At 71.9% G+C, this 57,671-nt stretch carries 28 protein-coding genes and 2 pseudogenes (1 of these 30 cut by a window edge); 17 read left to right on the top strand and 13 right to left on the bottom strand.

The window, feature by feature from the left end:
* The 10 genes and pseudogenes from ACZ49B_RS06305 to ACZ49B_RS06260 all read left to right on the top strand — a co-directional run.
* On the top strand, window positions 1-11,432 hold the 3' portion of the coding sequence (locus tag ACZ49B_RS06305) for an SDR family NAD(P)-dependent oxidoreductase (protein WP_468300956.1). Its footprint begins 7,168 nt before the window's first position; 11,432 of the gene's 18,600 nt are visible here — the last part of the coding sequence; its start codon lies beyond the left edge, outside the window; it ends in the stop codon at window positions 11,430-11,432.
* Between the two features lie 38 nt (window positions 11,433-11,470).
* A pseudogene (locus ACZ49B_RS06300) lies at window positions 11,471-22,882 on the top strand (SDR family NAD(P)-dependent oxidoreductase); the annotation flags it as partial.
* 545 nt (window positions 22,883-23,427) lie between these two features.
* Entirely contained in the window at window positions 23,428-25,005 is a 1,578-nt protein-coding gene (locus ACZ49B_RS06295) for an MFS transporter (RefSeq protein ID WP_468300954.1), read from the top strand.
* Window positions 25,006-25,062: 57 nt separating this feature from the next.
* Window positions 25,063-27,135, top strand: coding sequence for a HelD family protein (locus ACZ49B_RS06290; protein WP_468301553.1), 2,073 nt, complete (start codon window positions 25,063-25,065; stop codon window positions 27,133-27,135).
* Between the two features lie 470 nt (window positions 27,136-27,605).
* Window positions 27,606-28,241, top strand: coding sequence for a helix-turn-helix transcriptional regulator (locus ACZ49B_RS06285; RefSeq protein ID WP_468300952.1), 636 nt, complete (start codon window positions 27,606-27,608; stop codon window positions 28,239-28,241).
* 688 nt (window positions 28,242-28,929) lie between these two features.
* Window positions 28,930-31,001 (top strand): annotated as a pseudogene (locus ACZ49B_RS06280) (thioredoxin domain-containing protein).
* Between the two features lie 237 nt (window positions 31,002-31,238).
* The gene (locus tag ACZ49B_RS06275; protein ID WP_468300950.1) at window positions 31,239-32,564 is read left to right on the top strand and encodes a glycosyltransferase; all 1,326 of its coding nucleotides are present in this window, start codon (window positions 31,239-31,241) and stop codon (window positions 32,562-32,564) included.
* Window positions 32,561-34,273, top strand: coding sequence for an ArnT family glycosyltransferase (locus tag ACZ49B_RS06270; RefSeq protein WP_468300948.1), 1,713 nt, complete (start codon window positions 32,561-32,563; stop codon window positions 34,271-34,273). Before ACZ49B_RS06275 ends, ACZ49B_RS06270 begins: the two co-directional genes overlap by 4 nt.
* A 6-nt stretch (window positions 34,274-34,279) precedes the next feature.
* Complete coding sequence (locus ACZ49B_RS06265) at window positions 34,280-35,512, top strand: glycosyltransferase (protein ID WP_468300947.1); 1,233 nt, start codon at window positions 34,280-34,282, stop codon at window positions 35,510-35,512.
* Between the two features lie 38 nt (window positions 35,513-35,550).
* Window positions 35,551-37,974 carry a galactose oxidase-like domain-containing protein gene (locus tag ACZ49B_RS06260; RefSeq protein WP_468300945.1) on the top strand — a complete coding sequence of 808 codons (2,424 nt, stop codon included), beginning with the start codon at window positions 35,551-35,553 and terminating at the stop codon, window positions 37,972-37,974.
* 71 nt (window positions 37,975-38,045) lie between these two features.
* On the opposite strand, the gene trhA is transcribed toward ACZ49B_RS06260, so the two are convergent.
* Complete coding sequence (gene trhA, locus ACZ49B_RS06255) at window positions 38,046-38,747, bottom strand: PAQR family membrane homeostasis protein TrhA (RefSeq protein ID WP_468300944.1); 702 nt, start codon at window positions 38,745-38,747, stop codon at window positions 38,046-38,048.
* A 220-nt stretch (window positions 38,748-38,967) separates the two neighbouring features.
* Between trhA and ACZ49B_RS06250 the strand changes: the two genes are divergently transcribed.
* Window positions 38,968-40,794, top strand: coding sequence for a phosphoenolpyruvate carboxykinase (GTP) (locus tag ACZ49B_RS06250; protein WP_468300942.1), 1,827 nt, complete (start codon window positions 38,968-38,970; stop codon window positions 40,792-40,794).
* A 122-nt stretch (window positions 40,795-40,916) separates the two neighbouring features.
* Here the strand turns inward: ACZ49B_RS06250 and ACZ49B_RS06245 are convergent, their stop codons facing one another.
* Genes ACZ49B_RS06245 through ACZ49B_RS06230 form a run of 4 tightly spaced genes read right to left on the bottom strand, consistent with a single transcriptional unit; the run spans window position 40,917 to window position 45,444 of the window.
* Window positions 40,917-41,558 (bottom strand): hypothetical protein, encoded by a 642-nt coding sequence (locus ACZ49B_RS06245; RefSeq protein WP_468300940.1) that lies wholly within the window; start codon window positions 41,556-41,558, stop codon window positions 40,917-40,919.
* Window positions 41,545-43,170, bottom strand: a complete 1,626-nt coding sequence (locus tag ACZ49B_RS06240; RefSeq protein ID WP_468300938.1) for a substrate-binding and vWA domain-containing protein — start codon at window positions 43,168-43,170, stop codon at window positions 41,545-41,547. The genes ACZ49B_RS06245 and ACZ49B_RS06240 overlap by 14 nt, the downstream gene beginning before the upstream one ends.
* Complete coding sequence (locus ACZ49B_RS06235; protein ID WP_468300936.1) at window positions 43,167-44,354, bottom strand: toxic anion resistance protein; 1,188 nt, start codon at window positions 44,352-44,354, stop codon at window positions 43,167-43,169. The genes ACZ49B_RS06240 and ACZ49B_RS06235 overlap by 4 nt, the downstream gene beginning before the upstream one ends.
* A gap of 13 nt (window positions 44,355-44,367) precedes the next feature.
* The gene (locus tag ACZ49B_RS06230) at window positions 44,368-45,444 is read right to left on the bottom strand and encodes a hypothetical protein (protein ID WP_468300934.1); all 1,077 of its coding nucleotides are present in this window, start codon (window positions 45,442-45,444) and stop codon (window positions 44,368-44,370) included.
* Between the two features lie 143 nt (window positions 45,445-45,587).
* Here ACZ49B_RS06230 and ACZ49B_RS06225 point away from each other — a divergent pair, with 143 nt between their 5' ends.
* Window positions 45,588-46,019, top strand: a complete 432-nt coding sequence (locus ACZ49B_RS06225) for a hypothetical protein (RefSeq protein ID WP_468300933.1) — start codon at window positions 45,588-45,590, stop codon at window positions 46,017-46,019.
* A gap of 169 nt (window positions 46,020-46,188) precedes the next feature.
* Here ACZ49B_RS06225 and ACZ49B_RS06220 read toward each other — a convergent pair whose 3' ends face one another.
* Complete coding sequence (locus ACZ49B_RS06220; RefSeq protein WP_468300931.1) at window positions 46,189-46,602, bottom strand: SCO4983 family protein; 414 nt, start codon at window positions 46,600-46,602, stop codon at window positions 46,189-46,191.
* Between the two features lie 89 nt (window positions 46,603-46,691).
* Entirely contained in the window at window positions 46,692-47,903 is a 1,212-nt protein-coding gene (locus ACZ49B_RS06215; RefSeq protein WP_053786279.1) for a pyridoxal phosphate-dependent aminotransferase, read from the bottom strand.
* Between the two features lie 314 nt (window positions 47,904-48,217).
* Between ACZ49B_RS06215 and ACZ49B_RS06210 the strand changes: the two genes are divergently transcribed.
* Entirely contained in the window at window positions 48,218-48,694 is a 477-nt protein-coding gene (locus ACZ49B_RS06210; RefSeq protein WP_468300929.1) for a macro domain-containing protein, read from the top strand.
* Window positions 48,695-48,799: 105 nt separating this feature from the next.
* On the opposite strand, the gene ACZ49B_RS06205 is transcribed toward ACZ49B_RS06210, so the two are convergent.
* On the bottom strand, window positions 48,800-49,276 hold the full coding sequence (locus ACZ49B_RS06205; protein ID WP_468300927.1) for a nitroreductase family deazaflavin-dependent oxidoreductase: 477 nt from the start codon (window positions 49,274-49,276) through the stop codon (window positions 48,800-48,802).
* 116 nt (window positions 49,277-49,392) lie between these two features.
* On the opposite strand from ACZ49B_RS06205, the gene ACZ49B_RS06200 reads away from it, so the two are divergent.
* Window positions 49,393-49,962 carry a hypothetical protein gene (locus ACZ49B_RS06200; protein ID WP_468300925.1) on the top strand — a complete coding sequence of 190 codons (570 nt, stop codon included), beginning with the start codon at window positions 49,393-49,395 and terminating at the stop codon, window positions 49,960-49,962.
* An 82-nt stretch (window positions 49,963-50,044) separates the two neighbouring features.
* Here ACZ49B_RS06200 and ACZ49B_RS06195 read toward each other — a convergent pair whose 3' ends face one another.
* The 4 genes from ACZ49B_RS06195 to ACZ49B_RS06180 form a co-directional block, all read right to left on the bottom strand.
* Window positions 50,045-50,230: a hypothetical protein gene (locus ACZ49B_RS06195; RefSeq protein ID WP_030290913.1), complete on the bottom strand. Its 186-nt coding sequence runs from the start codon at window positions 50,228-50,230 to the stop codon at window positions 50,045-50,047.
* An 87-nt stretch (window positions 50,231-50,317) separates the two neighbouring features.
* Window positions 50,318-51,328: a YdcF family protein gene (locus tag ACZ49B_RS06190; RefSeq protein ID WP_468300923.1), complete on the bottom strand. Its 1,011-nt coding sequence runs from the start codon at window positions 51,326-51,328 to the stop codon at window positions 50,318-50,320.
* A gap of 104 nt (window positions 51,329-51,432) precedes the next feature.
* Window positions 51,433-53,004 (bottom strand): N-acyl-D-amino-acid deacylase family protein, encoded by a 1,572-nt coding sequence (locus tag ACZ49B_RS06185; protein WP_468300921.1) that lies wholly within the window; start codon window positions 53,002-53,004, stop codon window positions 51,433-51,435.
* Between the two features lie 8 nt (window positions 53,005-53,012).
* Complete coding sequence (locus ACZ49B_RS06180) at window positions 53,013-54,293, bottom strand: amino acid deaminase (RefSeq protein WP_468300919.1); 1,281 nt, start codon at window positions 54,291-54,293, stop codon at window positions 53,013-53,015.
* Between the two features lie 134 nt (window positions 54,294-54,427).
* Here ACZ49B_RS06180 and ACZ49B_RS06175 point away from each other — a divergent pair, with 134 nt between their 5' ends.
* Window positions 54,428-55,192: an IclR family transcriptional regulator gene (locus ACZ49B_RS06175; protein ID WP_468300917.1), complete on the top strand. Its 765-nt coding sequence runs from the start codon at window positions 54,428-54,430 to the stop codon at window positions 55,190-55,192.
* Window positions 55,189-55,599, top strand: a complete 411-nt coding sequence (locus ACZ49B_RS06170; protein WP_468300915.1) for a RidA family protein — start codon at window positions 55,189-55,191, stop codon at window positions 55,597-55,599. Before ACZ49B_RS06175 ends, ACZ49B_RS06170 begins: the two co-directional genes overlap by 4 nt.
* Before the next feature lie 9 nt (window positions 55,600-55,608).
* Here ACZ49B_RS06170 and ACZ49B_RS06165 read toward each other — a convergent pair whose 3' ends face one another.
* Window positions 55,609-55,785 carry a hypothetical protein gene (locus ACZ49B_RS06165; RefSeq protein WP_468300914.1) on the bottom strand — a complete coding sequence of 59 codons (177 nt, stop codon included), beginning with the start codon at window positions 55,783-55,785 and terminating at the stop codon, window positions 55,609-55,611.
* Window positions 55,786-55,956: 171 nt separating this feature from the next.
* Here ACZ49B_RS06165 and ACZ49B_RS06160 point away from each other — a divergent pair, with 171 nt between their 5' ends.
* Window positions 55,957-57,585: a tetratricopeptide repeat protein gene (locus ACZ49B_RS06160; RefSeq protein WP_468300912.1), complete on the top strand. Its 1,629-nt coding sequence runs from the start codon at window positions 55,957-55,959 to the stop codon at window positions 57,583-57,585.
* Window positions 57,586-57,671 lie beyond the last annotated feature (86 nt).

Genomic DNA, 57,671 nt, shown 5'->3' with positions numbered 1-57,671 from the left:
GGGTCGCGGCGTGTGACGTGTCGGATGCCGACGCGCTCGCGGGTCTGTTGGACGAGGTCGCGGTAGAGCGTCCGCTGACTGCCGTGGTGCACACGGCGGGCGTCTTGGAGGATGCGACGGTCGCGTCGCTGTCGGCCGGTCAGCTGGAGCGGGTGATGCGTCCGAAGGTGGACGCGGCCTGGAACCTCCACCACCTCACCGAATCCCTCGGCCTCTCCTCGTTCGTCATGTTCTCGTCCATCGCGGGTCTCATGGGCAACGCCGGCCAGGCCAACTACGCGGCCGCGAACACCTTCCTCGACGCCCTCGCGCACCACCGCCGCGCCCAGAACCTGCCCGCCACCTCCCTCGCGTGGAGCCTGTGGGACAGCGCCGACGGCATGGCGGGAACCCTCGCCGACGCCGACGTCGCGCGGTGGAAGCGGAGCGGAATCGTCCCGCTGACCCCGGAACTGGGTCTCGACCTGTTCGACGCGGCGCTCGCCTCGGCCGAGCCGCTGCTGGTCCCCGCCGAACTCGACCTGGGCGCCCTGCGCGCCCGGGCCCAGGAGAACGCGCTCCCCGAGCTGTTCACCGGCCTGGTCCGCGTCCGCCGCCGGCAGGCGGCCGGCGCCGCCCGCGGCGCCGACTCGTCATGGGTCCAGCGGCTGATCACGCTGGCCGCGCAGGAGCGGGCGCAGGCCGTGCTCCAGACCGTACGGGAGAACGTGGGGCTGGTTCTCGGGCACGGTGCCGACGCCGACATCGACCCGGCCAAGGCCTTCAAGGACGCCGGCTTCGACTCCCTCGCGGGTGTCGAACTGCGCAACCGGCTCAACCTGGTGACCGGTCTGCGACTGCCCACCACCCTCGTGTTCGACCACCCGTCGCCCCAGGCGGTCGCGGACTTCCTGCTGGACCGGCTCGACGCGACCGGAACGGCCGTCGTCCCGTCGGTGGTCGCCCACGCCCCGGGACTGGACGAGCCGATCGCCGTGGTCGGCATGGGTTGCCGCTACCCGGGCGGGGTCTCCTCGCCGGAGGACCTGTGGCGGCTCGTGGCGGAGGGCCGGGACGCGATCGACGCGTTCCCGTCCGACCGCGGCTGGGACGTGGAAGGCCTCTTCGACCCGGACCCCGAGAAGATCGGCAAGTCGTACACGCGCAACGGCGGATTCCTCTACGAGGCCGCGGAGTTCGACGCCGAGTTCTTCGGTCTGAGTCCGCGTGAGGCGGTTGCGACCGACCCGCAGCAGCGTGTGCTGCTGGAGGTCGCGTGGGAGGCGCTGGAGCGTGCGGGAATCGACCCCGCCTCGCTGCGCGGATCCTCGACCGGTGTCTACGCGGGCGTGATGTACAACGACTACGGATCGCGGCTGGGGAGTGCTCCGGAGGGCTTCGAGGGGCATTTGCTGACGGGCACGATCGGGAGCGTCCTGTCGGGTCGGGTGGCTTACACGTTCGGTCTCGAGGGGCCGGCGGTGACGCTGGACACGGCGTGTTCCTCGTCGCTGGTCGCGGTGCACCTGGCCGCTCAGGCGCTGCGCCAGGGCGAGTGCTCGATGGCACTCGCCGGCGGTGTCACCGTGATGTCCACGCCGACGACCTTCGTCGAGTTCTCGCGTCAGCGCGGTCTGTCGCCGGACGGGACCTGCAAGTCGTTCGCGGCTTCGGCGGACGGTACGGGCTGGGCCGAGGGCGCGGGCATGCTGGTGCTGGAGCGTCTGTCGGACGCTCAGCGGCTCGGGCACGACATCCTTGGTGTGATCCGTGGTTCCGCGGTCAACCAGGACGGTGCGAGCAACGGCCTCACCGCCCCCAACGGGCCCTCGCAGGAACGCGTCATCCGCCAGGCACTCGCCAACGCCCGCCTCGCTCCGCACGAGGTGGACGCGGTCGAGGCGCACGGCACCGGTACCCGGCTCGGTGACCCGATCGAGGCCAACGCGCTGCTGGCCACCTACGGCCAGGACCGCGAAGAGCCGCTGCGTCTGGGATCGATCAAGTCGAACATCGGGCACACGCAGGCTGCCGCGGGTGTCGCGGGCATCATCAAGATGCTGATGGCGATGCGTAACGGGGAGCTTCCGGCGACGCTGCACGTGGACGAGCCGACGCCGCACGTCGACTGGTCGACGGGTGCGGTGGAGCTGGTCACCGAGCGTCGGGCGTGGCCGGAGGTGGCGCGTCCGCGTCGCGCGGCCGTGTCCTCGTTCGGTATCAGTGGCACGAACGCGCACGTGGTCCTGGAGCAGGGCCCGGAGCCGGTCGCGGCCGGTGAGCCGGTGGTGGCGGGGCTTCCGCTGGTGGTCTCGGCGAAGAGCGAGGCGGCCCTGGCGGCGCGTGCCGGCCAGGTGCGCGAACTGCTGGCCTCGGAGGTCGTCGATCCGGCGCGGGTGGCTTCGGCCCTCGCGACCCGGGTCCCGCACCTCCCCTTCCGGGCGACGGTCTCGGGCGCCGGCCGGGACGAGCTGCTGGCGGGCCTTGACGCGCTGGCCTCGGGTGGGTCCGCGTCGAACCTGGTGCAGGGTGCGGTCACGGGCTCGGGCAAGACCGTGTTCGTGTTCCCGGGTCAGGGTTCGCAGTGGCAGGGCATGGCGCTGGAACTCTTCGACTCCTCCCCGGTGTTCGCCGCCCGGCTGGTGGAGTGCGAGCGGGCGCTGGAGCCGTTCACGGACTGGTCGCTGCTGGACGTCCTGCGCGGTGTGGAGGGTGCACCCGCTTTCGACCGGGTGGACGTGGTGCAGCCGGCGCTGTGGGCGGTGATGGTGTCCCTGGCCGCGTTGTGGCGTTCGGTGGGTATCGAGCCGGACGCGGTGATCGGTCACTCGCAGGGTGAGATCGCGGCGGCCGCCGTGTCGGAGGCGCTGTCGCTGGACGACGCGGCGAAGGTCGTGGCGCTGCGCAGCCGGGCGATCGTGAAGCTGGCGGGTACGGGCGGGATGGTCTCGGTGGCCCTGCCGGCCGACGAGGTCCGCGAGCTCATCACCCGTTGGGACGGCGCCATCGACATCGCCGCACACAACGGCCCGCGTTCCGTGGTGGTCGCCGGCGAGGTGACCGCTCTCGAGGAGATGGTCGCCTACTGCAAGGACAACAAGATGCGCGCCAAGCGCATCCCGGTCGACTACGCCTCCCACTCCGCGCACGTCGAGAGCCTGCGGGACGAGCTTCTCGACGCCCTGTCCTCGCTCAGCCCGCGCGCCGTCAAGGTGCCCTTCCTGTCCACCGTCACCGGGCAGCCGCTGGACGGCACGGAGCTCGACGGCCCGTACTGGTTCCGCAACCTGCGCCGGACCGTCCAGCTGGAGGAGGCCACCCGGACCCTGCTCGACCAGGGCCACCGCGTCTTCATCGAGGCCAGCGCCCACCCGGTGCTGACCATCGCGCTCCAGGAGACGATCGACGACACGTCGTACGACGGCGCCGTCACCGTGCCCTCGCTCCACCGCGACGAGGGTGGACTCGACGACTTCCTCGCCTCCGCGGCGAAGGCCCACGTCTCGGGTGCCCCGCTCGACTGGGCTGCCGTGGTCGGCGGACCCGGTGCGGTCGTCGACCTGCCGACCTACCCCTTCCAGCGCCGGCGCCACTGGCTGGAGGGCCCGGCGCCGGCCGGGGACGCGGGCGGGCTCGGCATGGCCGCCGAGCGGCACCCCCTCATCGGCGCCGCGCTCTGGATGGCCGACGAGGACAAGCTGGTCCTGAGCAGCAGGATCGCCCTGAACACGCAGCCCTGGCTGGCGGACCACGCCGTGGCCGGCACCGTGCTGCTCCCCGGTACCGCCTTCGTGGACCTCGCCGTCCGGGCGGGTGACCACACGGGCCTCGAGCAGCTCGACGAGCTGACCCTCCAGGCACCGCTGGTGCTGGCCGACCGCGGCGGAGTACAGCTCCAGGTCGTGGTCGACGCTCCGGACGAGGAGGGCCGGCGCGCGCTGGCGGTCCACTCCCGCCCGGAGCCCGAGTCCGACGACGCCGCGATCCACCCGTGGACCCTGCACGCCACCGGCGTACTGGGCCACGCCGAAGGACGTGCGGGCGTACCGGCCGACTCCGCATGGCCCCCGGCCGGCGCCGAGCCGGTCGACCTGACGGCGGCGTACGACACGCTCGCCGAGCGGGGCTTCCAGTACGGACCCGCCTTCCAGGGCCTGCGGGCGCTGTGGCGCGCCGGCCAGGAGATGTTCGCCGAGGTCGCGCTCCCGAAGGACGTCCCCCCGGGCGAGTTCGGGATCCACCCGGCCCTCCTCGACGCAGCCCTGCACCCGCTGGCGCTCGCGCAGGACGGACGCCTGGTGCTGCCGTTCGCCTGGACCGGCGTTCGGCTGCACGCGGTGAACGCCGACGTGCTGCGCGTACGGATCACCCCGGAAGGCTCGGGTGCCGCCCTGTCCCTCGCCGACGCGAGCGGTGCGCCGATCGCGTCGGTGAAGGCCCTCAGCCTGCGGGCCGTGGACCCCGCGCAGCTGGCCGGCTCCGGCGCCCCCCGCCAGCCGCTGCTCCAGGTGGAGTGGACGACCGCCCCGGAGGCGGCCCCGGCCGCCGGATGGGCCGTCCTCGACGAGTCCGGCCGCGGCCTGCCCGCCCCTCTGGGCACCTTCTCGGACCTCGCCGGCATGGCCGGGACCCCGCCGCTCGTCGTGGTCCCCTTCCCCGGCGAGGACGGCCCCGGCGCCGTGGCACACCGCGCCCTGCGGCTGGCCCAGGAGTGGCTCGCCGAGGAGCGGTTCGCCGACTCGCGCCTGGTCTTCGTGACCTGTGACGCGACCACCGCCCGCACGGAGGCCGGACTCGGCTCGGCTCCCGTCTGGGGGCTGGTGCGCACCGCCATGGCCGAGAACCCCGACCGGTTCGGCCTGCTGGACCTGACGGACTGGGACCTCTCCGAGGCCGAGCTCGGCCGTGCGCTGGCCGTACCGGACGCGCAGGTGAGCCTGCGGGACGGGGCACTGCTCGTACCGCGGCTGGTCAAGTCGCCGACGACGGACGCCACCGTGCCCGCCCTGAACCCCGAGGGCACCGTGCTCATCACGGGCGCCGGCGGCACCCTGGGCCGGCTGTTCGCCCGCCACCTCGTCGCCGAACACGGCGTACGGCACCTGCTGCTGGCCAGCCGCCGCGGCCGGGGAGCGGCGGGCATGCCGGAGCTGGAGGCCGAACTCACGGCCCACGGAGCCGACGTGTCCGTGGTCGCCTGTGACACGGCCGAGCGCATCGCGGTCGCCGCGATGCTGGACGCGATCCCCTCGGAGCACCCGCTCACCGCGGTCCTGCACACGGCCGGCGTCCTCGACGACGGCACGCTGCACGCCCTCACGGCCGAGCAGCTCGACACCGTACTGCGCCCCAAGGTCGATGCCGCCCGGCACCTGCACGAGCTGACGGCCGGCCTGGAACTGGACGCGTTCGTCCTGTTCTCCTCGCTGGCCGGCACGCTCGGCACCGCGGGACAGGCCAACTACGCCGCGGCCAACACCTATCTGGACGCCCTCGCGCACCACCGCCAGGCCCTGGGCCTGCCCGGTACGTCGCTGGCCTGGGGCCTGTGGGCCGAGGGCAGCGGGATGACCGGTCACCTCACCGACGCCGACCTCGCCCGCATGTCCCGGGGCGGCATCGCCCCCATCGGCAGCGAGCAGGGGCTGGCGCTGTTCGACGCGGCCCTCGCGACCCGTCGGCCGGTGCTCGTTCCGGCGCTGCTGGACCACACCGGACTGCGGGCGCAGAGCGAGGACGGCACGCTGCCCGCGCTCTTCCACGGCCTGGTGCGCCCGGCGCGGCGCGCCGCCGTCGGCGAGGGGGCGGGCGGGAACTCCCTCCAGGAACGCCTGGCGCCGCTGGCCCTCCAGGACCAGGAGCGCGCGCTGCTGGAACTGGTCCGCGGCGTGGTGGCCTCCGTACTGGGCCACACCGACGCCGACCAGGTCGCGCCCGACCGGTCCTTCAACGACCTGGGCTTCGACTCGCTCAAGTCAGTGGAACTGCGCAACCGGCTGAACGCGGCCGCAGGCCTGAAGCTGCCCGCGACGCTGGTGTTCGACCACCCGAGCACGGTCGAGCTGGCCGGCTTCCTGCGGACCGAACTGCTCGGCTCGGCCGCCGCGGCGGCCGTGGCCGAACCGCTCGTCGGCGCCTCCGACGAGCCGATCGCGATCGTCGCGATGGCCTGCCGCTACCCGGGCGAGGTCAGCTCCCCGGAGGAGCTGTGGGCACTGCTGTCCGACGAGCGGGACGCCATCGGCCCGTTCCCGGACGACCGCGGCTGGGACCTGGACGGCCTGTACGACACGGACCCCGACCACGTGGGCACCTCGTACACCCGGCACGGCGGATTCCTCTACGAGGCGCCGCAGTTCGACCCCGAGCTCTTCGGGGTGAGCGCCCGGGAGGCCACCGCCATCGACCCGCAGCAGCGCCTGCTGCTGGAAATCTGCTGGGAGGCCTTCGAGCGCGCGGGCATCGACCCGACCTCTCTCAAGGGCAGCCAGACCGGTGTGTTCGCCGGTGTCATGGCCAACGACTACGCGGCACGCCTGAAGGACGCCCCCGATGCCCTGGAGGGCTACCTGTCGGTCGGCAGCACGGTCAGTGTCGCCTCCGGCCGCGTCGCCTACACCTTCGGCCTGCAGGGACCGGCGATCACCGTCGACACCGCCTGCTCCTCCTCGCTCGTCTCGGTCCACCTCGCCGCGCAGGCGCTGCGGAACGGCGAATGCGGGCTGGCCCTGGCCGGCGGTGTGACCGTGATGGCCGCGCCCACCCTGTTCGTCGAGTTCAGCCGGCAGCGCGGCCTGGCACCGGACGGCCGGTGCAAGTCCTTCTCCGCGCAGGCGGACGGGGCGGCCTGGGCCGAAGGCGCCGGAATCCTCCTGCTGGAGCGGCTCTCCGACGCCCGGCGCAACGGCCGCCGGATCCTCGGCGTGCTCCGCGGAACCGCCGTGAACCAGGACGGTGCGAGCAACGGCCTCACCGCCCCCAACGGCCCCTCCCAGGAGCGGGTGATCCGCCAAGCCCTGACCAGCGCGGGCCTGACCACCGCGGACGTCGACGCCTTGGAGGCCCACGGCACCGGCACCACCCTGGGCGACCCGATCGAGGCCCAGGCCGTACTCGCCACGTACGGGCAGGAGCGTCCGTCGCCCCTCCTGATGGGCTCCCTGAAGTCCAACATCGGACACTCCCAGGCCGCCGCCGGTGTGGCCGGCGTCATCAAGATGGTCATGGCGATGCAGCACGGGGTGCTTCCCAAGAGCCTCCACATCGACGAGCCCAGCCCGCACGTGGACTGGTCCGCCGGCGAGGTGGAACTGCTCACCGAGGCGGTGCCGTGGCCCGAGGCCGGGCGGCCGCGCCGGGCAGGCGTGTCCTCCTTCGGCATCAGCGGTACCAATGCCCACGTCATCGTGGAGCAGCCGCCGACCGAGGGGACGGTCCCGCCGGCCGAGCCGATGCCGGTCGTGCCGCTGCTGCTGTCCGCGCACAACGACGCGGCCCTGCTGGCGCAGGCCGACCAGCTGGGCGCGGCCCTCGCCGACACCGGGCGGCAGGACCTGGCGCAGAGGGGCCGGACCCTGGCCGTCGGACGGGCCGGACTGCCGCACCGCGCCGTGGTGGTGGCCTCCACCGCCACCGAAGCGGTCGACGGATGCGCGGCACTGACCGTGCGGGGTACACCCGTGGACGGCCGTACGGCCTTCCTCTTCACCGGTCAGGGCAGCCAGCGACTCGGCATGGGCCGGGAGCTGTACACCGCCTACCCCGCCTACGCCGAGGCCCTGGACGCCGTATGCGAAGAGCTCGACCCATGGCTGGAAACGCCGCTGCTCGACGTCCTCTTCGGTGAGGACCCGGCGCCGCTGGACCAGACCGGCTTCACGCAGGCCGCCCTGTTCGCAACCGAGGTCGCGCTCTTCCGGCTCCTCGAAGGCTGGGGCGTACGGCCGGACTTCCTCGCGGGCCACTCCATCGGTGAGCTGGCCGCCGCACACGTCGCCGGTGTCCTCTCGCTGGCGGACGCGGCGCAGCTCGTCGCGGCCCGCGGCCGGCTGATGCAGGCACTGCCCGGCGGCGGCGCGATGCTCGCCGTGCAGGCCGAGGAGCAGGAGGTGCTGCCGCTGCTCGCCGGACGCGAGCACCTGCTGGACATCGCCGCCGTCAACGGCCCCACCTCCGTGGTGCTCTCGGGCGACGCGGAAGCCGTCGAGGCCATCGGAGCCGAACTCGCCGCCCGGGGACGCAAGACCAAGCGGCTGCGCGTCAGCCACGCCTTCCACTCCCCGCACATGGACGCGATGCTGGACGCATTCCGAACGGTCGCGAAGGGGCTCACGTTCGCCGCGCCCACCATCCCGATCGTCTCCACCCTGACCGGGCAGCCGGTCGGCGCCGAGGAACTGACCACGCCCGAGTACTGGGTCCGGCACGTCCGCCGGCCCGTGCGCTTCCTGGACGCGGCACGCGCCCTGGAGGCCGAAGGCGTACGGACCTTCCTGGAGCTCGGCCCGGACGGCGTGCTCAGCGCGATGGGGCAGGACTTCCTCGACGCGGGATCGCTCCTGGTCCCGGTGCTGCGCGGCGGGCGCCCCGAGCCGCACACCGCCGTCACCGCCCTGGCCCACGCCCACGTACGGGGCGTGCCGGTGGACTGGCGCGCACTGTTCGGCGAGAACGCCGGACCGGCCGCGCACCTGCCGACCTACCCCTTCCAGCGCCGGCGCTACTGGCTCACGGAGGGGCCCGGCGGCGGCGACGTCACCTCGGCCGGACTCGACTCCGCACGGCACCCGCTGCTCGGGGCCGCGGTTGCGCTCGCCGACTCCGACGGTGTCCTGTTCACCGGCCGGATCTCGGCCCGCAGCCACCCCTGGTTCGCCGACCATGCCGTCGCCGGCACCCTGCTGGTGCCGGGCACGGCCCTGGTGGAGCTCGCGCTCCACGCGGGCGCCGCACTCGGCTGCGAGCGGCTGGAGGAACTCGCCCTCCAGGCACCCCTGGTCCTTCCCGACGAGGGTGCGCTCCAGCTCCAGATCACCGTCGGCGACCCCGACGCAGACGGTCGCAGGCCCGTCGCCGTCCACTCGCGCGGGGACCAGGAAGGCGACGTCTGGAACCGGCACGCCACCGGAACCGTGGTGGCCGCCGTTCCCGGGGGCCCTGAACCCGACCTCGCGTCCTGGCCCCCGGCCGGCGCCGAACCCCGGCCGGTCGAGGACCTGTACGACCGCCTCGCCGACCAGGGCTACGGCTACGGCCCCGCCTTCCAGGGCCTCCAGGCGGCATGGCGCTCGGGCGAGGACCTCTACGCCGAGGTACGGCTGTCCGTCGACCCTGAGGGATTCGCCCTGCACCCGGCACTGTTCGACGCCGCGCTGCACGCACTGCTCCTGGAGGAGTCGGCCGAACTGCGGCTGCCCTTCTCCTTCGGCGGCGTCCAGCTGACCGGGTCCCGGGCCGACACCCTGCGGGTCAAGCTGTCGGCCGGCCCGGACGGAACCGTCGCGGTCGCCGTCGCCGACGAGACGGGCGCGCCGGTCGCCACCGTCGCATCGCTCGCCCTGCGGGCCCTGCCGGCGGGGACCGCGCTGACCCGCCCCTCCGACCAGCACGTGTACGCGGTGGAGCGGGCCGGTGTGGAACTCCCCGCCGGTGGCGACCCGACCGTCGTGGTCCTCGGCGAGGCCGACCTCGGCTGGGCCGACCTCGGCTGGGCCGCCGAGCACCACGCCGACCTCGCCGACCTGGCCGCCCGGGCGGCGGACGGCACGGCCGCACCCGACGTGGTCGTCCTTCCGGTACGCCCGGCCACTCCTCAGGAGACCGGCCGGGTCACGGAGGAGGTGCTGGCGGTACTGCGGCAGTGGCTCGCCACCGCCACGCCGGCCGGAGCGCGGCTCGCCGTGGTCAGCACCGGGGAACTGGCGCACAGCGCACTCTCCGGGCTGATGCGGACCGCCGAGTCGGAACACCCGGGACGTTTCCAGCACGTGATCACGGACGGCCTGCCGGCCGGCCGCGAGCTGCTGGCCGCGGCCCTGGCCGACCCCCGACCGCAGCTCGAACTGCACGGGGGACAGGCCTACGTGACCCGGCTCGCCAAGGTCCCGTACCCGGTCCGGACCCCGGAGGTCGACGACGCGTTCGACCCGGAGCGTACGGTGCTGATCACCGGTGGCACGGGCGCACTCGGAGCCCAGGTCGCCCGGCACCTGGTGACCGGCCGCGGCGCCCGTCGCCTGCTGCTCACCAGCCGGCGGGGCGGGGCGCAGGACCTGGTCGCCGAACTGACGGCGCTCGGCGCGGACGTACGGGTTGCGGCATGCGACGCGGCCGACCGCGACGCGCTGGCCGGGCTGCTCGCCTCGATCCCGGACGAGCACCCGCTCACCGCGGTCGTGCACGCGGCCGGGGTCGTCGAGGACGCCACGCTGGAGGCCACGAGCCCGGAGAGCCTCTCCCGGGTCCTGCGGCCGAAGGTGGAAGCCGCCTGGAACCTGCACGAGCTGACCGCCGGACTGGAGCTGACGGACTTCGTCCTCTTCTCTTCCGTCGCCGGCCTCGTGGGCAACGCCGGACAGGCCGGCTACGCCGCCGGCAACACCTTCCTGGACGCGCTCGCCGAACACCGGCGCGCCGAGGGCCTGCCCGCCGTGTCCCTCGCCTGGGGCATGTGGCAGGACGGCATGGCGAGCGACCTCGACCGTGCCGACCGGGCCAGGCTCGCACGCAACGGGATCCTGCCGATGCCGACCGGCCGGGCACTCGCGGCCCTCGACACGGCCCTGGCCGGGGCCAAGGCGCCACAGGCCGACGGCGGGGCCGGGACCCGACCGGTGCTCGCACCGGTGGCACTCGACCTCGCGGTACTGCGGAGCCTCGGGGAGGCATTGCCCGAGCTGTACCGGGGGTTGGTGCGCACCGAGCGCCGAGCCGGCCGGCGCACCTCCGCTCCGGCGGAGATCCCGCTGGCGCAGCGGCTCACCGGCCTGAGCGAGGCGCAGCAGCAGCAGCTGCTGCTCGACTTCGTCAGGGAACAGGTCGGCATCGTCCTGGCCCACCCGGCCCCGCGGACGATCGACGTCCAGCGCGGACTGCAGGACCTGGGCTTCGACTCGCTCACCGCGGTCGAATTCCGCAACAGGTTGAACAGCGCCAGCGGGCTGCGGTTGCGCAGCACGCTCATCTTCGACCACCCGACCACGCAAGCCGTCGCCGAACACCTGCGGGGCGAGCTGGTCGGCGAAGTGGCAGACCCGGTCCAGACGGCCCTGGACGCACTCGAGACCGCCCTCTGGGCCTCCGGCGCGTCGGACAGCGACGGACCCGCAGGAAGGTACACCGCGCGGCTGCGCGGCCTGCTCCGGGCGATGGACGGCGGCCCCGACGGCGCCGACCTCGACCTGGTGACCGACGACGAACTCTTCGCAGCACTTGACAACGAACTCGGCAGGTAGACATGAACAACGAGCAGAAACTTCGCGACTACCTCAAGCGGGCAACGGTCGACCTGCGGGAGAGCCGTCAGCGTGTGCAGGATCTGGAGGAGCGCGCGCACGAGCCGATCGCGATCGTGGGCATGGCGTGCCGGCTCCCGGGCGGTATCGCCTCCCCGGACGACCTGTGGGAGCTGCTGAGCGCCGAACGTGACGCGGTCGGTCCCTTCCCGGAGGGCCGCGGCTGGGACCTGGAGAACCTGTACCACCCGGACCCCGACCACCTCGGGACCTCGTACGCCCGCGAAGGCGGCTTCCTGTACGAGGCGGACCGGTTCGACGCCGAGTTCTTCGGCATCAGTCCCCGCGAGGCGGCGGCCATGGATCCCCAGCAGCGGTTGCTGCTGGAGACGGGCTGGGAGGCCTTCGAACACGCGGGCATCGCCCCGACCGCGCTGAGGGGCACCCGTACCGGGGTGTACATGGGCGTCATGTACGACGACTACGGCTCCCGGATCCCCCAGGCGCCCGAGGACTTCGAGGGCTACCTGCTGACCGGAAGCGCGGGCAGCGTCGCGTCGGGTCGTCTGTCCTACACCTTCGGCTTGGAGGGGCCGGCGGTGACGGTCGACACCGCGTGTTCCTCCTCGCTCGTCGCGCTCCACCTCGCCGCGCAGTCGCTGCGCCAGGGTGAGTGCTCGATGGCGCTTGCCGGCGGTGTGACGGTGATGGCGACGCCGGGCACGTACGTGGAGTTCTCCCGGCAGCGCGGTCTGTCGCCGGACGGGCGGTGCAAGGCGTTCTCGTCGTCGGCGGACGGCACGGGCTGGGCCGAGGGCGTGGGCGTGCTGGTGCTGGAGCGGCTGTCGGACGCCGAGCGCAACGGGCACCGGGTGCTGGCGGTGATCCGCGGTTCCGCGGTGAACCAGGACGGTGCGAGCAGCCAGCTGACCGCGCCGAACGGGCCCTCGCAGGAGCGGGTCATCCGGGCCGCGCTGGCCAACGCGCGGCTGTCGGCGTCCGAGGTGGACGCCGTGGAGGCGCACGGTACGGGTACGCGGCTGGGTGACCCGATCGAGGCGCAGGCGTTGCTGTCCGCTTACGGCCGGGCCCGCGGGGACGACAACCCGTTGTGGCTGGGTTCCCTCAAGTCGAACATCGGTCACACGCAGGCCGCGGCGGGTGTCGCGGGCGTCATCAAGATGGTCATGGCGATGCGCGAGGGGGTCATGCCCTCGACCCTGCACGTGGACGAGCCGACCCCCGAGGTCGACTGGTCGGCGGGCACGGTGAAGCTGCTGACGCAGGCTCAGCAGTGGCCGGAGCGCGATCGTCCGCGCCGTACGGGGGTGTCCTCCTTCGGGATCAGCGGGACCAACGCCCACGTGATCCTCGAAGAGGCGCCACGCGAGCCTGCTGCCGATCCGGTGACGGGACCGGATGCCGTCGTACGACGGTCCGAGTCGGGCCGACCGGCGCTTGCGGCGCCGTGGCTGCTCTCGGCCAAGTCGGAGACAGCGCTGCAGGCACAGGCGAGCCGGCTGCTGACCTGGATCGCCGGCCACCCCGAGGCGGATGACGCCGACGTCGCTGCCGTCCTGACCGCTGGGCGCGCCCAGCTGGGTCGGCGCGGCGCGGTGCTCGGATCCGACCGGGCCGGACTGCTCGCCGGCCTCACGGCCCTGGCCGCGGGTTCGGCGTCCCCGCACGTCGTGTCGGGTGTCGCCACCACCGGCGAGACGGCCTTCCTGTTCACCGGTCAGGGCGCGCAGCGCCTCGGCATGGGCGCAGGGCTGGCCGCCGCGTTCCCCGTGTTCGCCGCTGCCCTCGACGAGGTGTGCGCGCAATTCGACGCCCTGCTGGGGGTGTCGCTGCGCGAGGTCATGTTCGGCGGGACCGGTGGTGCCGGGGACAGCGCCGCCGACACCGAGCGCAAGGCCCTGCTCGACCGGACGGAATACACGCAGCCGGCGCTGTTCGCGTTCGAGGTGGCGCTGTACCGCCTCCTGGAGTCGTTCGGCGTGACCCCGGACGTGGTGGTCGGGCATTCGATCGGTGAGCTGGCCGCGGCCTACGTGGCCGAGGTGTGGTCCCTGGCCGACGCGTGCCGGCTCGTTGCCGCCCGCGGTCGACTGATGGGCGCGCTGCCGACCGGGGGAGCGATGCTCGCCGCCGCGGTGTCGCAAGAGCGGGCGCTGGAACTGCTCGAGTCCGGGGCGGTCTCGTTGGCGGCCGTGAACGCGCCCGCGGCGACGGTGTTCTCGGGCGAGACGGCGGCGATCGTCGCACTGGAGGACCAGCTGGCGGACGAGGGCGTGAAGACGACCCGGCTGACGGTCAGCCACGCCTTCCACTCGGCGTTGATGGAGCCGATGCTCGCCGAGTACGAGCAGGTCGCCCGATCGGTGGAGTACCGGGCGCCCCGCATGGGCGTGTGCTCCACGGTGTCCGGAGAGCCGGCCGGTCCCGAACTGCTGACGCCGCAGTACTGGGTGCGGCAGGTGCGCGAGGCCGTGCGGTTCGCCCCGGCGGTGCAGTCACTCGTCGACGCGGGCGTGCGCCGGTTCGTCGAGGTGGGTCCGGACGCGGTGCTGGCGGCGATGACCCGCCAGACACTGACCGACGAAGTGGCGTCCCGCTCGCTGGTCGCGGCGGGGGCCCGCCGCGGTGTCGACGAGGTCGGCCAGTTCCTGCGGCTGCTCGCCGCCGCCCACTGCTCGGGCCTGACCGTCGACTGGGCGCTGCTGTCACCGGGAAGGCCGGTCACCCACCTCGACCTGCCCGTCTACGCCTTCCAGCAGCGCCGCTACTGGGTGCAGCCCGACGACGGCGCGCTCGGTGACGTGGGCCGCGCCGGTCTCTCCACGCTCGACCATCCGATGCTGCGCGTCGCCGCGCAGCTCGCCGGTCGCGACGAGTGGCTGTTCAGCGGCAGGCTCTCCACCACCGACCAGCCGTGGATCGCCGACCACACGGCCTTCGGAGCGGTGCTCCTGCCCGGCACCGGGTTCGTGGATCTCGCGCTGGCGGCGGGTCGCCGCCTGGAACTGCCGGTCGTGGACGAACTCGTCCTGGCGACGCCGCTGCTGTTCGACGGTGACGCTGCCGTGGACGTGCAGCTCTCGGTGACCGAGCCCGACCACACCGGCCGTCGACGCCTGTCGATCCACTCGCGTGCCGTCACCGGCACCGAGCGGTCCCACCCCGGCGAGCCGGACTGGACGCTGCACGCCACCGGCACCCTCGCCCCCGACGACGGCGTGGCGCCGGCCTGGACCGACCCCGACTGGCCGGCGGCCGACGGCACGCCGATCGACGGAACGCGTCTGTACGACCGGCTCGCCGACCTGGGATTCGGCTACGGCCCGAGCTTCCAGGACGTGCGCGCCGCCTGGACCAGTGGTGACGACGTGTTCGCCGAGGTGGCCCTGGACGAGGCGACAGCGGGCCGGGCGGCGGGCTTCGGGGTGCATCCGGCGCTCCTGGACGCGACCTTCCACGCTGCCATCGACGTGCTCGCCGACGACCTCCCCGACGGCAGGCTGCCGCTTCCGTTCTCCTTCAACGGCGTCCGTGTGTTCCGGCACGGCGCCACCGCGGTCCGCGCCCGCATCATCCGTTCGGGTTCCGAGAAGGTACGCATCGACGCCTGCGACGCCACCGGCGCCGCGGTGCTGTCGATCGACGCCGTGCTCGCCCGCCCCGCGGACGCGACCGCTCTCGCCGGTACCCGCAGCCCCCTCTACGCCGTCGACTGGGCGCCGGTGACGGCGCCAGCGGTGCCGGACCGGCAGCTGGTCGCACTGGGCCGACCCGTCGCGGGCTGCGCCGAGACGTTCGAGGACGTCGCGGCGTTCGCGACAGGGGGCCACACCGGTGCGGCTGTCGTCTGGTCGCCCGCAACGGCGCCGGCGGACGGCGACGACGTCCCCGCGACGATCCGCACCGCCGTGCACGACGCCCTCGCGGTGCTGCGCGACTGGCTCACCGAGCCGGCCTGCGCCGACTCGACGCTGATCGTGCTGACCCGCAAGGGAGCGGGTCTGCCCGGAGAGACGCCGGACCCCGCGGCAGCGGCCGTCCGCGGCCTGGTACGCAGTGCGCAGTCGGAATACCCGGGGCGCATCGTGCAGGTCGACCTCGACGACAACGACCTCGCGGACCTGCACCGGCGGATCGCCGCCGCGGTCGCCACGGACGAACCACAGCTCGCGCTCCGCGGCGGCGCCACGCTGGCACCGCGGCTGATGCGTGCGACCCCCCTCGAACCGGCCGCCGGGCACTTCGGCGACGGCACGGTCCTGATCACCGGCGGCGCAGGCGGCCTGGGCGCCGTCACCGCCCGCCACCTGGTCACCCGGCACGGGGTGCGCAGCCTGTTGCTCGTCTCGCGCCGCGGCCTCGCCGCGCCGGGTGTCGAGGAGCTGGTCACCGAGCTGACCGGGCTGGGCGCCGACGTACGGGTTGCCGCGTGCGACGTCAGCGATCGCGCCGCGGTCGCGGCGCTGCTGGAATCCGTACCGGCGCACGCACCGGTCACCGCCGTCGTGCACACCGCGGGCGTGGCCGACGACGGCACCATCGAAACCCTGACCGCCGAGCAGGTGGACCGGGTGCTCGCCCCGAAGGCCGATGCCGCCTGGCACCTGCACGACCTCACCCGCGGCATGGACCTGTCGGCGTTCGTGCTGTTCTCCTCCGCCGGGCCGCTGCTCGGTGGGCAGGGCCAGGGCAACTACGCGGCCGCGAACGCGGCGCTGGACGCGCTCGCCCAGGCGCGCCGCAGCGCCGGTCTGCCCGCGCACTCGCTGGCCTGGGGGCTGTGGAAGCGCGGCATGGCCGAGGTGCTGAACGACCCGGGCGCCGAACATCTGGTGCGTCAGATCCGCACGCGTCTCGGTCTGTCCCCGATCGAGCCGGACACCGGCATGCAGATGCTCGACAACGCGTTGACCACGGGCGAACCGGTGCTGATGACCGCGCTGCTCGACACACCCGCCCTCACCGCGCTGGGCCGGCTCGGCACGCTGCCCGCGCTGCTGCGCGGCCTGATTCACGTACCGACGCGCGGCCAGGTCGGCGACAGCCCGTTGCGCCGGCGGTTGCTCGAGGCCCCCGCCGATCAGTGGGAGGTGCTGATCCGCAACGAGGTCCGCGCGATCGCCGCCGCGGTCCTCGGCCACGAGTCGGCCGACGCCATCGACCCCGAGACACCGTTCACGGACCTGGGCCTCGACTCGCTCGGCGGAGTCGAGTTCCGCAACCGGGTGACCGCCGCCACGGGTGTTCAGCTCCCGTCCACGCTGGTGTTCGACTATCCGACCGCCGCCGCCGTCGCGGGCTTCCTGCGCACCCGGGTCGACGGTTCGGAGCCGACGCGACCGCGCCCCGCCCCGACCGGTGCCAGGGGCAGGGCCAGGGCCGACGAGCCGATCGCGATCGTCGGGATGAGCTGCCGCTATCCCGGCGGCGTCGAGAACCCCGACCAGCTCTGGGAACTGATCGCCGGGCGCGTCGACGCGATCACCCCGATCCCGGGCGACCGCGGCTGGGACCTCGACCGCCTGTACGACGCCGACCCCGGCAAACCCGGCAAGATCTATACCCGGGAAGGCGGATTCCTGCATGCCGCAGGTGATTTCGATGCCGCCTTCTTCGGAATCGGGCCCCGCGAGGCAGCGGCGATGGACCCGCAGCAGCGGTTGATGCTGGAGGCCTCCTGGGAAGCGCTCGAAGACGCCGGTATCGATCCGACCTCACTGCGGGGCAGCGATACCGGGATGTACGCGGGCGTCATGTACCAGGACTACGGCTACGCGGCGCGCGATGCCGCCGACGGTGCCGCGGAAGGCTACCTGGCAACCGGAGCGGCCGGCAGCGTCGTCTCCGGCCGGGTGTCCTACGCCCTCGGTCTGGAAGGACCCGCGGTGACGGTGGACACGGCATGTTCCTCCTCGCTGGTGGCCCTGCACGTGGCGGCGCAGGCCCTGCGCGCCGGGGAGACTTCGCTGGCCCTGGTCGGCGGAGTGACGGTCATGTCGACCCCGCTGCTGTTCGTGGAGTTCTCCCGGCAGCGGGCGCTGTCACCGGACGGGCGCTGCAAGCCGTTCTCGAGTGCTGCGGACGGTGTCTCGTGGGCCGAGGGCGTCGGCGTGCTCGCCCTCGAGCGGTTGTCCGACGCGCAGCGCAACGGGCGCCCGGTGCTGGCCGTGATCCGCGGCAGCGCGATCAACCAGGACGGGGCGAGCAACGGCTTGACCGCACCGAACGGTCCGTCCCAGGAGCGGGTGATCGCGCAGGCACTGGTCAACGCAGGGGTGACCGCGGCCGAGGTGGACGCGGTGGAGGCGCACGGCACCGGCACCACGCTGGGTGACCCGATCGAGGCACAGGCGCTGATCAACGCCTATGGACAGGAACGCGCCGAGCCGCTGCGGATCGGGTCGCTGAAGTCGAACATCGGGCACACGCAGGCGGCTGCCGGTGTCGGCGGAGTGATCAAGATGGTGCAGGCGCTGCGGCACGAGGTGTTGCCGCCCACCCTGCACGTTGACGCGCCGTCGCCGCACGTGGAGTGGCCGGCGGGCGCGGTACGGATCCTGACCGACGCCGAGCCGTGGCCGGTCGGGGAGCGTCCGCGCCGGGCGGGCGTGTCGTCGTTCGGGATCAGCGGGACCAACGCGCACGTGATCCTCGAAGAGGCGCCCGCGGTCGCGCCGCGGCCGGTCGATGCACCGCGCCCGGCGGCCTTGCCGCTGCTGCTGTCCGCGCGGACGCCTGCCGCGCTGCGGACCCAGGCGCGCCGTCTGCACGACGCGCTGCGCGAACGTCCGGAGCTCGACCTGACCGACGTCGCGGTGACGCTGGCGCTGCACCGCGCGCAGCTCGAGCAGCGCGCCGCCGTCGTGGGCTCGGACCGGGAGACGCTGCTGGCGGCCCTGGCGCGCCTGGCAGCCGACGAGTCGGCACCGGGCATCGCCGACGGCGCCGGTCGGACGGGCACGACGGCGTTCCTGTTCACCGGTCAGGGCGCGCAGCGGATCGGGATGGGCGCCGGGCTGTACGGGGCGTTCCCGGCTTTCGCCGCCGCGCTCGACGAGGTGTGCGCGGAATTCGATGCACACCTGGGCCGTTCGCTGCGGGACGTGATGTTCGGCGCGCAGGCCGCTGAGAGCGGCACGACTGCCGAGACCCTGCTGGACCGCACCGAGTACGCCCAGCCCGCGTTGTTCGCGTTCGAGGTGGCGATGTACCGCCTCGTCGAGTCGTTGGGCCTGACGCCGGACGTGCTGGCCGGGCATTCGATCGGCGAGCTGGCCGCGGCGCACGTGGCCGGGGTGTGGTCGTTGCCGGACGCGTGCCGGCTCGTTGCGGCCCGGGGTCGATTGATGGGGGCGCTGCCGGCAGGCGGGAGCATGCTGGCCGCCGCGGTGCCGGAGCGGCGGGCCGTCGAGCTGCTGGCGGCGGTCGATGCCGACCCGGCGGCCGGCGCGGTCTCGCTGGCCGCCGTGAACGCTCCCGACGCGGTGGTCTTCTCCGGAAACACCGAGGCGATGTCCGCGCTCGAGTCGAGGCTGGTGGCCGAGGGCGTCAAGACCAGCAGGCTGCGGGTGAGCCACGCGTTCCACTCCGCCTTGATGGATCCGATGCTGACCGAGTTCGCGGAGGTCGCCGCGGGCCTGACGTACCACGAGCCGCGCATACCCCTGTGCTCCACGGTCTCCGGCGCGTTCGCCGGCGATGCGATGGGTACGCCCGAGTACTGGGTACGGCAGGTGCGCGAGGCAGTGCGCTTCGCCCCGGCGGTGCAGTCACTGCTCGATTCGGGCGTGCGCCTGTTCGTCGAGCTGGGCCCGGACGCGGTGCTGACGACCATGACCCGCGCCGCTCTGCCGACAGACCTCGCAGAGCGCGCGTCGGTGGTCGCGGGATCCCGTCGCACGGTCGCCGAACCCGAGCAGCTGGTCGCCGCGCTGGCAGCCGCGCACGGTGCGGGCCGGCCGGTGCGGTGGGCGGACTATTTCGGAGCTCGACCGCAGGCACGGATCACGCTGCCCACCTATCCCTTCCAGCACGAACGATTCTGGCTGCTGCCCGCGGAGGCCGCTGCGCCGCTCGCCGGTGCCGACTCCGTCGAGCATCCGCTGCTGCACGCCCAGGTGCAGCTCGCCGGCAAGGACGAGTGGCTGTTCACCGGCAGGCTCTCGCTGCGCACGCACCCATGGCTCGCCGACCACGCCGTCTTCGGCACGGTCTTGATGCCGGGTACCGGATTCGTGGAACTGGCTCTGGCCGCCGGTGCCCGACTCGGCGTGCCGCGCCTGGCGGAACTGGTGCTCGAGGCGCCGCTGGTTCTCACGCCCGACGGTGCCGCGGACATCCAGCTCGCCGTGGGCGAACCCGACGCCGATGGGCACCGGACCGTGGCCGTCCACGCCCGCGCCGCCGACGCCTGGGTGCTGCACGCCCGTGGCCTGCTCACGCCCGCCGCGCCGACCGCGGCGCCGGGCTGGTCCCAGGCGTGGCCTCCGGTTGCGGGCGATCCGGTCGACGGGCAGCAGGTGTACCGCGCACTCGGCGACCTCGGCTTCGGGTACGGCCCCGTGTTCCAGGGGGTTCGCGCCGCGTGGTCACGCGGGGAGGAAGTGTTCGCCGACCTGGCGCTCGACACCGACACCGCAGCGCGCGCCACCGCCTTCGGACTGCACCCGGCACTGCTGGACGCGGTGTTCCACGCGGCTGTCGACCCTCTCGCCGAGGGCGGGCCCGACGGCCCGGTGCCACTGCCCTTCGCCTTCGACGGCGTCCAGCTGGCACGGTCCGGCGCGGGTGCCTTGCGCGTCCGCATCGCCCGCACCGCACCGCACACCCTGTGCGTGGAGGCGGTCGACGCGACCGGCGCCCTCGTGCTGAGCATGGAGTCGGTGCGGGTCCGCCCGGTCGAGCAGCAGGTGCTGGCCCGGCTGCGCGGCGCGGCACCGCTGTTCGACCTCGAGTGGGTCGCCGTGCCCGCCGCCTCCCAGGCGGACGCCGGACGCGTCGTCGTGCTCGGCGACCCGGCGACCGTCGAGGCCCCCGAGCCCCCGACACGCTGTGCCGATCTCGCGGAACTCGCTGCGCTGCAGGATGTTCCCGACACGGTGGTGTGGTCGGCGCCCCGCGCAACCGGTGCCGGCGCGGCGGACGTACACGCCGGCGTGCTGACGACGCTCGCACTGTTGCAGGACTGGACGGGCGCCGAGCACCCCGGACGGCTCGCGATCGTGACGCGCACGGCCGCCGGACTGCCCGGCGAGGAACCCGACCTGGTCGGAGCCGCCGTGGCGGGCCTGGTGCGCAGCGCACAGTCCGAGCACCCGGGCCGGTTCCTGCTCGTCGACCACGACCGCGACGCCCTGCCGATCGAGTCGCTCGCCGATGCCCTGGCCCAGGACGAACCGCACGTGGCCGTTCGAGAGGGTCGGCTCCTGGCACCGCGACTGCAGCCGCTGCCCGCCACCGAACCGGGCCTGCCCCCGTCGTTCGACCACGGCACGGTGCTCATCACCGGCGGCACCGGCGGCATCGGCGCGATCGTCGCCCGGCACCTGGTCGCAGCGCACGGCGCACGACGACTGCTGCTGACGTCGCGGCGCGGCGGCGCCGCGGACGGCGCCGCCGAACTGGTCGCCGAGCTGACCGACCTCGGCGCCCGCGTACGGGTCGTGGCATGCGACGTCACCGAACGCACCGCGGTCCAGGCCCTGCTGGCCGACATCGACACCGACGCCCCGCTGACCGCCGTCATCCATGCGGCGGGCGTTCTGGACGACGGCACGATCGACACCCTCACCCCCGCGCAGACGACACGGGTGCTGGCACCGAAGGTCGATGCGGCTCTGCACCTGCACGAGCTGACCCGCGACCTGGATCTGTCGGCGTTCGTGCTGTTCTCGTCCGCGGCGCCGTTGCTCGGCGGACAAGGACAGGGCAACTACGCCGCCGCGAACAGCGCGCTGGACGCACTGGCACGCGTGCGGCGCAGCGCGGGCCTGCCCGCGCACTCGCTGGCCTGGGGACTGTGGACCGTCGGCATGGCAGGGATACTCGGCGGGGACGGCGCCGAGCAGTACGCCCGCCAGATCCGGGCCAGGCTGGGCCTGGTCCCGATCGACCCGGAGTCCGGGATGGCGCTGTTCGACAACGCACTCGCGACCGATCGGGCGACACCGATGACGGCACTGCTGGACACGGTGGCGCTCACCGGCCTGGCGCGCGGCGGCACACTGCCCGCGGTTCTGCGCGGCATGGTCCGGGTTCCCCAGGCCGCAGCGAGCACCGGTGTCAGCCTGGCGCGGCAACTGGCGGGCCTGCCCGACGCCGACCGCGACGGTGTGGTCCTGCGAGAGGTGCGCAACGTCGCCTCGGCGGTCCTCGGCCACCTGTCCGGCGACGCGATCGACCCGTACGCGCCGTTCACCGAGCTCGGTTTCGACTCCCTCGGTGCCGTCGAATTCCGCAACCGGCTGGCACAGCTGACCGGGCTGGCGTTGCCGTCGACGCTGATCTTCGACCACCCGACCGCCGCCGATGTGGCGAAGCTGGTGCGATCGCTGATCGAGGAGTCCGGAACCGGCGTGGTCGAGCAGGCACCGGCCGGTGTGCGCGGCACGATCACCGACCTGGTGTCGGCGGCGCACCGCCGCGGTGATCTGGCGGGGGCGATGCCCCTGCTGACGGCGAGCTCGGCCCTGATGACCACGTACTGCGCCGGCGAGGCCGCCGCACGGCGTCCGGCTGCTTCGCAGCTCCTGGCCCGCGGCGCCGCGGCACCGGCCCTGATCTGCATCCCCTCGTTCCTGGCGGGATCGGGACCGCACCAGTTCGCCCGCCTGGCTCGCGAACTGGGCGGCGAGCGGCAGGTCAGTGCGTTGCGGCTGCCCGGTATGCGCGCGGGCGACGACCTGCCGGCGACATGGGCAGCGGCGATCGACAGCCTCGCCGCCTCCGTCGCATCGGAACTCGAGCGAGGCCCGGTGGCGCTCATCGGCTACTCGGCCGGTGGTGCGCTCGCCCATGCGGTCGCCCGGCGGCTCGAGGACGGCGGCGGCGAGCTCGCGGGCGTCGCGATGATCGACACCTACTCCCCGGAAGACCACGAACTCAACCGCCTCGTGCTCACCGACGCGCTGGGGCAAATCCTGTCCCGGGACAACGCACTGACCCCCGTCGACGACCACGGCCTCGTCTCCATGGGCGGCTACGTGCGGATCTATCCCGAGCGCGAGGCCAAGTCGATCGCCGCGCCGACGCTGAACCTGCGGGCCACCGTGACGCTGAGCAGCTTCGGGGACGTCGACCCCGTCCCCGACTGGCAACACCGTGGACCGGCCCAGTACGTCGAGGGAGATCACTTCTCGATCATCGAGGAACAGGTCGCACAGACCGCCGCGCACCTGCGGCGCTGGCTCGATTCGCTCAGCGGCCACTGATGTCCGAACCGTCAGATCCGAGGAACGAGGAAACATGACAACCCTGGAAAAGTGCGGCGTGCGAGCCTAGAGCCTTCCTGGAGAATCGGTCGATTCCCCGTAGGCATGCCCCTGGAGAATCGGTCGATTCTCCAGGGGCGCGCCCTGGAGAATCGGTCGAGTTCTCCCGGCGCATCCGGTGCCCGGGTGGAGAAGCCGATCGCGTTCCGCTCCTTCGGCGGTGTCCCGCGGCGCCGGTCCCGTACGCACAAAGGTGCTGGACAAACCACGTGAACCCGACATCCCTGCCCGAGACGCCCACGGGCGATGCGACGCGACGGCCCCGGAGACATGAAATCCGCTCGGTCGCAACCATCCGGAAGTGAAATTCTTCGACTCGCAAATCCGTCAGAGGCATAAACCTGCGTGGTGCGCAAATCCAGCAAGGGCATACAGTCCGCTCGGTCGCAACGGTTTTGGCGGGAAAATCCAAACTTGACAGCGTTGTCCAGGTTGCCTATATTCCCATCGGCCAAGTCTCCGCCCACCGATATCCGAAGGTGTTCATGACCGTGCCTCCCGCATTGCCGAAATCCAGGCAGCAGTTAATTCTTTCCATTCTCATGCTGTGTTCACTGCTGATCTGGATAGAAAACACCGTCCTGAGTACCACGCTGGAGACCCTTGCGGATCCGGTCCGTGGACTGGGGGCCGATCCCGGTCAGCTGCAATGGGCGACCGGTGCGTACACCCTGGCCTTCGCCACGTTGATGTTCACCGCGGGCGCACTGGGCGATCGGTTCGGCCACAGGACCGTTTTCTCCAGTGGGCTGGTGATCTTCGCCGCGTCCTCGCTGTGGGCGGCGTACGCAGGCGATGCGGCCCAGCTGATCGCAGCTCGCGTTGCGATGGGTGTGGGCAGCGCGCTGATCACGCCCGCCATGATGGCCATCCTCATGTGGACCTTCACCGGCCCCTCGCGGGCTGCCGCGATCGGCATCTTCTCGACGTCGGCCGGTGTCGGAATGGCTGCCGGCCCGGTGCTGGCGGGTTTCCTGCTCGATCATTTCTGGTGGGGCTCGGTCTTTCTGATCAATGTTCCGGTCGCGGCCTTGGCCTTTGTCGGGCTTGCCGTGCTGGTTCCGAATTTCCGCAGCCCCACACGGCGACCGCTGGACCCCGCTGGAATGCTGCTGTCGATCAGTGGGCTCGTGGCGTTGGCCTACGGGCTGATCCGGGCGGGGCAGGTGGCGTCGTGGAGTCGTGCCGACGTCTGGGTGCCGATCGTCGTCGGTCTGGTTCTGCTGGCCGTTTTCGTACTCGTCGAACTGCGCATCAGGGTGCCCAGCTTTGATCCGCGGCTGTTCGCGCAACGCGCTTTCGGTGGCGGCAACGTGGCGCTCGGACTGCTGCTCTTCGGGGTGGCCGCCATCACCTTCTACAACGCGTTCTACCTGCAAGGCGCGCTCGGGTTCTCACCGATGAAGGCGGGTCTGGCCAACATCCCGACCGCACTCGGCGCGCTCGCGGGGGCGCCCCTCGCCTCGCGCCTGGTGCGCCGTCTGCCGCTACGCCTCGTCGCCGTGCCGGCGCTCACCGTGGCTGCGCTGACCATGGGTGGGTACGCGTTCCTCGGACTCGAAACTCCACTCGCCTGGATCGAGATCCTGCTGTTGGTCCAGGGCCTCTCGGTCGGCATGGTGATCGGCCCCGTGACGGCCGCACTGATCGGCGACCTGCCGTTGGAACAGGCCGGTGCAGGGTCGGCCGTCACCAACACCGTGCGGCAAACCGGCAGTGTGATCGGAATCGCGGTGGGCGGCACGATCATGTCGATCACGTACCGACGTGCGATCGAACCTTCGCTGGAGGGTGCATCCGCTCCGGCGCAGGAGCAGGCGCGGGTCTCCGCCGAACAGGCCCGCCACGTCGCCGCCGCCCTCCACCAGCCCTCTCTTGCCCGGGCTGCCGACGATGCGTTCATCCATGCCATGCACGTCGGCGCGGGCTGGATCGCGGCCATCGCACTCCTGGGAGCAGCCGTGCTGCTGATCACCTTGCCTGCTGCCGGAAAGAAGAAGCCCCCGACACCGCAGCCGGACCACGAAGAGGCCCGCAGCGCCGAGCCTCGATCCACCGTGTGACGGGCTGTCTTTTTTGGGGGATTTGACTCGAATCGAAGGAGACGCCTGTTGTCGAAAATGAATGATCCCGCGGTGCGTGCGGTCGAATCGGAGCGGGATTATGTGTCCTCCTTGTACGAGCTGCTCACCGAGCGGATTTCCGAGGCACGAGTAGAGCGCGCGAGTGTGCTGAAGGCCCCGGCGGAAAGCGCCGGTGAGGCGTACGAGAGGGAAATCGCCGCCGAGCGCCTGTCCAAGGAGATCGGCCGACTGGAGGGCGCCGAGAAGGGGCTGGTCTTCGGGCGCATCGACTGGACGGACGGCACCGCCCTGCGCATCGGGCGGATCGGGCTGCAGACGGAGGAGGACGACCTGCCCCTCCTCGTGGACTGGCGCGCGAACGCGGCGCGGCCCTTCTACGAGGCGACACCGGTCCACCCGATGGACCTGCGGCGGCGTCGGCACCTGCGCCTGGAAGAGCGCACGGTCATCTCGGTGAGCGACGAACTGCTGGACGGGACCGCCCCGACCGACGAGGACGTCGTGGGGGACGGCCCGTTGACCGAGGCTCTGTCGGCACGGCGTACGGGCAAGATGCACGCGGCCGTCGCGACGCTGCAGACCGAGCAGGACGAGATCGTCCGCTCCACCCACCGCGGGGTGACCGTGGTGCAGGGCGGGCCCGGCACCGGCAAGACGGTGGTCGCCCTGCACCGGGCGGCCTACGTCCTGTACGCGTTCCCGCGCGCCGCGGAGGAGGGCGTCCTGGTGGTGGGCCCGAACGCCCGGTTCCTCGACTACATCTCCCAGGTCCTTCCCTCGCTCGGAGAGAACGACGTCGTTCTGGCGACCTGCCGGGAACTGGCCGGGGTGTCTCCCAACGCGGTGGGCCCGTTCGACACGGCGCGCCTCAAGGGCGGCTGCGACCTCGCCGACGCCCTGACCGGCCTGCTGCGCGTCCACCAGGCCCCCGCCGGTGACTTCACCGTGCGGGTCGGACAGGAACTGCTTCACCTCCCCGGCGACGAGGTCGCCGCGGCCCGCGACGCCGCCGTGGCAGCCGTACCGGGGCACAACCCCGCGCGGCAGGTGTTCAAAGAGCTCTTGGTCGACGCCGTCACCGACGCGATGCAACGAGACATGGGGGACCTCCTGGAGCAGATCGACGCCGATACCGAAAGGGTGACGGGCCTCAACCTCGACCGGTTCACGGGGGCCGCCCAGCGCCGTGTCGAAGGTGCGGCCGACCCGGGCCCCGTCCACGAGCTGGACCTGGACGCCATCCGGGCCGATCTCCTCGACGACGCCGGCGTCGACCGAGCGGTCGAGGCGTTGTGGCCGCGGCTGATACCCGGTGACCTCGTGAAGGCGCTCCTGACGAACGCCGACGCTCTCGCCGAGCACCTGCCCCGCCTGACCGCGCAGGAGCGGTCCCTTCTGCTGCGCGGTCCGGACGACCCGTGGACCGATGCCGATGTGCCGTTGCTGGACGAGGCGGCGAGCCTGGTCGACGGCCCCCCCGAGCGGACGTACGGGCACGTCGTCGTCGACGAGGCGCAGGAACTGACCGCCATGCAGTGGCGGATGATCGTCCGCCGCTGCCCGTCGAGGTCGATGACGCTGGTGGGTGACTTCGCCCAGGCAGGCCCGGTCGCGACGGCACGCGACTGGAAGGAAGCACTGAGCCCCCACGTCGGACCGCGGTTCAAACTGCACGACCTGACCGTCAGCTACCGCACGACCCAGGAGATCCTGGAGAGCGTCCGGGACCTGCTCACGCGGATCGCTCCGGACCAGAAGCCCACGCGGTCACTGCGAAGCGGTGAGAGCCCTCGCACCGTGACCACGCCTCCGGACGGGTCGGTCACCGCCGTCGTCGAGGAACTCCGCGCCCAGAGCGCCGCGCACCCGGGCGAGCTCCTGGGAGTGATCTGCGCGGACACCCGGGTGGGTGAACTGACGGCCCGGGGCATCGCTCACCAGGCACGCATCGTGCCGGCGTCCGAAGCGCGCGGCCTGGAATTCGACGGGGTCGTCGTCATGAACCCCGAGGAAATCATCACGAACCGCCCCGGTGGGGAAAGGGACTTGTACGTGGCCCTGACCCGGGCCACCAAGCGCCTCTGCACCATCACCGTCCAGCCCGCCTGACGGCTCGGCGCCCGCGTCGTCGCCGCGGGCGCACCCGGCTCAGATCGGGGTCATCGAACGCGGCAAAAAGTTCCGCGGGCCTGTGCTCGACTCTCACTTGAGAGATGCCTTGTCGATTGGGCGTGGTGAAAGCGTAGGAACTCCCGCCATTGCAGGTCAGCAGGCACCTCTTCCTATTCCCCGCCCACCAACAGCCCATCACGCGGTGGCTAGTTCGGAGTGGACACTGCCCGCAACTCCGTGCCATGCTCATCTATCAGGAGTCGAACCTTCCAGATTTTAATGCGAGAAAATGGGGGGATCGCTGATATGGCTGACGGGGGATCACTGATATGGGTAGCGTGAAGGGTAGGTTGACGCTGCAACCGATTTCGGGCAGCGGAAACCACGAATACTACGGAAGTCAGGCAGACCACTTGGCGCCTGACATGTCTGGCAGGCGAGCTTCCCCGCAAGCGGGGCGATCCCTGTTGCAGACCGAGATAACGCTGATCATCGAAGATGACATTCGTCGATACAGTATCGAGGGAATGCTTCGTTCGCTCGGCATCCAGTTGGCAGTGCAATCCATCGCGGATATCGAAGATCTCGCGACATTCAGCAACGGCCAGCTGATCATTTCAGCCGGCAATGCTTTGGGGGCTTTGCCCGACGAGACCGCCGAAAAGCTGCGCATTCAGAACATACATGTACTGATCCTGGTGGATCCGGCAGACGTTGTCGAGCAAACCTGGGTCGATCATGCCAACGGTTTCCTGGACTGGGCGGATCTCCGCCCCGAGACCCTGCGCGAAGCGATCGTCGACGTGAAGGCCGGACGGTTCCACGTGTCGGCGACCCTGGCGCGACGATCCGTGACGGCGCCCGGCCAGGACGGTGATGACACCACCTCGAAGCGCGCGTCGATGATTGCACTGACGGCACGTGAACAACAGGTACTGCGCCTGATTGCCGAGGGGCTGAGCAATCGACAGGTCGCTCGATCGCTGACCATCTCTGAACATGGGGTCAAGCGCACGGTCGGTATTATTTTGGCCAAGCTCAACTGCCCAAATCGGACTCTTGCGGTTGTTCGGGCCATAGAGTCGGGGTTCCTCGTCATGTGACGTGTCAACCCATTGGCGAAGTCGTGCGAACTTCCACTGCTTGACGCGCAAGCCGTCATTGATTCCGGATGGGAACGAATCTTTTGGGGTCGGGCGACTCGTTGCCCTTCCGTCCCGGCCGTACCTTGATTGCGGCGAATACCTCGAACGACACTTTGCGCTGTTGGTCGAGGTCCTGTTCTCCGGCCGGCCACTTTCGAGCCACATCGCCCGGTACTTTTCTTTCGGCCTGGGAGGCCGACTCGAACTGCGCGCGTTCCCGTCGCAGCGACCTTTTCGGTCCATTGCTCTTCCAGTTCGGCCAACTTGTCGGCCCGTTGCCGCAGCCGGCTTTCCTTCGGTCGGATTCGCCAGGAGCAAGCGCTGTATCTGCGTGTCGACCATCGGGCGGTTTGGCGGTGGACGATGACCGCTCCGCGGCGAGCCGCGTTCTCTTCGTTGCGTCGGTGCGGGTTCGCGACGCCCTTGCCGCCGCCCGGGACGACGCAGCCGCCGTCCTGCGGTCGTGCTTCTGCCGGTCGCCGGAGATGCGCCAGTACGCGATCAAGAGGGCCCCGCTCGGGCCCGTCTCCTCCGCCGGGGCGTGGGGGATGCTTCCCCTCGGTTACGTACGGTGTGCACCCTGTCACTCCCGGGTCTGACCCTCGATTGCAGGGCCGGAGCCTCCAGATCGTGCGACGATGCCGATATGAATCGACTGGCCAACTCCCAGTCGCCTTATCTGCTCCAGCACGCCTCCAATCCAGTGGACTGGTGGCCATGGGGAGAGGAGGCGATGACAGAAGCGAAGCGGCGGGACGTGCCCATCCTCTTGAGTGTGGGCTATGCGTCCTGTCACTTAGGCTTCTGATAATCCACTGGTGCCACGTCATGGCCCATGAGTCGTTCGAGGACGAGCTGGCCGCCGCCTACATGAACGAGCACTTCGTCAACGTCAAGGTGGACCGCGAGGAGCGGCCCGACGTCGACGCCGTCTACATGGAGGCCGTGCAGGCCGCCACCGGGCAGGGCGGCTGGCCCATGACCGTGTTCCTCACCCCCAATACCGAGCCGTTCTACTTCGGGACCTACTTCCCGCCCGAGCCCCGGCACGGGATGCCCTCCTTCATGCAGGTCCTCGAGGGCGTGCGGACCGCCTGGGTGGGGCGGCGCGAGGAGGTGGCCGACGTCGCGCAGCGGATCGTGCGGGACCTGACCGGGCGGCAGTTGGACTACGGCAAGGCCGGCGCCCCCGGCCCCGAGGAGCTGGTGCAGGCGCTGCTCGGGCTGACCCGGGAGTACGACGCCGTCCGCGGCGGATTCGGCGGGGCCCCGAAGTTCCCGCCGTCCATGGTGCTGGAGTTCCTGCTGCGCCACCACGCGCGCACCGGGGCCGAGGGGGCCCTCCAGATGGCCGCCGACACCTGCGAGGCCATGGCCCGGGGCGGAATCTACGACCAGCTCGGGGGCGGGTTCGCACGGTACTCCGTGGACCGGGAGTGGGTCGTGCCCCACTTCGAAAAGATGCTCTACGACAATGCGCTGCTGTGCCGGGTGTACGCCCACCTGTGGCGGGCCACCGGCTCCGACCTCGCCCGGCGCGTCGCGCTCGAGACCGCCGACTTCATGGTGCGCGAGCTGCGCACCAGCGAGGGCGGCTTCGCCTCCGCGCTCGACGCGGACAGCGAGGATCCGCTGACCGGCCGGCACGTCGAGGGTGCGTACTACGCCTGGACGCCCGCCCAGTTGGCCGAGGTGCTCGGCGAGGACGACGCGGCGCTGGCCGCCGCGTACTTCGGGGTGACGGACGAGGGCACCTTCGAGCACGGCGCGTCCGTGCTCCAGCTGCCGCAGGACGGGCCCGTCGTGGACGCCGGGGTGATGGCCGGGATCAGGGAGCGGCTGCTCGCGGCGCGCGCCGTGCGGCCCGCGCCCGGGCGGGACGACAAGGTCGTCGCCGCCTGGAACGGTCTGGCGATCGCGGCGCTCGCCGAGTGCGGGGCGTACTTCGACCGGCCGGACCTGGTCGAGCGGGCGACCGAGGCCGCGGACCTCCTCGTCCGGGTGCACATGGACGGCCGGGCCCGGTTGGCCCGGACCAGCAAGGACGGGCGCGTCGGCGCCAACGCCGGGGTGCTGGAGGACTACGGCGACGTCGCCGAGGGCTTCCTCGCGCTGGCGGCCGTGACCGGCGAGGGGGTCTGGCTGGAGTTCGCCGGGTTCCTCGTCGATCTGGTCCTGGACCAGTTCACGGCCGAGGACGGCTCCCTCTACGACACCGCGCACGACGCCGAGCAGCTCATCCGCCGCCCCCAGGACCCGACCGACACCGCGGCTCCCTCCGGCTGGACGGCCGCGGCCGGCGCCCTCCTCTCGTATGCGGCGCACACCGGCTCGCAGGCGCACCGCACGGCGGCCGAGCGGGCGCTCGGGGTGGTGCACGCGCTGGGTCCGCGCGTCCCGCGCTTCATCGGGCACGGACTCGCGGTGGCGGAGGCGTTGCTCGACGGTCCGCGCGAGGTGGCCGTGGTGGGGCATCCGGAGGACCCGGCTCTGGCCGGGCTGCACCGGGCGGCGTTGCTGGGGACGGCTCCCGGGGCCGTGGTGGCGGTCGGTCTGCCGCGGGCGGCCGACGGCAGCGGGGGCGAGTTCCCCCTGCTGGCCGAGCGCACACTCGTACGCGACCTTCCCACGGCGTATGTGTGTCGACATTTCGTCTGCGCGCGGCCTACGACAGATCCGGTCGAGCTTGCCGAGCAGTTGGGTGCAGTTCGTCCCTGAATCTGCGGGAGTGCCGTCAATTCCGGTTACCTGTAGGCAAGTTCGGAAACGCATTTTTCATCTGCGCAGCTCCTGAGTTTCGTTTTTGCTGCCTAGTCTCGTGTCTTCGGGAGTCGCTGGGGAGTCGCCGGAACAGCGCACTGGGGGGTGCGCCCGAGGGGGAAGCAGGGGCGGGCGGGCCGGGGGGCCCGCCTTGATCCCCTGGGGGGTTTGCCGATCGCCGCCTGGTGTCGCGGCATGTCTGTGGGGGACGTTTTGTACACCTCTGTCGTCATATCTGTGATCTCTTTTGCGCTGTTCTGGATGGCCGCGTTCACGCTGTGGTGGCAGATGCACGCGTGGCGCACGCCCGAGACGCTCGCCTCCACCCGGTTCGACCGCCCCGACGGCGAGGGCCGGCTGGCCTTCTCGCTCCTCCTGCCGGCCCGGCACGAGCAGGCGGTCCTGCAGCACACGATCGAGCGGCTCCTCGAATCGAGCCACACCGACTACGAGATCATCGTCATCGTCGGGCACGACGACCCGGAGACGGCCGCCGTCGCCGAGGCGGCCGCCGCCGGGGCGCCCGAGCGCGTACGGGTCGTCGTCGACCACCACGAGACCAAGAACAAGCCGAAGGCGCTCAACACCGCCCTCCCGCACTGCCGGGGCGACATCGTCGGAGTCTTCGACGCCGAGGACCAGGTCCACCCGGAGCTGCTCGCCCACGTCGACCACGCCTTCCGATCCACCGCGGCCGACGTGGTCCAGGGCGGGGTCCAGCTCATCAACTTCCACTCGAGCTGGTACAGCCTGCGCAACTGCCTGGAGTACTTCTTCTGGTTCCGCTCCCGGCTGCACCTCCACGCCGAGAAGGGGTTCATCCCGCTCGGCGGCAACACCGTCTTCGTCCGCACCGAGGTGCTCCGCGAGGCCGGCGGCTGGGACCAGAACTGCCTGGCCGAGGACTGCGACCTGGGCGTGAGGCTCTCCTCCGTCGGCAAGAAGGTGGTCGTCGCGTACGACTCCGACATGGTCACCCGCGAGGAGACGCCCGGCTCGCTGATGAGCCTGCTCAAGCAGCGCACCCGCTGGAACCAGGGCTTCCTCCAGGTCTACCGGAAGAAGGACTGGCAGCAGCTGCCCGGCCGCGGCCAGCGCTGGCTGGCCCGCTACACGCTGATGACGCCGTTCATGCAGGCCGCGTCCGGGGTGATCATCCCGGTCAACTTCGCCGTCGCGGTCTTCCTCGACGTGCCCGTCGGCGTCGCGATCGTCACGTTCCTGCCGATGATCACGGCGATGGTGACGTTCGTCTTCGAGATCGTCGGCCTGCACGACTTCGGCCGCCAGTACGGCCTGCGCGTCCGCTTCGTGCACTACCTCAAGCTCGTCGTCGGCGGCCCGTTCTACCAGGTGATGCTGGCGGGCGCCGCGATCCGTGCGGTCTGGCGCGAGCAGCGCGGCCGCAACGAGTGGGAGCTGACCAGCCACACCGGCGCCCACCTCACTCCGATCAGCGCCACCGCCGGGGTCTCCACCGCCGGCGCGTCCACCGCGATCCGAGAGGACAGCCGCCAGTGACCGCCACCCTGCCCACGGCCACTGATCCCCAGCCCGGCGCCACCGCGACCACCGCCGCCACGACCGTTGCCGAGCCCCGCGTCCCCGCCCAGCGCGGCCCGAGCAGCCCCGGCAGCCGCGGCGGTCTCGGGGTCCGGCCGCCCGCCCCGGCCCACCCCCTCGTCCGCTTCCGCTCCTCGCGCCCCGACCTGCTGCTCTGCGGGGTGGTCCTGCTCGCGATCGTCCTCGTCCAGGGCTGGAACATCACGCACTTCCCGACCCTGAGCGACGACGAGGGCACGTATCTCGCCCAGGCGTGGGCCGTCCAGCAGGGAGACGGCCTCGCGCACTACACGTACTGGTACGACCATCCGCCGCTGGGCTGGATACAGATAGCCGGCCTGACGTACCTGCCCTCCCTCTTCGTGCCCGACTGGATGACCGTCGCGCCGATGCGCTTCTCGATGGTCGCCGTCTCGGCCGTCAGCTCCGTGCTGATCTACGTCCTCGCGCGCCGGCTGTGGCTGCCGCGCTGGGCGGCCGGCCTGGCGATGGCGCTCTTCGGGCTCTCCCCGCTCTCCGTCGTGCTCCAGCGGGAGATCTTCCTCGACAACCTCGCCGTGATGTGGATGCTGCTGGCCTTCTGCCTGGCCGCGTCCCCCAGCCGCCACCTGTGGCACCACTTCGGGTCCGGACTCGCGGCCGCCACCGCCGTCCTGACCAAGGAGACGATGCTGGTGGTGCTCCCGGCGCTGCTGGTGACGATGTGGCGCCACAGCCACCGCGACACCCGCAAGTTCGCCGTCACCGGGGCCGTCACGGCCTGCGCGCTCATCGGGCTCTCGTACCCGCTGTTCGCGCTGCTCAACAGCGAACTGCTGCCCGGCGCCGGGCACGTCTCGCTGATCGACGGCATCACGTACCAGATGAGCCGGCCGGGCTCCGGCTTCATCCTCACCCCCGGCTCCGGTTCGAACGGCGTGTTCCGGTCCTGGCTGTACTACGACACCGTCCTGCCGCTCGGCGGGCTGGCCGGCGCGCTCCTGCTGCTCGCCACCCTGCGCTGGTCGGTCACCGCCCGCGCGCTCGCCGGCCCGGCGCTCGCCGCCGCCCTCCTCGCGGCCGTGGCACTGCGGCCCTCCGGCTACCTGCCGGCGATGTACGTGATCCAGGCGCTGCCGTTCCTCGCGCTGGTCCTCGCCGGGGGCGCGGCCAGCGTCACGCACGCCGTGCTGCGCCGCCGCCGTGCGCCGGGGGAGCGCCGGTCCCTGACGTACGGGCGCCGGGTGCTGATCGGCGTACTCGCCGCGGCCGCCGCGGTGTACGTCCTGCCGCGCTGGTACGACGGCAACCGCACCGCGCTCACGGCCGACGCGAACGCCCCGTACCGGGCGGCCGCGGCCTGGCTCGGCCGGGAGGTCCCCGATCCGGGGCGCACCCGGGTCCTGGTCGACGACGCGCTCTGGCTGGACGCCGTCCACCACGGCTTCGAGCCCGGGCTCGGCGCCATCTGGTTCTACAAGGCCGATCTCGACCCGGCCGTCACCAAGACGCTGCCGCGCGGCTGGCGGGACATCGACTACGTGGTCTCCTCGCCCACCGTCCGCCGGGACGCGGTGGACCTGCCCAACGTGAAGGCGGCGCTGGAGCATTCGACCGCGGTGGCCGTCTTCGGCTCCGGCGAGGACCGCATCGAGATCCGCAGGACCGACCGAGCCGACGGGAGCTGATCCGCCATGAGCGAGGACCTGTGGACCCCGCATGCCCCGAGCGATTCGGAATTTTCCATTCCGGATGAGGGGGAGGGGGAGGCGGTGGCGGGCAGCGTCACCCTCATCATCCCGACCTTCAACGAGGCCGGGAACATCGGCGAGTTGCTGAGCCGGCTCGCCGACTCGCTCCCCGCCCACCTGCCCTGCGAGGTGCTGTTCGTGGACGACTCCACGGACGACACCCCGGCCGTCATCGAGAAGGCCGCCCTCGACCTGCCCTTCCCGGTCTCCGTCCTGCACCGCGAGAGCGCGGTCGGAGGCCTCGGCGGCGCCGTCGTCGAAGGGGTGCTGGCCAGTGGTGAGGAGAGGGCCGGGACGGATTGGATCGTCGTCATGGACGCCGACCTCCAGCACCCGCCGCACCTGGTGCCCGAGCTCGTCGGCGAGGGCGAACGCACCGGCGCCGACCTCGTGGTCGCCTCCCGCTACATCCCCGGCGGCAGCCGGGCCGGACTCGCCGGGAGTTACCGCATCGCCGTCTCGCGCGGCGCCACCTGGCTCACCAAGGGGCTCTTCCCGCGCGCCCTGCGCGGGATCAGCGACCCGATGAGCGGCTTCTTCGCCATGCGCCGCGCGGCCGTCACCGCGGACGCCCTCACACCCCTCGGCTACAAGATCCTGCTGGAACTGGCGGTGCGCTGCCGCCCGGCCAAGGTCGCCGAGGTGCCGTTCGTCTTCCAGGACCGCTACTCCGGCGCGTCCAAGTCCGGCGCCCGCGAGGGGATGCGGTTCCTGGCACACCTGGCCGCGCTGCGCTCGGCGACCCCGCTGGCCCGGATGATCGGCTTCGGGCTGATCGGGCTCTCCGGCTTCGTCCCGAACCTGTTCGCGCTGTGGCTGCTGACGCACGCGGGGATGCACTACCTGCCGGCCGAGATCGCCGCCAATCAGGCCGGAGTGCTCTGGAACTTCGCCCTCATCGAGACCCTGCTCTTCCGCGACCGGCGCCGCCACCGCCACTGGGCGGACCGGATCGGCCGCTTCGCCGTGCTGGCCAATGCCGACCTGCTGCTGCGCATCCCGCTGATCGCCCTGTTCGTCGGCAGGTTCGGCATGGAGGTGCTGTCCGCCACCGCCCTCGCCCTGGTCACGACCTTCGTCCTGCGGTTCGCGGCCACCGAGGCCCTCGTCTACCTGCCGCGCACGACGCGCACGCGCACACGCACACGTCGTGCCGCACGCACCACCAGGAGTTGAGCCGCAAGCGCAGAACGAGAACAGAAGGGAACTTGTCCATGCCAGCGAACATCCGGCGGAAGGCCGGGAAGCGCGCCGCCCTGGCCGCCGTCGGGGCGATGACCGCGGGCCTGCTGCTCACCGCACCGCAGCAGGCCACGGCCGGACCGCCCAATCTGCTCACCAATTCCGGTTTCGAGACCGCCGGCGCCCCCGGCGACGACATGCCCTCCTGCTGGGAGAAGTCCGGCTGGGGCGACAACGACTTCACCTACGCCACCGTCGCCGACGCGCACAGCGGCACCAAGGCCATGAAGGTCTCCCTGACCCGCCGCCTCAGCGGTGACCGCAAGGCACTGGTCACCGAGAACACCACCTGCGCCCCGACCGTCGTGCCGGGCAGGCAGTACGACCTGTCCGCCTGGTACAAGTCGAACACTCCGGACGTCTCGGTGACCGTGTTCCGCCACGACACCACCGCGGGCTGGCAGTACTGGACCGACCTGCAGAATCCGCCGGTCAGCGCCGGCTGGGCGCGTACGGAGGTCCGTACGCCCGCCGTCCCGCCCGGTACCGACAAGATCACGTGGGGGCTCTCGGTCTACGGGGTGGGCACGCTCACCACCGACGACTACGCGCTCGAGGAGGTCGGCGCGGCCCCGCCGCAGCCGGGGTGCACGGGTACGGCCGAGCAGTGCGCCAAGGGCAAGTGGGAGGTGATCCCGGCCAAGAACCCGGTGCGCTCGATGCACGCCGTGGTCCTGAAGAACGGGAAGGTGCTGCTGATCGCGGGCTCGGGCAACGACATCGCCCAGTTCAACGCCGGCACGTTCACCTCGGCCGTGTACGACCCGGCGAACGGGTCCTTCAAGACGATCCCGACGCCGGTGGACATGTTCTGCGCGGGCCACGTACAGCTGTCGGACGGCCGGGTGCTCGTGATGAGCGGCAACAAGGGGTACCCGTCCGCCGACGGCAAGATCGGCTACCAGGGGCTGAAGGACAGTTACGTCTTCGACCCCGCGACCGAGGCGTACACGAGGACCAACGACATGAACGGCGGACACTGGTACCCGTCGGCGACGATCCTCGGCAACGGCGACGTGATCTCCTTCGGCGGGCTGAAGGAGGACTCGACGGGCAACGTGACCGCGGAGAAGTTCTCGGCGGCGCAGGGCAAGTGGCTCCCGATGAACGAGGTCAACCAGACCTGGTCGTACTGGGGCCTGTACCCGTCGATGATCCTGCTGCAGGACGGGCGGCTCTTCTACTCGGGCAGCCACACCTTCGGCAACGGCACGCAGGGCAGCGGCGCGTCGATCTACGACTACAACGCGAACACGATCACGGACGTGCCCGGGCTGCGCAAGAAGGACGAGCGAGACGAGTCGGCGAGCGTGCTGCTCCCGCCCGCGCAGGACCAGCGGGTCCTGACCGTCGGCGGCGGCAACAACGAGTCGAACCCGGCGGCGAACCGGCTCACCGAGCTGATCGACCTGAAGGCGCCGAGCCCCGCGTACACCGCCGGACCGGACCTGCCGCAGGGCCTGGTCGACGTGGGCGGGGTCAAGCGGGCGCAGACCGGGGCCGAGGGCAAGATGTACGTGTCGGCGGTGCTGCTGCCGGACGGCAAGGTGCTGGAGACCGGCGGCGGGCTGCACGACCGGGCCGACCCGGTGTACGAGGCCTCGTTCTTCGACCCGGTGACCAACACCTACAAGGCCGGCCTGCCGGCCGACCCGATCCCGCGGACGTACCACTCGGGCGCCTTCCTGCTGCCCGACGGGCGGGTCATGACGGTCGGCGACAACCCGGGCAACGGCACGTACAACAACAACGTGTCGATCTACACCCCGCCGTACCTGTTCAAGGGCGCGCGCCCGAAGCTCACTTCGGTGATCGACACGCAGTGGGTGTACGGGGACACGCAGCGGATCACCGTCGACCGGCCGATCGCCAAGGCGGAGCTGATCCGTCCGGCGGCGGTCACGCACTCCTCGGACCCGAACCAGCGGTTCGTGGACCTGCCGTTGTCGGTGGTCGACAACACGACCGTCGACCTGAACGTCACCAGCAATCCGAACCTGGCCCCGCCGGGCTGGTACATGCTCTTCGGGGTGGACGCGAACGGCATCCCGTCGGTGGCGACCTGGGTGCACCTGGGCGGCCCGTCGGCGCTCGCGGCCACGGCGGAGGCCCCTTCGCCGCACGTCCACGATTTCGCGGACGCGCCGCAGGCGGCCCCCCGTCAGAACCCGGGCAGGCGGGACTCGGTTCCCGTCGCCCCGAGCGTGGCCGGCTGTGACCGGCACTACGGCACGGCCAGCCAGTGCGTCCCGACGAACTTCCCGGCCGAGGTGAAGGCGACGACGCAGGCCCGCTGCGACTGGCTGGCCTCCCACCAGTACCCCAGGCGCATGAAGGTCAACGGCAGCGACCCGCTGCGCCTGGACCCGGACGGCGACGGCTACGCCTGCACGTAGCCGCCCCTGCAGAACGCAGAACGGAGCCCCGCCGCCCACCGCGACGGGGCTCCACCGCTTCGAACGACGCCCTAGTGCTGGTAGGCCGCCAGCGAGATGCCGACGTAGTGGGCCACGAAGGCGGCCAGCGTCAGGGAGTGGAAGACCTCGTGGAAGCCGAAGAAGCGCGGGGAGGGGTTCGGGCGCTTGATGCCGTAGATCACGCCGCCCGCGCTGTAGAGGAGGCCGCCGACGATCACGAGGACCAGGACGGCGATGCCGCCGGTGCGCATGAAGTCGGGGAGGAAGAAGACCGCCGCCCAGCCCATCGCTATGTAGCAGGGCGTGTAGAGCCAGCGCGGGGCGCCGACCCAGAAGACACGGAAGGCGATGCCGGCCGCGGCCGCGATCCAGACCGCCCACAGGAGCGTCCGTCCGGAGGAGGGCGGGAGCAGAAGCACGGTCAGCGGGGTATAGGTCCCTGCGATGATCAGAAAAATGTTGGCGTGGTCGAGACGCCGCAGGATGGCCTCACCCCGGGGGCCCCAGGTGCCGCGGTGGTACACCGCGCTCACGCCGAACAGCAGGCAGGCCGTGAGGATGTACACCCCGCACGCCACCCGGGCCCGGGTCGATTCGGTGAAGGCCATCAGCGCCAGGCCCGCGACGACGACGGCAGGGAACATCCCGGTGTGCAGCCAGCCGCGCATCAGCGGCTTGGCTTCCGGTGCCTCGGAGGCGTCGAGTGCGACCGGTACGGCGTCGACCGGCACGGCGGCGGCGTCAGAACTCATGGCCGCCATGCTACCTACGGGTCCGTAGGTTTCCGTTAGTGCGCTTTACGGAAGATTGACGGGAGTGGCGATGCTCACGTGAGAGGCCCCCTGGACATATGCGCACATCCACCGGATGATCAGATGAGTGCGGTCGGCACCGGATGAGCGGAGCGCGAAGCGTCCGGGTCGCAGCCCCCACGGGGCAAACACCAAACACACACCTCAACAAGGAGCAATCGTGGCGCGCGAGAACGCGGCTCCCCTTTCCCTCCCTACGTCCCACCAGGAGCTGATCTCCTGGGTGGACGAGATCGCAGCGATCACCCAGCCCGACCGGGTCGTCTGGTGTGACGGCTCCGAGGCCGAGTACGAGCGCCTGTGCGCGGAGCTCGTCGCCAACGGCACGTTCAAGAAGCTCGACGAGGGCAAGCGCCCCAACTCGTACTACGCCGCCTCCGACCCGTCCGACGTCGCGCGCGTCGAGGACCGGACCTTCATCTGCTCCGAGAAGGAGGAGGACGCGGGCCCGACGAACCACTGGAAGGCTCCCTCGGAGATGAGGGAGATCTTCGCCGGGCAGGAAGGTATCTTCCGCGGCTCCATGAAGGGCCGGACGATGTACGTCGTCCCCTTCTGCATGGGCCCCCTCGGCTCCGAGCTCTCCGCGATCGGCGTCGAGATCACCGACTCCGCCTACGTCGCCGTCGCCATGCGCACGATGACCCGCATGGGCAAGCCCGTCCTCGACGAGCTCGGCACCGACGGGTTCTTCGTCAAGGCCGTCCACACCCTCGGCGCTCCGCTCGCCGAGGGCCAGGCCGACGTGCCGTGGCCCTGCAACACCACCAAGTACATCTCGCACTTCCCGGAGACCCGCGAGATCTGGTCGTACGGCTCGGGCTACGGCGGCAACGCCCTGCTCGGCAAGAAGTGCTACGCGCTGCGCATCGCCTCCGTCATGGCCCGCGACGAGGGCTGGCTCGCCGAGCACATGCTGATCCTCAAGCTCACCCCGCCGCAGGGTGAGGCGAAGTACGTCGCCGCCGCGTTCCCGAGCGCCTGCGGCAAGACGAACCTGGCCATGCTGGAGCCCACGATCCCCGGCTGGACGGTCGAGACCATCGGCGACGACATCGCCTGGATGCGCTTCGGTGAGGACGGTCGCCTGTACGCGATCAACCCCGAGGCCGGCTTCTTCGGCGTCGCGCCCGGCACCGGCGAGCACACCAACGCCAACGCCATGAAGACGATGTACGCGAACACCGTCTTCACCAACGTCGCGCTCACCCCGGACGGCTCCGACGTCTGGTGGGAGGGCATGACCGAGGAGCCCCCGGCCGAGCTCATCGACTGGAAGGGCAACCGCTGGACCCCGGAGTCCGAGACCCCGGCGGCCCACCCCAACGCCCGCTTCGCCGTCCCGGCCTCGCAGTGCCCGACGATCGCCCCCGAGTGGGAGGACCCCAAGGGCGTCCCGGTCTCCGCGATCCTCTTCGGCGGCCGCCGCGCCTCCGCCGTGCCGCTGGTCACCGAGTCCTTCGACTGGAACCACGGCGTCTTCATCGGCTCGAACATCGCCTCCGAGAAGACCGCCGCCGCCGAGGGCAAGGTCGGCGAGCTGCGCCGCGACCCGTTCGCCATGCTGCCGTTCTGCGGCTACAACATGGGCGACTACATGGGTCACTGGGTCGACGTCGCCAAGGGCAAGGACCAGTCCAAGCTCCCGAAGATCTACTACGTGAACTGGTTCCGCAAGAACGACGCGGGCAAGTTCGTGTGGCCCGGCTTCGGCGAGAACAGCCGCGTCCTGAAGTGGATCGTCGAGCGCCTCGACGGCAAGGCCGAGGGCGTCGAGACCCCCATCGGCATCCTGCCGACCGTGGCCTCCCTCGACACCGACGGCCTCGACATCGCGGCCGAGGACCTGGACTTCCTCCTCACCGTCGACAAGGAGGTGTGGCGGGACGAGGCCTCCCTGGTCCCCGAGCACCTGAACACCTACGGCGACCACACTCCCAAGGAGCTGTGGGACCAGTACCACGCGCTCGTCGAGCGCCTGGGCTGAGCCAGGCCGCGCCCTGAAGAAGGGCCAATGAACGTGGGAGCCCCCGACCAAGCGGCGCCCACCGCTGTGGGAGCCCCCGACCAAGCGGTTCCCACCGCAGCACCGGCCAGAAGTCATACCTGTCAGGAGCGTTGTCCGCGCTCCTCCAGGTAGGTCGTGTGCGTCTGCTGACGGCGGGCCTCTGCTTCGCGGAGGTCCGCCGTCACGCGTTCCGCCTCCCCGCGCAACAGCGACAGCTGCCGCTCCAGGTGGCGTTCCGGCGGCTCGCCGCCCGGGGGGAGCCGGGTCCACCAGCGCGTCCGGTTGTACGTGTCCACGCACTCCGGCACGTCCAGCTCGATCGCCCGCGACAGCGCGTGCACCGACTCCGGATCGGTGGCCAGGACATCGGCCACCCACCCCGGCTCCAGCAGCGCCCCGTACAGCTCCATGAGCTCCGCGAGCCGCCCCTCGGCCGGAGCGGGCAGCTCCACCTCGGCCACGTACTCCCGCAGCCGGCCGAACTGCTCCCGTACGCCGTTCAGCTGCTCGGTGGGCCCCTCGGGCTCCGGCGGCGCCGGCCGCTGCGGCGGGGCGATCAGCGCGCCCGCGCCGTACAGCCCCGCCACGACCACCGGCCAGTACGTGCCCGCGACCCCGGTGACGGTCAGGCCCAGCCCGACCATCCCGCAGGCGCTGCCCGCCAGGTTCTTCTTCGACTCCAGGTGGTGGAGAAGACGCGTGCCGAGCCCTCTCCCGCCGGCGACGGGTCTATTGGTAGCCACGGATCTCCTCGAAGGCTCCGTCCAGCGAACCGTTGCCGTCGGTGGCGTCGAAGAGCCGCCCGCCGGTCAGTTCGGTGATGTGGGCGAGCTCCTTGCGGTCCGAGTCCCCGAACAGCACCGCGAAGACCGGCGTGTGCTTCTGCGCGTCCGGCAGCCCGGCGTGGAAGGAGTCGAAGTCCTTCGCCTTGTCGCCGCTCCGCCCGTCCGTCATCAGCACGATCGAGGTGAACGCGTCGGCGCTGCCCTTCCCCAGGTGCTCGTACGCGGCCTTCAGACTGCCGTACACGGCCGTACCCCCTCCCGGCCGGAGCGATGTCACATCGCCCCGGATCGCATCCAGCGCGGGCCCCGGATTGCCCGGCTCGACGACGTGCGTCAGCACCTCCTTCACCTGGTCGCCGAACGGCAGGAGCGTCACCTCCTCGCGGTCCCGGAACCGCCGCCCCGTCCCCGAACCGCCCGTGCCCGTCAGCCCGGTGAGCGCCGAGCGCAGCCGCCCGATGCGGTCCTCCTCGGCCATCGAGCCCGAGGTGTCCAGGACGTACACCGTGCGCGAGGGCCGGCGCAGCTCGTTCTCGTACGAGGCCAGCAGCCCGTCGGCGACCGACCGCGTGCCCGGGAACGGAAGCTCGCGCCGCTTGTCCGCGTTCAGCCCGGCGGCAGGCTGCACCCCGGCCGCGACCGGCCGGCGGAACGTCTTCTCGGTGATCGCCTTCTGCGCTTCGGCGCCGCTCAGGTAGTCGGTCAGGGCCCGGCCCGACTCGCGCGCCCCGGCCGGGGCCGAAGTCAGCAGGGTCAGCGGGTAGTGGGCGGTGACCACCCCGTCGCGCGGCCGGATCACCGTCAGGTCCGTCTTCGCGTCCCGGTTCACGGACAGCAGCACGGACTCGTAGTTCACCAGCGCGTCCACGTCCCCGCGCTTGGCGTACGCGGTGGCCAGCCAGCCGGAGGAACCCGAGGTCAGCTTCTGCCCGGCGAAGAACTCCTTCAGCTTCGGCCGGGCCGTCTTCACGTCCGCGTCGGTCAGCGCCGCCTGCGCGCCCGACAGCCCGGAGGCGATCGAGATCAGCGCGGAGAACCCGGAGTTGGAACGCACCGGGTCGGTCATCCCGTACGACAGCTTCCCGGCGGCGACGGCCTCGTGCACCGCCGACCAGGTCACCTCCTCCGGCTTCCAGCCGAGCCGCGCCAGCGCGTCCGCCCGTACGCCGAGCGCGACCGGCGAGGACATCACCGGGGTCTCGCTGCTGAGCTTCCCGGCGGCCTCGGGGCGCAGCCGCAGATAGTCGTTGGAGGACAGCCAGATCGCGTCGTACCTGCCGTCGGCCTTGCCGGAGGCGACCTGCTCGGCCGCGTCCAGGGTGCCGGACCAGGTGAGCTCGACGGTGACCCCGGTGGCGGCCTTCGCGGCCTTCAGCACCGGCTCCATGTCGGCCAGTTCACTGGAGGCCAGCACGCGCAGCTTGCCCTCCTGGTACTGCGACCGGCCGGGCTTCGCCGGATCCGGACCGTCGGAGGTGCAGGCCGAGGCTCCCAGCAGGGTCGCGGCCAGCGCGACCGCCGCCGCGAGCCGTCTGCGCACCGAAGCGGTGCGGACGCCACGGATCCTCATCGGTCCCCGCCTTCCAAGGCCCCGGAAGTGCGCGTACGGGCCAGATGGGCCGAAGCGGTCTGCAGTTCGCCGGTCAGGGACTCGACGGTGGCGGCCATGTTCTCGGTGGCCTGCACCTTGAACGTGTCGATCGCGTCCAGCGTCCGGTAGATCTGCGCGAAGGCCGTACGCAGCGTCTCCGCGCCCACCGCCGGGTCGGCGGCGATCCGCTGGATCTCCCCGCTCTGTGTGGACAGCATCTCCGCGTTGCCGCGGATCAGGTCCTCGGTGGTCGTGCGCAACGTGTTGACCTGCTCGACGACCTTGCGCTGGCTGTCGAGGGCCGAAGCCAGCATCACGGCGATCCGCAGCGCGGACACGGTGGTGGTGGCGGCCCGGTCGACGCCCTTGATCAGCTCGTCGTTGTTGCGCCGGACCACGTCCATCGCCAGGTAGCCCTGCGCGCACACCGCCAGCTGCGTCAGCAGGTCCTGGTGCTTCTGCCGGACCGGGAAGAGGAGGTCGGCGCGCATCGCGTCGGCCGCCTGCGGGTCGCTGTGCCCGGTCTCGGTGATCCGCTGCTCGACGGCCGCGTCGAGGGCCTCGGTGAGGACGGCGTACTCCTGGAGCTTGCCCATGGTCTCCCACAGGCGCGCCCGCTCGGTGTGCAGGGCCGCGTTGTCGCGGCGCAGCTCGTCCTGGCCGCCGCGCAGCGCGCCCACGATCTTGTTGAGGGTGGCCTGGGAGGAGGCGTACTTGGCCACGTGGTCGCGGAACTTGTTGCCGCCGGGCAGCTTCGCCAGGAACGCCTTGACGCCCTTGGCGGGCGTGTCCCGCGGGTCGAGGTCCTCGACCGTGCGGCGCAGCTCGACCAGGGAGCCCGCGACGCGGGCCTGGGCGTCGCCGCCCCCGTCGGATCCGAGGGACCGTACGGCCCGCTCGAGCATCCGGTTGGACTGCTGGGCGGCGCTGCGGATGTCGGCGGCGCCGAGCCCGGAGATCTCGCCGATGCGGCTCGCGAACTCGGGGGAGCGGGCGTCGATCCCGGCGAGCGAGCCGACGTACTCCCCGGCCCGGCGGGCCATCTCCTCGCGCACCCCGTCCTGGAGCGGTACGAGTCCCGAGGCCTGCTCCCGCTTGACGGGGGCGACGGGCTCGGGGGCGGTGAGGACGAGCGGGCTCTCCTCAGGCGGTGTCAAGGTCATGTACGTGGTCCCCCTAGCCCTTGGCGCGCGCGGCCAGCGCCATGAGGATCTTGACGGTCGGTGCGCTGACCTGGCGGATGCCGGTCAGCTCCGGGTTGAGGTACGCGGCGTGTGCGGCGGTGGCCGCGGTGAACTCGGGCACGCCGTTCTGCGGCCGGAACCCGTGCCGGACGGCCAGCTCGCGCAGCTTCGGGTCGGTGGCGAGGAGGGCGCCGAGTTCCTCGGCGTTCTCGCTGATCGGCACGAAGGTGTGCGGGGAGTTGACCGTGGTGTCCGGGTAGAGCACCACCATGTCCCCCGGAGCCTGCTCCTGCTGGAGCAGGGAGGCCACCTGGGACTCGTACGCCAGGACGAGCGGTTCGCCGCTGCCGGAGATGAAGGCCCGGAAGGGGTCGTCGGTGCTCGGCTCCAGGGCGCCCTGGACGGAGATCAGCTTCTGCATCAGGGGCGCGGTGCGGTCGATCCCGGCCTGGTCGGAGACCACGTCGTTGCCGTTGGCGACGTTCGAGGTGGCGGCCAGGAAGAGCGCGCCGGAGTTGGACGTCGCGGGATCGGTGGTCTTGATGAACACGGTGCCGGTCAGCTCGGTGTGGGCGGCGGACCCGGACAGCTGCTGCCAGCTGCGCTTCTCGTCGGCGGCCTTGAGGTAGGGGCCCATGAGGAGGGTCCCGGAGTTCTTGCCGGTCATCTTGGCGAGGTTGTTGTCGGCGAGCACCTTGGCGGCGTTGGAACGGGCGATGACCACGAGCGGGGAGAAGAACGGCTTGGTGGTCTGGGCGCCCTTGACGCCGGCAGCGGCCTCGATCTCCGGGGCGGGTTCGCTGCTGCCGGGGAAGGCGAAGTCGAACTCCTTGAGGGCGAGTTGGTCCATCGCCCAGGAGCCGGACGTCTCGGTCTCCACGGTGAAGCCCTTGTCGGCCAGGGCTTTGACGACGTCGGGATCGCGGAAGTATGCGGACTTCTCGGATCCGATGACGCCTTTCACGGTCTTCGTTGCCGTGGGTGGGGTCTTGTCTCCTCCGGCGAGTGCGACGGCGACCACGCCGCCGAGGAGGAGGACCGCCAGGGCGATTCCTAGGATGCGTCTCACGGGTGCAGCGTGCTCGCGGAAACCCACATTCCGCGCGAAGTCGAGTGAACGTCAGGTGTCCAGGCGGTCCCACTTCGAAATGCTGTGTGGATCGGCCGGTGCTGGCAGGTGGGGCGGCAGGCCGGGAGGATCGTCCCATGGGCGTGAGCGCGTTGAAGTGGCAGGGCTGGGCGGTCGGCCTGACGGTCGTGGCCGGCCTGCTGGTGTTCGCCCCGCTGGGCCTGTACGTCTGGGCCAGCGGCGAGCCGGGCGCGGCGCCGCCGCGACCGGCGGTGGACGACGTACGGGTCACCGGCTGCCGGATCGACCCCGGCAGCCGCCGCGTGGTGGCGACGGTGGAGGTGGCGGGCCGCCCGGAGGGCGCCGGCGCGTACGTGGTCACGGTCGAGTTCCGCGAAAAGGCGGCTCCGGACCCGACGGCCCGCCCGGCCCAGGCCCTGGTGAAGGTCCCCGGGGTGGCCCCGGGCACAACGGAACACGCCGAAGCCCTGGGCCCTCGCTGGCCCCCCGCCACCACCCCCTGGTGCGGCATCGCAGCCGCGGACTTCACCCCGTCAAGCCCCGCCGGCGATTGAGGCGCGGGTCCGGGCAGAGCCCGGGGAACGGTGGAAGGGCGGGGCGGGGAGAAGCCCCGCGCAGCGGCACCCCCCGTATCCGGCCCGGCGGGCCGACCCAGGACACGGTCCGGCCCGGCAGGGCGGTGGCGCCCGGTCCGGAGCCTCCGCGGCCCCGGACCGGGGCCGATCAGAGGCTGCCGGCCAGGTTCTGCGGGGCCAGGGCGGCGGCGTGCGCGTCCATGCGCTCGGCGGCGAGGATCGCGACGGTGGTGTCGGCGCGGGACGCGGCGACGACCAGCGCGCGGCCGGCGAGGTCGTGGGCCCGCTGGTGCAGGGCGGTGAGCTCGGCGGGCCCGGCGATGTCGGCGCGCGGCGCCCGCGCGGGCTCGGCGCCGCGCAGCCGGGTCACCTGGGCGGCGATGCGGGCGGCGGCGCCGTCGAGTCCGAGCTCGTCGGTGACGGTCAGCAGGGCCGCCAGGTGCCCGGCGAGCTGGGTGTCCAGCGCTTCGGCGCGGCTGCTGTGCGGATAGCCGGCGTGGTCGTCGGAGTGGCGGCCGCCCAGACGGTGGACGACCGGCTTCGTGCGGATCGGCTCGTACATGAGGGGGCCTCCTGCGTGGTCAGGAGGCCATCCTACATTGGATCCGTTCTAAAGTTGTGCTCGATCCGGTATCGAGTGCCCCGTGCCTGTCAGGGCTGGCTGTATCCGTCGAGGAACTTGCCGATGCGCGTCACCGCGTCCGCCAGGTCCTTGGGGTTCGGCAGCGTCACGATCCGGAAGTGGTCGGGCTCGGGCCAGTTGAAGCCCGTACCGTGCACCACCATGATCTTCTCGGCCCGCAGCAGGTCGAGGACCAGCTGGCGGTCGTCCTTGATCTTGTAGACGGCCGGGTCGAGCTTCGGGAAGAGGTACAGCGCGCCCTTGGGCTTCACGCAGGTGATGCCGGGGATCTGGGTCAGCAGGTCGTACGCCGTGTCGCGCTGCTCCAGCAGCCGCCCGCCCGGGAGGACGAGGTCCGTGATCGACTGCCGGCCGCCGAGGGCGGTCGCGACGGCGTGCTGCGAGGGCATGTTGGCGCACAGTCGCATGTTGGCCAGGATCGTCAGGCCCTCGATGTACGACGCGGCGTGCTTCTTGGGGCCGCAGACCGCCATCCAGCCGGACCGGTAGCCGGCGACGCGGTAGTTCTTGGAGAGCCCGTTGAAGGTGAGCGTCAGCAGGTCCGGGGCGATCGCGGCGGTGTTCGTGTGCGTGGCGCCGTCGTAGAGGATCCGGTCGTAGATCTCGTCGGAGCAGACGATCAGGTTGTGACGGCGCGCGATGTCCGTGAGGCCGCGCAGCATCTCGTCGTCGTAGACGGCGCCGGTCGGGTTGTTCGGGTTGATGATCACCATTGCGCGGGTGCGGTCGGTGATCTTGCGCTCGATGTCCGCGAGGTCCGGCATCCAGTCCGACTGCTCGTCGCAGCGGTAGTGCACGGCGGTGCCGCCGGCCAGCGATACGGAGGCCGTCCACAGCGGGTAGTCAGGCGCGGGGACGAGCACCTCGTCGCCGTCGTCGAGCAGCGCCTGCATCGACATCTGGATCAGCTCGGAGACGCCGTTGCCGAGGTAGATGTCCTCGACGTCCAGCTCGATGCCCTTGGTCTGGTAGTGCTGCATGACCGCGCGGCGCGCGGAGAGCAGCCCCTTCGCGTCCCCGTACCCGTGGGCGTTGCCCAGGTTGCGGAGCATGTCCTCAAGAATCTCCGGCGGGCACTCGAAGCCGAAGGCCGCGGGGTTGCCGGTGTTGAGCTTGAGGATGCGATGACCTGCTGCTTCGAGCCGCATCGCCTCTTCGAGGACGGGGCCGCGGATCTCGTAGCAGACATTGGCGAGTTTCGTTGACTGGATCACCTGCATGACGGGAGCTTACGGGCCGTACGGGCGGTCCGCCGAGGTATTCGGGGTAGGAACAGGGGAGGCATATGTCCTGTTTCGCATGATGGGGCGGTGGCGGCCCGCTCCACCCTTGGAAACGGCGGCACCACGGCGTTCCGGCCTGCGGAATGGGTGAGGGCCGGCGGCGGCCGCGCCGTGGTGTTGCGCTCGTCACGCTCGTCGCTTCGAGGCGCGCGCGTACGAGGCGCGAGCGGGGGCCGGAAGCCCCCGGGCGCCGCCGGAGCATCGATGTCAGTGGTCGCCCGTACCGTTGTCGGTGGGGGAAGGGGCGGAACATGGAGCATCTGCGCATCATCGCGGGAGACGCGACGAGCCCGCAGGCCAAGGGGTCGAAGATCATCGCGCACGTCTGCAACGACATCGGCGGCTGGGGCAAGGGCTTCGTGGTGGCGCTCTCGAAGCGCTGGCCCGAGCCCGAGAAGGCGTACCGGGCCTGGCACCGGGGACGCAGCGGGAACGACTTCGGGCTGGGTGCGGTCCAGCTGGTCCAGGTGAAGCCGGACGTCTGGGTGGCCAACATGGTCGGCCAGCGCGGCATACGCACGGGCAGCGGAGGCCCCCCGATCCGCTACGACGCGGTGGAGCGCTGCCTGGCGGCGCTCGCCGGGCACGCGCTCGAACGGGAGGCCTCGGTCCACATGCCCCGCATAGGCTGCGGCCTGGCCGGCGGCAAGTGGCCCCGCATCGAACCGCTGATCACCCGGGCCCTGTCCGCCCGGGACGTGCCCGTGACGGTCTACGACCACGGATGAGCGCCGGACCGGGCGGCCGGCCGGCGTCCGTCCTCCGGGCCGGGCCGGGCCGGGCGGGGTCGTGCCGGTCCGGTCCGATGCGGGGCGTGATCCGTACGGTCGGCGTCAGGCGCAGCGGCCGGAGCACGGCTCCAGGATGACCAGCGGGATCTCGCGAGGGGCCGCCGCCGTCCGATAGTCGTCGAACAGGGGCCACAGGGCCGTCATGGCGGACCAGTAGACGTCCCGCTCGATCGGGCAGGCCGTCCGGGCCGTGGCCTGGAAGACGGCCGGGCCGACCTGCAGGCGGACCTCCGGGTGGGCGGCCAGGTTCCGGTACCAGGCAGGGTGCTCCGGCGCGCCCCAGTCGGCGGCGAGCACGATGTGCCGGCCCGCGTCCTCGGCGTAGATCAGCGGGGTCCGGGCGGTCCGGCCCGTGGTGCGGTCGACCGTGGTGAGCAGGAGCGTGGGGACTCCGTGCCAGAGGTGGCCGTCGAGTCCTCCGGTCGTCACGTAGTCCCGTACGTGCTCCCGTACGTGGCCCCGTTCACGGCCCGGCTTCGGGTCGGTGGGGTGGTCCCAGTCGATGGTGATCGTCTGCATGGCGGTGCCTCCGAGTCAGGCCCCCCGCGAGACTTAACGATCCTTCACCGATTCTGGATGCGGTCGACCCGGAGCGCGCTTTGTCTCTCATGATCACCATCGGTGAAACTGTGGCCATGACAAGGGAAAAGACGGGCCGCATCATCGGCGCGACATTCGGGCTCGCCTTCCTCCAGGTGAACGCGGGCACGCTGCCGACAGCCGCCGCCATCCCCGTGCGGGTCCTCGCGCTGATCGCCTTCCTGGCCGTGTTCCGTGGGGTGCGCCGCCTCCCCGCGCCCCGGCCCGCCGAGACCGCGGGCACCGTGGCGCGCCCGTACTTCGGACGGCGCTACGGGTACGTGGTGGGCGCCGAGGTGCTCGCCGCAGTCGCCGGGATCCTCGTCATCAACGACCTGTTGCACGCCCCGCACGCCATGGTCGCCTGGATCGCGTTCGTGGTCGGACTGCACTTCTTCGGGCTCGCGGCCGTCTGGCGGACGGCGTCGCTGAACCGGCTGGCCGCCGCGATGTCCGCGTGCGGCGCCACGGGCCTGGCGATGGCCGCCCTCGGTTCCTCCCAGGCGGCCATCGCCTCGGTCGCGGGGATCCTCCCGGGGGCGCTGCTGCTCGGCTCGGTCTGGTGGAGCCTGCGCGCATCCGCCACTCCCACGGACACCCCCATGGCCGCGGGCAGCGCTCCGTAGCGGCACGTGTGTGGCCCCGGTCCGGGGGTGCGGCCCCCGGGCCGGGGCCACCAGCAGCTTTCGTTCGGCGCCACCGCCCGCGCTACGGGAGATAGCGCTCGATGACCGCCGGGCCCTCCTTCTCGATCAGCTGGCGCGCCTTCTCGAGCCGCTCCGGAGTCGGCTCCATGCCTTGCACCATCACGAGGTCCTCGGGGTCGTACGGCCGTTCCCCGCCACTGAAGAGCTTGGCCGGCCGCTTGGGCTGCTGGTCCGATTCACTGTCCATCGGTTACCTCCTCGGAATGTCCCCCGATCCCCTCATCCTCCGGCGCCATCGCCATGAACGCACCTGCAGGGCCCCGGGCCCGCGCCGTCACGCCGAGGCGGCCGCCGCACAAGCCGTCAGAGCGACTATCGAGGCGCAGATGCTCAGGTTCACCGCCCGGTGCTCCCAGAACACCGCGACGAACTCGCGGAGGGTGGCGCTCGGCCAGAAGTACGTGGCCGTCGGGGAACCCAGCACCTGCCCGTTGACCCCGGCCCTGCGGGCCGTCATCGCGGCCCGGAAGGCGTGGAAGTTGTTGGTGACGACCACGCAGCGGTAGCCCGGGTCAGCGTCGAGCATGATCGTGCGGCTGAAGGCGAGGTTCTCCCTCGTCGTCCGGGAGCGGTCCTCGAGCCGTATCTGCTCCTCCGGGACGCCCTGCGCGATCAGCCAGTCGGCCATCGCCCGCGCCTCCGACAGCCTCTCGTCCGTCCCCTGCCCGCCCGAGACCAGCAGCAGCGGCACCCGGCCGCCGCGGGCCACCTGGGCGGCGTGGATCTGCCGGCCCTTCTCCAGCCGGGAGGCCAGCAGCGGCGGCACCCGCTCGCCGCAGATGAGGCCGGAGCCCAGCACCACCACGTAGTCGACGTCGCCGCGCACCGTGATCCGCCCGTAGAGGAAGGCGTACGCGAGGAAGCAGAGGAAGAGGAAGGAGACGTAGCCGACGAGCATGACCAGGCCCGCCACCATCGTGTCCGCGACGCGCGAGCCCCGGCCGGCCACCCCGAGGACCAGCGCGATCAGCGCGAAGATCCCGACGCCCGCCGCCATGGACAGCATGTTGGTCGGACTGCGGCCCTCCTTGCGGATCATCGTCAGGCCGTTGCGGATCAGGTAGCCGCCGAGTACGAGCGTGCCGACCGTCGGCACGAGCAGCACCAGCAGGACCGCGATCGCGTCCAACGGTGACGGCAGCTCAGGTATCTGGAACAGCAGGCCCGTCGACCCGAACATCAGGGTGAGGCCCAGCAGGACCGCGTTCCGGAAGCGCCGGCGGTCCTCCCGCACGCTCACGCAGAAGAGGACGAAGAACAGCGCGGCGGGGACGAAAGCGAGCATGCCGCCCATCGTAGGCGGACGGCCCGAAACGCCCGGCGGCCCGCAACGGCCTCGAGGTCTCAACGGCCTCGTGGTCTCAACGGCCCCCCGCGGTCTCACGGGCCTCAACGGCCCTGGTACGGCGTCCTGCGGATCGAGCGGCCCGCCAGGACGTCCGTCCTGCGCCCGTCCCGCATCACGAACCGGCCGTCGATCAGCACGTGCGGGATCCCCGCCGGCAGCGCACGCGGGTTCTCGTACGTCGACCCGGCCGCCACCGTGTCCGGATCGAACAGGACGAGGTCGGCGCGGTGGCCGGCGTGCACCAACCCCCGGTCGGGCAGCCGCAGTCGGGCCGCCGGGCGGCCGGACAGGTGGGCCACGCACTCCTCCAGCGAGAGCACGCCGAGCTCGCGCACGTAGCGCCCGAGGTAGTGCGGGAAGGTGCCGTACGCCCGCGGATGCGGTTTCGCGCCCTGGAGGATGCCGTCGGAGCCGCCGGTGTGGACCCGGTGGCGCATGATCGCCCGGACGTTCTCCTCGTGGCCGACGTGCTGGAGGATCGTCGGCCCCAGCCGGTCCTCCACCAGCAGCCGCCGCGCGGTGTCCCAGTCCCGCAGGCGCGTGCCGACGTACGCCCCCTGCGCGGGGTCCGCAGTCCCCGAGACCTCGATCGTCGCCCAGTCGACGGGGACGCCGTGGCAGCCGTCGGCCCCGGTCACCTCCAGCGCGTACCGGATCCGCTCGGCCTCGGCGTCGTCGCGCAGGCGGGCGAGGCCGGCCTCGGGCCCGCCCTCGTTCGCCCAGCTCGGCAGGAGCGCGACGAGGGTGGTGCAGCCCGGGGTGTACGGGTAGGAGTCGAGGGTGATGTCGGCCCCGGCGGCGAGGGCCTCGTCGAGGAGGGCGAGCAGGGCGCCCGCCCGGCCCTCGTTCTCCGCGAAGTTCATGGTGGCGTGCGCGAGATGGAGTGCGCAGCCGGCCTCCCGGCTCAGCTCGACCATCTCGGCGTACGCGTCGAGCGCGCCGCGCCCGTACGAGCGGTGGTGCGGGCAGTAGTAGCCGCCGTACGCGGCCACCACCCGGCACAGCTCGGTCAGTTCGGCGCCGGACGCGTACATGCCGGGGGTGTAGGTGAGCCCCGAGGACATGCCGACGGCGCCCTGCGCGAGCCCCTCCGCGACGAGCGTACGCATCCGGTCGAGCTCGGCGGGGGTGGTCGGGCGGTCGTCCCAGCCCAGCGCGTACGCACGGACCGTGCCCTGCGGGACGAGGTACGCGGCGTTGACGGCGATGCCGGCGCGGTCGAGCCGGTCCAGGTAGCCGGCCACGTCCCGCCAGGTGAACTCGACGTCGTCGCCCGGGCCGTTCCAGCCGGTGATGGCGGCCCGCACGCCGGCCAGGGTGCGGTCGTCGACGGGCGCGTACGAGAGCCCGTCCTGGCCGAGGACCTCGAGGGTCACGCCCTGGGCGGCCTTGGCGCTGTGGTCCGGGTCGCGGAGCAGCGCGAGGTCGCTGTGGGCGTGCATGTCGACGAAACCGGGGGCCAGCGCGAGGCCGTGCGCGTCGACGGTGTGCCGGCCGCCGGAGCGGATCCGGCCGATCTCGGCGATCCGGCCCTCGTGCACGCCGACGTCGGCGGTGTACGAGGGCCCGCCCGTGCCGTCGACGACGCGGGCCCCGCGGATGACCAGGTCCACCGGCGCGGCTAGAAGAAGGTGCGGACGTAGTCGGTGACCGTGCCGTCGGCCGCGACGACCGGGATCAGCGGCCACTTCTCGAAGATCGTGCAGGGGTGGGACATGCCGAGCGCCACCCAGTCGCCGACGTCCACCGCGTCCGCGGAGTCGGTCTCCAGCCAGGCGTGCTGGTCGGACAGTTTGACCACGCGGACGCCGGTGGCCGGGCGCTCCTCGCCGGTGAGGGCGTCGCGGATCAGCTCCGCCTCGGGCAGGCCCAGGTCGTAGGCGATGTCGCGCTTGCCGGCGTTGACGAAGGCCTGCGTGGGGGAGGGGCGGGAGACGACCTGGGTCCAGAGCCGGAAGGCGGGGCGCAGGCCGCCCTCCTCCGGGACGCGGTTGAAGGGGGTGAGGCGGGTGTACCAGCCGTGGTCGTGGGAGACGTACGCGCCGGAGCGCAGCAGCCGCAGCGTGGGCCGCGACAGCTCCGGGAGCTCGCCGAACACGTCGGCGACGGCGTCGAACCAGGCGGAGCCGCCGGCGCTGACGACGATCTCGTCGAGGTCGGGGGAGAACCGCCCGGCCCGGTCGAACTCGACGGCGAGCGCGGTGAGCCGGCGCAGGTACGCGTGGACGGAGTCCGGGTCGGCGCCGGGGACCTCGGCCTCGTACCCGGCGATGCCGACGAGGCGCAGGGTGGCGGCCCCGGCCACGGCGTCGGCGACGGCCCGGCAGTCCTCGTCGGTCCGCGCACCGGTACGGGCGCCCTCGCCGGCGCCGAGCTCGATGACGACGTCGACGACCTGGGGCTGCCCCTGCAGGGCCCGGTCCATGAGCTGGACCCCGCGCACGGAGTCGACGTAGCAGACGAAGCGGAAGCCGGGGTCGGCGGCGAGCTCGGCGGCCACCCAGCGCAGGGCGGCCGGGTCGACGAGCTCGTTGGCCAGGAAGATCCGCTGGATGCCGAAGGCGCGGTAGACGCGGGCCTGGTGGGGGACGGCGGCGGTGATGCCCCAGGCGCCGTGCTCGAGCTGGCGCTGGAAGAGCTGCGGCGCCATGCAGGTCTTGCCGTGCGGGGCGAAGGCGAGGCCGTGCCGGGCGGCGTACGTGCCGAGGGCGGTGAGGTTGTGCTCCAGCGCGTCGGCGTCGAGCGTGAGGACGGGGGTGGTGAAGCCGCCGGTGTAGAGGTCCCGCTTCTCGGCCGTCAGCTGGCCGACGGTGAGTTCCGCCCGCTCGGCGTCGGGCGGCAGCCCCTTGAACCGGTGGTCGACCGGTTCGTCGGCGAGCCGGCGGACTGCGTCGGTGCCCATGCGGATTCCTCCTTGCGTTGCATAAGCTGCAACGCTCGTTGCGTGCTGTGCCTAGGGCTGTCTAACATCCCTGGTGTGAAGGGTCAACGTCCCGCCCCGTGTCTCGGGTTCCACTGCGGACGGAAGGGCATGGCGTGAGTCAGTCGGTGGAGCGGGCGCTGCGGATCCTGCCGCTTCTCGCGAAGGGTGCGGCGGGGCTCGGCGACGTCGCCGAGGAGCTCGGCGTGCACAAGAGCACGGCCCTGCGCCTGTTGCGCACCCTGCACGAGCACGGCTTCGTCTACCGCCAGCCCGACGGCCGCTACCGCCTCGGCGCGCAGCTCTTCGCGCTGGCCGGGCAGGCCCTGGAGCACCTGGACGTCCGGGCCGTCGCCCACCCCCACCTCGCCGAGCTGGCCAGGCTCACCGGGCACACCGTGCACCTCGCCCTCCACCAGGACGACGAGGTGGTCTACGTCGACAAGGTCGACAGCCGCTACCCCGTCCGGATGTACTCCCGCATCGGCAAGCCCGTCCCGCTCACCGTCGCCGCCGTCGCGAAGCTGCTGCTGGCCGACCTCCCCGAGGCCGAGCGCCGCAGCCTCGCCGAGCGCATCGACTACCCCCGCTACACCGCCCGCTCCACCCCCGACGCGCAGGCCTTCCTGCGCGAGCTGGACCTCGTACGGGAACAGGGCTGGGCCGCCGACCTGGGCGGGCACGAGGAGTCGATCAACTGCGTCGGGGCGCCCGTGCGCGGGCCGGACGGGCGGGTCGTCGCCGCGCTGTCCGTCTCCGCGCCCGGCGTGGTCGTCCCCGCCGAGGGGCTGCTCGAACTGCTGCCCCTGGTCCTGCGCACCGCCGACACCGTCAGCCGGGAGTACTCCGGCTCCCCCGAGAACGACGAGGACACCCCGTGACCGAGAAGACCGCCCTCACGCCCGACACCCACACCACCCCGCCCGCGAAGTTCTCGCACGGCGTGCGCAAGGGGAACATCCTCCAGGTCGCCGGCCAGGTCGGCTTCCTCCCGCACGTGGACGGCCGGCCGCCCACCCCCGCCGGGCCGACGCTGCGCGAGCAGACCCTCCAGACGCTGGAGAACGTCCGCTCCGTACTGGAGGCCGGCGGCGCGGGCTGGGACGACGTGATGATGATCCGCGTGTACCTCACCGACACCGGGCACTTCGCCGAGATGAACGCCCTCTACAACGCCTACTTCGAGGAGCAGGGCCTCAAGGAGGCCCCGGCCGCCCGCACCACCGTGTACGTAGGGCTGCCCGCGGGCCTCCTGATCGAGATCGACGCCCTCGCCGTCCTCGGCTGACCGGACGTCTCAGAAGGGCCAGTTGACGCCCAGCCACACCCCGCCCCCCGAAACGAGCGCGGAGCCCAGCCAGCCGATCAGCCGCGCGGGCCGCCGGGCGAGACTCATCTCGAAGGAGCCGACCCGCAGTTCGAAATAGGGCCGGGGCCTGGCGACGGGGCGGGACGCAGGGGTGCGATCGGCCATGGCGGAACTCCCTCATCTCGCGGTCGCGCCCTGTGCGCCGACCGCTCTGCACACAGGCCATCACGGCCGCAGCGGGCCCCGCGCGTTCACGGAAGCTCGCAGTCCGTTCCGGACGCGGGGGCTTGTCCGGGACAGGCCCGCGGCTTGGAGGCCTCCGGGACAATCGGCGCCATGAACGACTCGTGGCGTCGGTTCCGTGCCGATCTCCAGGCGCTGAAGGACGCGTCCGGGATGACCTACCGGGAGCTCGCGGAAGCCGACTCGTCCCTGTACAGATCCACGGTCCACGGCCTGCTGGAGCCGGCGGACAGGCGGGCCGGCAAGGAGTGCACCGGGCTGCTGGAACGCCTCGTCTCGGTACTGCTCGCGCACACCGCCCCGGGCGAACCGGCCGGCGTTCCCTGGCGGGACCGGGCATCCTGGCACAGCCGCTGGGAGGCACTCGACGACCGCGGCCGCGTCGATCCTTCGCCGCCGGGCGGCGGGAGCGGCGGGGTGCTCGGCTGGGACGACCCGCTGGAGAAGGCGGGCATGGGCGCCGACACGGAATCCGCCTGGCTGACGGGGCCCCGGCTCACCCGCATGGCAGCGGTCATCGGCGAGCTGGCGGCGCTGGGCCTCTACCGCCAGGCACGCGATGTCGCCCGGGAGCTCCTGCGCTGCGCGGAAGGATCCCTCCGGCCGTACGACCCGGGGATGCTTGCGGCACGCCACGTCGCCGCGTACTGGACGGGTGAGGCGGGGGAGGTGCGCGAGGCGCGCGAATCGACCGCGGGCCTTTCGGCCGACTGCCTCGAACTGCTGGGAGCGCAGCACCCGCTCACCCGGCTCGCCGCACTCCGTCTGGCCGCGTGGACCACCAGCGCGGGCGACCCGGCGCAGGGACGCCGCCTCCATCGGGACCTTGCAGGCAGCGGCCCCGCGGACCGGATCACCCTGCTCGCCCGGCTCGGTGCGGTCCGCGCCGGCTTCCTGGTCGGCGACACGGAGGAGGCCCTTGACCGTCTCGCGGGCCTGCTGCCCGATCTCACCGCGGAGTACGGGCGCCACCACCCCGTGGTGCTCGGCGCCCGCATGCGACAGGTGCTGGGGCGGCGGCGGTCAGGCCGGCGCAGGCCGTGCACCCTGGAGGCACTGGACGACCTCGTGTGCGAGGCGAGCGAACACCTGGGGTCGGCACATCCGCTGACCCTGTCCCTCCGGGGCCGCCACGCCATGTCCTTGTACAGGCACGGAGACTTCTCGTGCGCATGCGTACTGGCCGAGGAGGCTTACGGGGAAGCGGTGCGTGTGAACGGCCAGGACCACCCCGACAGCCTTGCCGCCGGCAGCTGCCTGGCAGTCATCCTGGCAGGGTTCGACCTGGTGGCGTCCGAGGCGCTGTTCCGGCAGTTGCACGGTCGGAGCCGGGACGCATTGGGCGCGGACCACTACCGCACCCTGGGGATCGCCCACAACCTCGCCGTGGTGCTGCACCACGACGACCCCCGGGCGGCCCGACAGCTGTACGAAGAGGTGCGCGAGGCGCGGACCCGTGTGCTCGGCGCGGAACACCCCGGCACGCTGGCCACTTGTTTCGCCCTCGCCCACACGGTGCTGCTCGTCGACGGCGCATCGGCTGCCCGACCGCTCTTCGAGGACGTCCACCGCGCCCGTCTGCGGGTGCTCGGGCCCGCCCACCGTGACACGAGGCGCACCCTCAGGTTCCTGGTGGAGGAGGGCGCCCCGGCCCTGGCCCCGGCCCCGGCCCCGGCCGGCGTTCGGGAGCCGTCCGGCGACCCGCCCCCGCCAGGCTCCTGAACGCCGGCCGGGGGGGGGCCCGGGGGGGGGGGGGTCCGGGTGTTATGTGCGCCTCTGGGTGCAAGGCCGTTCCCGTCTTTTTCTCT

The organism is Streptomyces sp. NPDC031132, from assembly GCF_055570595.1.
The sequence above is the reverse complement of the archived record's forward strand: the minus strand, read 5'-3'. Positions and strand labels throughout refer to the sequence as shown.

Bases quoted from the DNA above. Each gene is read 5' to 3' on its own strand.
- ACZ49B_RS06295 (WP_468300954.1), top strand. From the start codon at position 23,428: ATGACCGTGCCTCCCGCATTGCCGAAATCCAGGCAGCAGTTAATTCTT.
- ACZ49B_RS06290 (WP_468301553.1), top strand. From the start codon at position 25,063: ATGAATGATCCCGCGGTGCGTGCGGTCGAATCGGAGCGGGATTATGTG.
- ACZ49B_RS06275 (WP_468300950.1), top strand. From the start codon at position 31,239: ATGTCTGTGGGGGACGTTTTGTACACCTCTGTCGTCATATCTGTGATC.
- ACZ49B_RS06265 (WP_468300947.1), top strand. From the start codon at position 34,280: ATGAGCGAGGACCTGTGGACCCCGCATGCCCCGAGCGATTCGGAATTT.
- ACZ49B_RS06260 (WP_468300945.1), top strand. From the start codon at position 35,551: ATGCCAGCGAACATCCGGCGGAAGGCCGGGAAGCGCGCCGCCCTGGCC.
- trhA (WP_468300944.1), bottom strand. From the start codon at position 38,747: ATGAGTTCTGACGCCGCCGCCGTGCCGGTCGACGCCGTACCGGTCGCA.
- ACZ49B_RS06240 (WP_468300938.1), bottom strand. From the start codon at position 43,170: ATGAGGATCCGTGGCGTCCGCACCGCTTCGGTGCGCAGACGGCTCGCG.
- ACZ49B_RS06235 (WP_468300936.1), bottom strand. From the start codon at position 44,354: ATGACCTTGACACCGCCTGAGGAGAGCCCGCTCGTCCTCACCGCCCCC.
- ACZ49B_RS06220 (WP_468300931.1), bottom strand. From the start codon at position 46,602: ATGTACGAGCCGATCCGCACGAAGCCGGTCGTCCACCGTCTGGGCGGC.
- ACZ49B_RS06215 (WP_053786279.1), bottom strand. From the start codon at position 47,903: ATGCAGGTGATCCAGTCAACGAAACTCGCCAATGTCTGCTACGAGATC.
- ACZ49B_RS06210 (WP_468300929.1), top strand. From the start codon at position 48,218: ATGGAGCATCTGCGCATCATCGCGGGAGACGCGACGAGCCCGCAGGCC.
- ACZ49B_RS06205 (WP_468300927.1), bottom strand. From the start codon at position 49,276: ATGCAGACGATCACCATCGACTGGGACCACCCCACCGACCCGAAGCCG.
- ACZ49B_RS06200 (WP_468300925.1), top strand. From the start codon at position 49,393: ATGACAAGGGAAAAGACGGGCCGCATCATCGGCGCGACATTCGGGCTC.
- ACZ49B_RS06195 (WP_030290913.1), bottom strand. From the start codon at position 50,230: ATGGACAGTGAATCGGACCAGCAGCCCAAGCGGCCGGCCAAGCTCTTC.
- ACZ49B_RS06190 (WP_468300923.1), bottom strand. From the start codon at position 51,328: ATGCTCGCTTTCGTCCCCGCCGCGCTGTTCTTCGTCCTCTTCTGCGTG.
- ACZ49B_RS06180 (WP_468300919.1), bottom strand. From the start codon at position 54,293: ATGGGCACCGACGCAGTCCGCCGGCTCGCCGACGAACCGGTCGACCAC.
- ACZ49B_RS06165 (WP_468300914.1), bottom strand. From the start codon at position 55,785: ATGGCCGATCGCACCCCTGCGTCCCGCCCCGTCGCCAGGCCCCGGCCC.
- ACZ49B_RS06160 (WP_468300912.1), top strand. From the start codon at position 55,957: ATGAACGACTCGTGGCGTCGGTTCCGTGCCGATCTCCAGGCGCTGAAG.